This window comes from Catellatospora aurea, from assembly GCF_042663325.1.
In the GTDB taxonomy this organism is placed as follows: Bacteria; Actinomycetota; Actinomycetes; order Mycobacteriales; family Micromonosporaceae; genus Catellatospora; species Catellatospora aurea.
The window spans coordinates 1-56,692 of record NZ_JBHTAC010000011.1 but is presented as its reverse complement, the minus strand read 5'-3'; the positions used below and the strand labels follow the sequence as shown (position 1 = coordinate 56,692).

Sequence of the window (56,692 nt, the reverse complement as noted above, 5' to 3'; positions counted from 1 at the left end):
GGCTGTGGACGAGGCGGTGGACGCGCGGCAGGAGACGCTGGCCGGGCAGCTCGGCTGGCTGCTGCAGGATCGGCGGCAGCGGCGCGGATGGAGCCAGCACCAGCTCGCCGAACGTGCGGCGACCTCGCAGCAGCAGGTCTCCCGATTCGAGCGCGGAGCGCTCGGGGTCACCGCTGGGCTGGCCGACCGCCTCTTCGCGGAACTCGGTCTGCGGCTGCGGGTGGACGTCGAGGCGGCGGAAGGTCCGCTGGACGAGGCCATCGACCGGGTGCGGGCCGACCTGGTCGGGCGGCAGCGCATGGTGCTCGCCGACTTCCGATTGCTGACGGTGTTGAGGGAACCGGGGTTCGGCTACGTGATCGACGGGACGGCGGCGGCGCTGCTGCAGGGCGTGCCGATCGCGGCCAGGCGCATCGACCTGCTGGTGGCTGAGGACGAGCTGGACCGGCTCGCCGAGTGGATCTATGTGGTGCCGGGGCTGAGGCGGCGGAACGAGCGGCATCGGGACTTCTCGCGGTACGACATCGATCCGCGGGACGCCGGGCCGTTGTGGTGGGTCACGGCACTGGTCGAGCTGAAGGTGCGCCTGGTGCCGGAGCTGCCGCGGCCGGTGCTCGTCACCGTGGCGGACGCCGATGGGGACGAGCACCGGGTGGCGGTGCGGGCGCTGCCGGCCGTCGAGGCCGACTTCGCCGAGGTGGCGCGGGTGCTCAGCCGCCTGCGGGCCCGCTGAGCACGTCGTCGGCGTCGACGATGGTGTAGGCGTAACCCTGCTCGGCGAGGAAGCGCTGGCGGTGCGCGGCGTACTCGGTGTCGATGGTGTCGCGGGAGACGACCGTGTAGAAGTGCGCCTGGCGGCCGTCGCCCTTGGGTCGCAGCACCCGGCCCAGGCGCTGGGCCTCCTCCTGGCGCGAGCCGAACGTGCCCGACACCTGCACCGCCACCGCCGCCTCGGGCAGGTCGATGGAGAAGTTGCCGACCTTGGACAGGATCAGCGTGCGCAGCGAGCCGGCCCGGAACGCGTCGAACAGCCGCTCGCGCTCCTTGTTCGTGGTGCCGCCGTGCACGATCGGGGTGGGCACGCCCTGCTCGTCCAGGTAGCGGCCGATCTCGTGCAGCTGCTCCAGGTAGGCCCCGATCACCAGGACCTGCTCGTCGGCGTGCCGCTGGATCAGCGCCTCGATCACCGGCAGCTTGGCCTTCGCGGTGGCCGCGAACTTGTACTTCTCCTCCGGCTCGATCGCGGCGTAGGCCAGCCGGTCGGCGTCGGGCAGGGTGACCCGGATCTCCGTGCAGTCGGCGGGTGCGATCCAGCCCTGGGCCTCGATGTCCTTCCACGGCGCGTCGTACCGCTTGGGGCCGATCAGGCTGAACACGTCGCCCTCCTTGCCGTCCTCGCGGACCAGGGTGGCGGTCAGGCCGAGCCGCCGGCGGGCCTGCAGGTCGGCGGTGAACCGGAACATCGGCGCGGGCAGCAGGTGCACCTCGTCGTAGACGATCAGACCCCAGTCGCGCGCGTCGAACACGTTGAGGTGCGGGAACGTGCCGTTGCGGCGGGTCGTGAGCACCTGGTAGGTGGCGATGGTGACCGGCCGGATCTCCTTGCGCTCGCCGGAGTACTCGCCGATCTCGTCCTCGGTCAGGGTGGTGCGGGCGAGCAGCTCGCGCTTCCACTGCCGGCCGGCGACCGTGTTGGTGACCAGGATCAGCGTGGTCGCGCTGACGTCGGCCATCGCGGCCGCGCCGACCAGGGTCTTGCCCGCGCCGCAGGGCAGCACGACAACGCCCGAGCCGCCGGCCTGGAAGTGCTCCACCGCCTCGCGCTGGTATGAGCGCAGCTGCCAGCCGTTTTGGCGCAGCGCGATCGGGTGCGCCTCGCCGTCGACGTAGCCGGCCAGGTCCTCGGCGGGCCAGCCGAGCTTGAGCAGCACCTGCTTGAGGTGGCCGCGCTCGGACCCGTGCACGGCGATGGTGTCCGGGTCGAGCTGCGCGCCGAGCATCCCGGCGACCTTCTTCGACTTGGCCACCTCGACCAGCACCGCGCGGTCCAGCCCGCGCAGCACCAGCCCGTGCGCGGGGTCGTTGAGCAGCTGCAGCCTGCCGTAGCGGTCCATGGTCTCGGCGACGTCGACCAGCAGCGAGTGCGGCACCGGGTAGCGGGAGAAGCGCAGCAGCGCGTCGACCACGCCCTCGGCGTCGTGCCCGGCCGCACGGGCGTTCCACAACCCCAGCGGCGTCAGCCGGTACGTGTGCATGTGCTCTGGTGAGCGCTCCAGCTCCGCGAACGGGGCGATGGCCATCCGGCAGGCGGACGCGTCAGGGTGGTCGACTTCGAGCAGCAGGGTCTTGTCGGACTGGACGATCAGCGGGCCGTTCGTCATGCTCACCTCGCGCTGGGGATGGAAGGTCAACGTTCCAGTCTCCCACGGTCTGGCCGAACGGCTGGCAACCGTTCGTGCAGCGTGAGCGTCTATCATCCCGACACCGGCGGACATCGAAACCTGGGGAGGCCTGGTGCGCCGTTTTCTCGTGGGCCTGTTGGCTGTCACGACACTGGCCCTGGCGGCCGGTTGCGATCCGAAGGACCCGAACGCGGGCGGAAAGCCCGACTTCGTGGCCGCGCCGACGGACCAGCCCGTCCCGGCGCCCGCTTCGAGCGCCCCCGCGCCGAGCGTGGCGCCGTCGCCCAGCGTGGTGCCTTCGCCGACGAAGAAGCCGACGACCAGCCCGACACCGGCCGGCTGCCCGCAGGGGGAGTACCAGAAGGTCGTCGAGCAGGCGCTGGCCACGCTGGGTGCGTACGGCAAGGTGACCGTGGACGGCAAGCAGTCCGCCGCCGACTGCGCCGCGATCAAGAAGTTCCAGAAGCGGTTCGACATCCGCCCCGTCAACGGCAAGGCCGGGCCGCTGACCCGCAGCGTGTCGCAGCGGCTGGTCAACTCGAAGCCGAGCAGGTGCAACGCGGGCAACGCCCTCACCGCCTGCATCGACCTGACCAACCAGACCACGTGGATCATGAGCGGCGGAAAGGTGATCTACGGACCGACGGTGACCCGTACCGGCATGGCGGGCTACACCACGCCCACCGGTTCGTACACGATCCACGACCGGCAGACGAAGAACTGGTCGACCGACTGGGACGTGTGGCTGCCCCTGTGGCAGCGGATCGTGGAGGGAAAGGGCTTCCACACCACCACGACCTACATCCACAACAGCAGCATCGGCTCGCACGGCTGTGTCAACCTGCTGCCCGTCGACTCGCAGAAGTACTGGAACACGCTCAAGAGCGGTACCGCGGTCAAGATCTTCGGACGCCGTCCGGGTACCTGATCGAGGCTCCTCCGTACGGTTGGTGGGGGTCAGTCGTTCGGATTAAAACGAGACTAAGCCGCAACCGCTGACCGTCCGGGATGCGTAATCCGATTGCCGTGCGCGTTCGGGGCGCCAAACGGGGGCGAGCGCAACGTCAGATGGGCCGTGGCGGTTAGGGGCAGCCACGGCCCATCACCCTTTTCCGGGTCACCGCAGGGTCACCTGCGGCTGCGGTAGGTCGCTCCGGCCACCGACAGCACCAGCAGCAGGAAGATGCCGCTGCCGATCGATTCCCCGGCCGCGTCCACCACGTTGCGGCGCAGGCCCAGCCAGGCGTAGAAGAACCAGGCCACCAGCCCGCCGCCGACAGCACCGGCGATCATGACGAGATTGCGCGATGGCCCCCGCGCCGGGGGTCGGGCCGGTTCGATCTGCTCGGCCGCCGTCTCCTGGTCAGTCGTCATCGTTTCCCATCCCTTCCCGGTTCCAGCGTGCCATCCGGTGCCCGATTGCGGCTGAAATGCCAGGCATTAGGGGGAAAGGGAAAGGTCAGTCGGCCGGTGCCGCCGCGGTGATCCGGTGCAGGGCGAAGGTGTGCAGGGTCTCCGTGCGGTCGTCCTCGGCACGCAGGTAACCCGCTCCGATGGAGACCGGGCGGACCAGCCGGGAGGCGTTGGCGCCGTGCGCGTCCACGTACCCCACCCAGACCTTGGCCTTGTCGCGGACCGCCTGCTGGAGCACCGCCAGGGCGTGGCTGTGCGCCTGCACCGCGGTCAGGCTGGACATCGGCTGCCCGGCGGCGGCCCGCACCTCGGCGGGCGCGCGGCGGGCGGCGCGGGCGCGGGCGTCCCCACGGCGGATCTCCTCGACGATGCCGAGCAGCCGCGGCGCGGTGAGCCCGGGGGCGTCGAGGGCGTCCGGCGTCGGCTCCAGGGCCGGGCGGGCCGCCGCACGGCGCACCTTCGGCCGGGTCAGCACCGCCGCGCCGGTGGCGTCCTCGGGGACCGGTGCGTACCCGGCGTCGCGCATCGCGGTCAGCAGCCGGGCCGAGCTGAACGGGGTCACCAGCACCGTCGGCGCGAGCCGCCGCAGTTGCAGCCCGCTCAGCCGCCGGTCGGCCAGCGCCGCCGAGATCAGGCCCTCGTCATCGCTGCGCAGGTAACTCGTGGCGGTGCCCGTACGCAGCCCGCCGTGGGTGCGCGAGACGTCGTCCACGAGGTAGGTCAGCGCCTGCGGCACCGGGGTCCGGGAGCGGCGCGCGAACAACGTGTGCAGGTCCGGCCCGGCGTAGCCCGCGTCCAGCGCGCGGCGCAGGCTCGCCGCGGTGACCCGGTAGACGCTGGCCCCGCCGCCCGACTCGTGCTCGGCGAGCAGGTCCAGTTCGGCGGCGAGCGCCGGCTCCGGCGGCCCCGGCACCACCACGGTCAGGTCGGCCTGGATCAGCACGTGGTCCACCGGCGGTGGCAGCAGCTTTGCCAGCGCGACGGCCACCGGCGTCTCCTCCGGGGGCAGCTCCCCCTCCGGCCGCCGCCCCAGCGGGTCGTCGTCGCCCCCGGCCGAGGCCGCCTGCTCCACCAGCACCCGGCCGTACCCGGTCAGCGCGCCCAGGGCGGTGACACCCAGGTCGGCGGCCTCGGCCAGCGCCTCGCGATGCAGGTCCTCCCGGCCGCGCAGCCGTCGCGGGGCCTGCCAGCGCAACCATTCCAGCAGCTCGTCGGCGTCCGGGCCGGTCCCGGGCAGCAGCTCGCCGAGCGCCGTCAGCACCGCCCGCCGGACCGCGGGAGTGCCGACCCGCTCCAATTGCGGCGACAGCACGGTCAGCGGCTTGTCCTTCAGATCACGCTGCCCGGCCAGCCCTGGCTGCCTCGGCATGGCCAGCCACGCCCCGGCCAGCAGCGTCCAGCGCTGGGCCAGCGGGGCCACCCGCCACTGGTCGTACCCGGCCGCGGGCAGGAACGCCACCTCCGAACCGAGCTCCAGTTCGCCGATCAGCCCGGCGGCGGCGGCGGTCTCCAGCAGCAGCCCGGCCAGCGGCTCGGTGATCCCGGCCGCCTTGGCCAGGCGGCGCAGCGGCAGCACCCCGATGCCTCCGGCGCGCAGCACCGCGGCGGGCTCGTCGCTCAGCGCCTCCAGCAGGTCCTCGGTATGCCGCACCACGGTCATCGCCTGGCCCGCACCGGCCCGGTCCACCGTGGTCGTCGCCCGCGGCGCGGCGCTGATGGTGGGCGGCAGCGGATGCAGCGGGCCCAGCGGACCCGCGTCGCGGCGCAGCAGCAGGCCCAGTTCGCGGGGCAGCTCGACGGAGCCCTCCGCGGTCTCCACCAGTAGATGGTGTTCGAGCAGCCAGGCCACCGGCTCGGTGCGATTGGTGGTGGTGCCCACCGGAGGGCCCTCGGCCAGCCGGTCCAGCACCGCGCGGGCCGCGGGCGGCGCGGCCAGCAGCGTGCGGCGCAGCCGCGCCGGGTCGGTGACCAGCGCGACGACCGCGCCCTTCAGATCGGCGGCGGTGTCCAGTTCGACCGCGGGACGGCCGAGACCGGCCAGGTAAGGCGAGCACACCTCGTCGACGGTGGGCACCAGCCGCAGCGTGTCCGGGTCGCCGGGGCTCGCCGGGTACAGCAGGAACCGGGCGCGCAGCCGCTCGATCGCCTCGGCCACCCGGGCCGGTTCCGGCCCGCCGGTCGGGGCGCAGGCCATCGCCACGATCGCCGCGGCCGAGGTGGTGCCGTCCGATGGGGACCGGGTGAACCGGGCCGCGTCGAGCACCTCCAGCGTGAACCGGTCGAGCGTGTCGAGCGTGCGCGCCACCGACACCCGGGTCTGGGCCCGCGCGGCCAGCACCGTCAGGTCGGTGGGCACGGGGGTGATCAGGTCGGGGCGCAGGCGGAGCAGCGCGCCGAGGCCGTCGTCGGACAGCGCGCGCAGATGGTCGGACAGCTCGGTGCTCATCGTGCCTCCACGCTATCCGGTCCGCGGTGCGCGCGCGGCAGTCGGAAGGACGGGACGGTCACGCGGAACCGGGGATTCCAGTTGGGCCCCCGGATCACGATCGCTAGCCTTGTCAGCGGGCCACCGACGGCGTGGTCCCTCAGACGTGACGGGCGCCCGGCGCCCGCGGGGAAAGAAGCAGGTGTGCGGTAGTGCCTACGGGTCGCGTGAAGTGGTACGACACGGAGAAGGGCTTCGGCTTCCTGACCCGTGACGAGGGTGGCGACGTCTTCGTGCACAAGGCCGCGCTGCCCAACGGCGTGGAGGAGCTCAAGCCCGGCCAGAAGGTCGAGTTCGGGGTCGCCGCGGGCCGCAAGGGCGACCAGGCGCTGCAGGTCAAGCTGATCGACGCGCCGCCCTCGCTGCAGGAGCTGCGCCGCCGTCCCGCCGACGAGCTGAACAACATGATCGAGGACATGATCAAGGTGCTGGAGTCGAAGGTCCTTCCCGACCTCAAGCGCGGCCGCTTCCCCGAGAAGAAGACCGCCCAGGCCCTCGCCCACGCCCTCCACACCATCGCCCGCGACCTCGAGGTCTGACCCCACCCGGCCGGCCCTACCCCTCGCAACTCTTAAGAACTTGCGCTCTCAGCCACGGCGGAGGGCGCAAGTTCTTAAGAGTTGCCAGGCCGGTGCCTGGGCGGGTCAGAGGGTGACGGGTGGGACGAGGCCGGCGGCGGCGGCGCGGTGCAGGAGGGCGCGGGCGGCGGCGTGGCCGTCGGGGCCGAGGTCCTCGGTGAAGTCGTTGACGTACAGCTTGATGTGCTGGTCGACGACGTCCGGCTCCATCTCCTGGGCGTGCGCGAGCACGTACGCGCGGCTTGCCTCGGGGTCGGCCCAGGCGGCCCGGACGGAGGTCCGGATCCAGTCCGCGGCGGCCGCGGCGTCGACGGCGCCCCGCTTGGCCAGGATCGCGCCGAGCGGGATGGGCAGGCCGGTGTCCGTCTCCCACCACTCACCGAGGTCGACCAGGCTCGTCAGCCCGTACCGCTGATAGGTGAAGCGGGCCTCGTGGATCACCAGGCCGGCGTCGTACCGCCCGGCCGCGACCCCGGGCATGATCTCGTGGAACGGCGCCACCTCGATGCGCCCCGGAACCTGTCCGGTCTGCTCCGCCCACAGCCGGAACAGCAGGTATGCCGTGGTGCGGTCGCCGGGCACGGCGACCGTCGCCCCCGTGATGTCCGCGCGGCCGGCTCCGCTAGCGGCTCGTCCTGGCGGCCCGCCTGGACGGCGGTCCTCCGACGACTCCCCACCAGCGGTCAGCAGCAGCGGCCCGCAGCCGCGTCCCAGCGCCCCGCCACAGGGCAGCAGCTCGTAGGTGTCCAGCAGCCACGGCAGCGCCGCGTAGCTGACCTTGACCAGGTCGAAGCGCCCGTCGAGGGCGGCGGTGTTGGTGACGTCCACGTCGGCGAAGGTCACGTCCAGCTCCGGTGCGCCGGGCACCAGGCCGTGCACCAGCGCATGGAAGACGAAGGTGTCGTTCGGACACGGCGAGAAGGCGATCTTCATGAGCGGCGCGCCTTCCGGTGCCGGTCGTGCACGATCATGGTGGCGAGACCGGGCAGGCCCCACAGCACACCGGCGACGCAGATCCACAGCCAGCTGGAGTGACCGTTGGCCGACAGCCAGTCGCGGAAGAACAACAACACGATCCCGACCAGCGCGAACGCGGCCATGCCGCCGAGAGCGAAGGGGACGGTCGGGGGGTCCAGCGGTTTGGGTGGTTCCAAGGGCACGACAACAGCGTACGCGCTGGCAGGATAGGCACCATGCCCCTGCTGCGCGCGCTCCAGACGTTCGCGGACGTCGTGGTCCGGACCATCCGGGTGCTCATCGCCACGGTGAGCAGATCGGTCGTCGGCATCCGCTGGCTCACCCGCACCGCCCTGCGGATCCGGGTCCAGGGTTCGGGCGGCGTCACCGGCGTCGCCCGCCTGTACGACCTGCACGCCGTGGTGGTGGCCGCCGACCTGTCGCTGCTCGTCGGCCTGGTCTGGGCGGTCGCCGCGCCCGGCCGGCTGGAGCTGGCGCTCGCGCTCGGGGTGGGGGCGCTGGTCGCCGTGCCCGCCGGGCTGCTGGTCTCGGGCGCACCCGTGACCGGGCGCGCGCTGATCGGCCTGTCACTGGTGGGCCGCGCCGTCGCGACGCTGCTCGCCGCGCAGTGGCAGCCCGGCTGGATCCTGCTGGCGGTGCTGGTCGCGCTGATCGTGCCGCAGTGGGTGGTGCACCTGGTCTTGCTGCGCCGACTGCTGCCGGCGGGCGCGCACGTGTTCGGCGCATTGTGGGGCGCGGTGCGGTATGCCTCCATCGCGGGCCTGGTCGCGGGGGTGACCGGCCTGGTCATCGGGGCTTTCGTCGCGGGCTGGCCGCTGTGGGTCGCCGCGCTCTGCCTCTCCGTCGGCGCGCTGCTGGCGCTTCGCCTGCCCGCACCTGGTGCGCCGGTCCCCGGCCCGGCGAAGCCCGCGCCGCCGACGCCGCCGACCAAGCGGCTGCCGCAGCAGGAGCAGCGCACCATCCCGGAGGGCTTCCACGTGTACCGTCCGTCGTCGCTGGACCCGTCCGACGAGGGAAAGAAGAAGTGACGCTGCTGGTCGTGACGGCGGTCGCCGCCGAGGCCGAGGCGCTGGCCCGCGGCCTGACGCCGGGCGCGGACGTGACCGTGGCCCCGGTCGGGGTCGGCCCCGCCGCGGCCGCCGCGGGCACGGCGCGGCTGCTGGCGCTGGCCGGGGACCGCTACCGGGCGGTGGTGTCGGCGGGCATCGGCGGCGGCATCGGCCTGGACCCGGGCGCGACCGCGCTCGCCACCCGCTGCGTGGCCGCCGACCTGGGCGCGGACTCCCCGCAGGGTTTCCTGAGCCTGGACGAGCTGGGCTTCGGCAGTGCCACGGCCGACGTCGACCCCGCCCTGCTGGCCGCCCTGCGCGAAGCGCTGCCGGACGCGGTCGCCGGCGAGGTGCTGACCGTCTCGACCGTCACCGGCACCGCCGAGGGCACCGCCGAGCTGCTGCGCCGTCACCCGACCGCCGTCGCCGAGGCGATGGAGGGCTACGGCGTGGCCTGCGCCGCCCAGGGCGCGAACCTGCCCTTCGCCGAACTCCGCACCATCTCCAACGTCGTCGGGCCCCGCGACCGCGCCGCCTGGCGCATCGGCGACGCCTTCACCGCCCTCACCGCCGCAGGCGCGGCTCTGGCCGCGCTGCGCTGACCTCTACTCGACCTCTTCGACGACGCCGTCGTCGTAGATGGTGGGCGGGGCGGGGATGACAGTCTCGTCGATGAGGACCTCGCTGTGGCCGCCGCAGCCGTGGTCCAGGGAGACGATGCGGCCGTCGTCGGGGGCGTACACGTTGGCGCAGGCGCCGAACATGCGGCCCAGCGAGCCGCCCAGTTTCACGTAGAACGCGCAGGACACGCAGCGCGCGGTGCGCGGCGCGGCGAGCGAGATCGGGGCGTCGGGGCCGTTCTCGCCGTCGTACCAGCGCTGGGCGGCCTCCTCGCGGCCCAGCGGGGACAGCACGCGCGGGCGGCCCAGGCCGAGCTCCCAGGCGACCTCGTCGACCTCGGGGTCGCCGCCGAGCAGGTAGCCGGGGGTGAGCCGGTCGTCGTCCTCGGGGGTGGGCAGTAGGTCGCCGACGCCCAGGTCACCGGGGTGCAGCCGCTCGTGCCAGGGCACCCAGCCGGGGGCGAGCAGCGCGTCGCCGCCGGGCAGCAGCACCGTCTCGCAGACGGTGACGTGCTTGCTGCGCGGGGCGCGGGTCACCGTGACGGCCCACTGCCAGCCGCGGTAACCCGGCAGGTCGCAGGCGAAGTAGTGGGTGACCACACGATCGCCTTCGGCGACCACGTTCAGATGCTCGCCGATGTGCCCGGGTTCCTCGGTGATCGCGGCACGGGCGACGTCGACCGCCTCGGCGCAGGCTTGATCGACTTTCGGGGCGCGGGTGGCGGTCCTGGTCACGTTCCCCATTCTTCCTCATCGCTGATTCGGAGTTTCGCTGACCCGGCAGCCCTGGCCGGGGCCTCGCCGGGCCGGCCGCCACGGGACGATCTTCGTGGCTCGGTACACAATCGGCCTTCGATCTGGAACGATGCGCCCCATGAGCACAGCTGGTCCTGGTGTGGTCGGAGCCTTCGACCGCTACTTCGAGATCTCCGCCCGCGGGTCGACGATGTCCCGCGAAGTGCGTGGTGGCCTGGCCACTTTCTTCACGATGGCCTACATCGTGGTGCTGAACCCGCTCATCCTCGGCGGGGGCAAGGACATCGACGGAGTGTCACTGCCACTGGCGGCGGTGGCGGCGGCGACCGCGCTGATGGCGGGTCTGCTGACGATTCTGATGGGTGTCGTCGGCCGGTTCCCGCTGGCGCTGGCGGCGGGTCTCGGCGTCAACGCCCTCGTGGCGTACGAGATCGCGCCGCTGATGACGTGGGCCGACGCGATGGGTCTGGTGGTCATCGAAGGTGTGATCATCGCGATCCTGGTGCTGACGAACCTGCGGGTGGCGGTCTTCCACAGCGTGCCGATGCAGCTGAAGACGGCCATCGGCGTCGGCATCGGCCTGTTCCTGACCATCATCGGCTTCGTCGACGCCGGCTTCGTACGCTCGACCGGCCAGGGTTCGCCGCCGATCGGGTTGGGCATCGGCGGCAAGATCGTGACCTGGCCGGGCCTGGTCTTCGTGATCGGCCTGCTGGTGACGATCGTGCTGGTGGCGCGCAAGGTCAAGGGCGCGATCCTGATCGGCATCATCGGCACGACCGTGCTGGCGATCATCGTCGAGGCGATCGCGAAGGTGGGCCCCGCGGGCGGCCCCACCGGCACCCCGGCCGGCTGGGCCCTGAACGTGCCGGTCGTTCCGGACAAGTGGGTCGGCAAGCCCGACCTGTCCCTGCTCGGCAACTTCAACGTGCTGGGCGGCTGGCGGAGCGCGGGCATCGTGGTCTGCGCGATGTTCGTCTTCACGCTGCTGCTGACCGACTTCTTCGACACGATGGGCACCATGGTCGCCGTCGCCCAGGAGGGCGGCATGCTGACCGAGGACGGCATGGTCCCGCGTACCAAGGAGATCCTGCTGGTCGACTCGATCGCGGCGGCGGCGGGTGGTGCGGCGAGCACGTCGAGCAACACGTCGTACATCGAGAGCGCGGCGGGTGTCGCCGAGGGCGCGCGGACCGGTTTCGCCAACCTCGTCACCGGTGGCCTGTTCCTGCTGGCGATGTTCCTGGCCCCGCTGGTCACCGTCGTGCCGTTCGAGGCTGCGTCGGTGGCGCTGGTGGTCGTCGGCTTCCTGATGATGACCGCGGTGCGCAACATCGACTGGACCGACTACGAGATCGGCATCCCGGCGTTCCTCACCATCGTGATCATGCCGTTCACGTACTCGATCTCGAACGGCATCGGCGCCGGTGTCATCACGTATGTCCTGATCAAGGCGAGCAAGGGCAAGCTGCGCGACGTGCACCTGCTGCTGTGGATCGTGGCGCTGCTGTTCGTGGTGTATTTCGCCGTGGGCGCGCTGGAGAAGCTGGTTTTCTGAGAGCGTGACCGCTCTCACCTCGGGCGATATTTATTTTGTTAGCCAGGCTTATTAGCTAAGCTAATAAGCGTGACGGAGCAGGTGGTGATGGTGACGCAAGCTTCTCCCGAGGAGCTGACCGAGCGGCTCCGCGACGCCATCACCCGGCTCAACCGTCGGCTGCGCCAGGAGCGCCCCGTCGGCGATCTCACCGTTACCCAGCTGTCGGCCCTGACCAGCCTGCGGATCGGCGGCGCGCTCACCCCGCGCGAGCTGTCCGAGGCCGAGCGGGTGCAACCGCCCACGATGACCAAGATCGTGGCGAAGCTGGAGGAACGCGGTCTGATCAGCCGGACCCCGCACCCCACCGACGGGCGGCAGGTTCTGCTGTCGCCCAGCGACCGGGGGCTCGCGGTGCTGGAGGACTACCAGCGGGTGCGCGACGAATGGCTGGCCGGCAAGCTGGCGGGTTTCACCGCCCAGGAACGCGACACGGTGGCCCGTGCCGCAGCACTGCTGGAGCGGCTCGCGCGCGATTGATCGCAGGGCACCCTGCGATCAATCGAACGGAGGCCTGATCCGTCCGATCCGACCGGGACACCCCGGCCGGTGAGCGGCGGCAAGGCTATCCGAGGAGGCGCACTCCGCGTGCGGGCAAGACTGAGCACCACCTTCCGTTCCCTGACGGTTCGCAATTACCGGCTCTTCGCGGGCGGTCAGCTGATCAAGCTGATCGGCGTGTGGATGATGTACGTCGCCCAGGACTGGCTGGTCCTGGAGCTGAGCAACGACTCCCCGACCGCGCTGGGCCTGGTCACCGCACTCCAGTTCGTCCCCGTCATGCTGCTCACCCTGTACGCGGGCACGCTGGCCGACCGCTTCGACAAGCGCACCCTGCTGATGGTCTCCAACGGGGCCTGGGCCCTGCTCGCCATCGCACAGGCCGTGCTCATCGCCACCGGGGTCATCCAGCTCTGGCACATCATGGTGTTCGCGGGCCTGCTCGGCGTGGCCCAGGCCATCGAGACGCCGGTGCGGCAGGCGTTCGTCTCGGAGCTGGTCGGCAAGCCGCTGCTGCCCAATGCCCTGTCGCTGTCCGCCGCCACCTTCCAGACCGCCCGCATCACCGGCCCGGCGCTGGCCGGTGTCGCCATCGCCTGGCTCGGCACCGGACCGGTGTTCCTGGTCAGCACCGTGATGGCGGTGGCCCCGGTGCTCATGCAGGCCCGGATGCGCCCCGCCGAGTTGCACCGCCCCGAGCTGCTGCCGCGCGACGAGCGCGCCGAGGCCAAGGTCGCCGACGGCCTGCGCTACGTGCGCACCCGGCACGACCTGCTGCTGCCGATGGTGATGATGCTGGTCATCGCGATGTTCGGGTACAACTTCCAGCTGACCCTGGCGCTGCTGGCCAAGACCGTGTTCGCCACCGGCGCGGCAACCTTCGGCCTGTTCAACACGGCACTGGCGGTCGGCTCGCTGGCCGGGGCGCTGGCGGGCACCGCCCGCAAGGGCCGGCCGTCGGTGTACCTGCTGCTCGCCGCCGCGGTCGCGTTCGGCCTGCTGGCCATCGCGGTCGGCGTCGCGCCGACCAAGTGGCTGGTCCTGCTGCTGCTGGTGCCGACCGGGTTCAGCACCGTGTTCCTGGCCCAGGCCGCTAACCAGCGGGTGCAGCTAGGCGTGGACGGGGCGTTCCGCGGCCGGGTGATGGCGCTGTACGTGCTGATCTTCCTGGGCACCGCGCCCATCGGCTCGATGGTCATCAGCTGGATCGCGGAGACCTTCGGAGCGGCTGCCGGCATCTGGCTCGGCGGTGCGGTCTCGCTGGTCGCGGCGCTGGGCGCGCTGGTGTGGCAGTTGCGGCACGCCGGGGACCGGCTGTCCTTCCAGGCCCGGCCCATGCCCCGGGTCCGCGTCGTGCACGCGGAGAGTGTCGCCGCCGCGTGATGGAATGCGGTCCATGGACCGCGCACCGGTAGCGTCCCTCCCGCGCGGCGCGCCACCGGCCGCCCCAAGATCGCTGTTTCCGGTCAGAACCTCTGGTGAGGCCACGGGTTCTGACCGGAAACAGCGATCATGCCGCCCCTCACCCCCACCGGAGGCCGACGTGAACCACGCTTCCTGGCTCAGGCGCGTCGGCGCGGCGGTGGTCGACCTGCTGATCGCCGCCGGGTTCGTCGTGCTCGCCTACGTGATCGACGGGCCGGAGGTCGTCGCGCCGTCGCTCGACCCGCGGACCGGGCAGGTCGTGCCCGGCGCGCCGAGCGGAGGCGGCGTCGTCTACTGGACGGTGCTGCTGACCGGACTCGCAGTCGTCGGATACAACCGGTGGATCCAGGCGGGGGACACCGGCTTCAGCTGGGGCCGCCGGGTGCTGGGAGTCAAGCTTGTCGGCGACGGCACCGGCACACCGGTCGGCGCGGGGCGGGCGTTCCTGCGCGATGTGGCCCACCTCGTCGACGCGCTCATCTGCTACCTGGGCTTCCTGTTCCCGCTGTGGGACGCCAAGCGGCAGACCCTCGCGGACAAGCTCGCCCGCACGGTCGTGGTCGAAGCCTGATCGCGCGAGCGCAGATTATTCCGGCCGCGCGGCCGATGATCGGTGACGTCAATCAACTGGCGAGGAAAGGGCAGGTAGGCATAATGTCGTTCAATGTGGCGACCGACAGCGCTCTTCCGCTCACTCTCGGAGTGATCGCGCTGGTCGGTATGCCCGGCGCCATCGCCGCCGTGATCTGCGCGGATGACGTCGTTGCCCAGGTGCGCAGCCGGGCTGAGCAGGTCCGGGAGTCCTGGCACGAGCAGCGCACCATCGACCGCCTGGAGCGCGCGTTCGCCCCGGCCCCGCCCGCCGGCCCGCCGTGGGTCGCCGCGGCCCGGGTCGCCACGGACGCCATCGGCTCCGCCCGGGAGAGCATGGTCCAGTTCGCCGCCGAGCGGCTCAGCGCCGTCGGCCTCGCCCCCGCCTGGCTGCCGCAGCCCGCGTCGGACGGGCCGCCGCTGGTGCCGTTCGAGGAGATCGTCGACCGGCTGCGTGAGCTGCCCCGCGACGACGCCGGCTACGACCAGGCGCTGCGCGACGTGTGCCAGTGCCTCGGCATCGACGAGCACCTGACCGAGGTGGACGGCCTCGACCTGCAGATCGAACGGGTACGCGTCGAGGGCGCGCTCATCGCCGCAGGAGTCGTGCTCGCGGAGGCCTGATGCGCCTGTTCGTCGCCGTCTTCCCACCGCCAGAGGCGGTCGGCCACCTGGCCGCCGTGGTGGACTCTCTCGCTGTCAGCAGGGCCCATGCACGGGTCACACCCACCGAGCGGTGGCATCTGACACTGGCGTTCCTCGGGGAGGTGCCCGATGAGTCGGCCGGACCCGCCACGCTGGCCCTGTCCGCCGTGGACGGTCCCGTCGGCGAGCTGCGGATCCGGGGCGGCGGAAAGTTCGGCCACGGGCGGTCCACAGTGCTCTGGGCGGGCATCGAGGGCGACGTCGACGGCCTGACCCGGGTGGGCCGGGCGGTACGCCGCGAGCTGCGGGCGCGCCGCCTGCACCCCGACGACAAACGTTTTGCCCCGCACCTGACCATCGCCCGCCCCGGCGACCGGATCGGCCACCCCGAACTCGCCGGCGACCTGGCGACTCTGCACGACTACACCGGTCCGACCTGGCCGGTCACCGAACTCGTGCTGGTGCGCAGCCTGCTCGGCCCGCACCCGTCCTACACGCCGCTGGCCCACCACCCGCTCTGAGCCCCACCGCCGCATGCCGGCGACTCCCCGCCGGGCGCGAGCGGCCAGGTGCACGGTTCCGCCCCCGTCCCCGCCCGGTGCGCGTGGCGGGGACGGCGGGCGGCCGGGTTCACCAGGCCCAGGCCTCGGGGCCGGGGCCGCCCTTGCCGATCGGCGGGAACAGCTCGTCGAGACGGGTCAGGGTGTCCTCGTCCAGGGTGACGGTGAGCGCGCCGAGGGTCTTGTCGAGCTGCTCGGCGGTGCGCGGGCCGATGATCGGGGCCGTCACGCCGGGGCGGGACAGCAGCCAGGCCAGCGCGACGTCGGCCGGGTCGGCGTCGAGGGACTCGCAGAGCTTCTCGTACGCCTCGATGGTGCCGCGGTGCTCGGCCAGCGTGTCGTTCGCCCGGCCCTCGCCGGACCGCCCCGCCGTGCCATCCTTGATCTTGCGGATCGCCCCGCTCAGCAGCCCGCCGTGCAGCGGCGACCACGGGATGATGCCGACCCCGTACTGCTGCGCGGCCGGGATCACCTCCAGCTCGACATGGCGCGTCATGAGGTTGTAGATGCACTGCTCGGCGACCAGGCCCAGGAAGTGGCGGCTGCGGGCGGCCTCCTGCGCGGCGGCGATGTGCCAGCCGGCGAAGTTCGACGAGCCGACGTAGAGCACCTTGCCCTGGGCGACGAGGGTCTCCATCGCCTGCCAGATCTCCTCCCACGGCGTCTTACGGTCGACGTGGTGCATCTGGTAAAGGTCGATGTAGTCGGTCTGCAGGCGGCGCAGCGACGCGTCGGCGGCCTTGACGATGTGCCGGGCGGACAGGCCCTGCTCGTTGGGCCACTCGCCCATCTTCCCGTAGACCTTCGTGGCCAGCACGACCTTGTCGCGGCGGCCTCCGCCCTGCGCGAACCAGCGGCCGATGATGTGCTCGGTGATGCCCTCGCCGATCTTCCAGCCGTACACGTCGGCGGTGTCGAAGAAGTTGATGCCGTGCTCGAGGGCGCGGTCCATGATGGCGTGGCTGTCCGGTTCGGACGTCTGGGGACCGAAGTTCATGGTCCCGAGGCAGAGCCTGCTGACGGTCAGGCCGGTGCGGCCCACAGTGGTGAACTCCATGAGCACCCACCCTATCCCCGCCGGAACGGTGCCCGGCGGGGCGAAAGGGACGGTCTCAGCTCTCCCGGGCCGCCGGGGCGCCACCGAACAGCACGTCGTCCCAGCTCGGGAGGCGCTTGCGCGGCTTGTCGCCGGTGCCGGTCGTGTTGGCGGCGTCGGCGGGCTGCCGGCGCGGGCGCAGCACGGCCAGCGACGGCACGGCCGGCACCTCCTTGGGCGCGTCGGCGTCCTCGTCGAAGGCGCTGCTGTCCCGGCCGCCGGCCAGCACGGCGCTGGCCGGGCGCTGGCGCGGCGCGTCCGAGGGCACGTCGAGCCCGCGGCCGGGGCCGCTGCCCAGGGGCCGGTCCATCGCGGCGACCAGCGCGTCGCGGCCGGCCCGGATCGGGTCGCGGCCGGGGCGGCGCGCGGTGTCGGTCGCGCTGGGCAGGCCGTGGCCGCTGCGGCTGGGCGGCGGCGTCTGGCCCGCGGTCGGGTCCTGGCCCAGGATCTGGGTGGGACGCTCGGCGCACAGGTACTGCGCCATGTCGTCGTGCGGCGACACCGACTGCCGGTTGCGGTCGAGCTCCCAGATCGCCTGCGCGGTGGCCTTGCCCGACGGCCAGGTCGCCACGACGCGCCAGGTGCCGTCGTCGCGGCGGTACGCATCCCAGGAGATCTTCTCCGTGTCGATGCCGTGCTGGGCCAGCCGGCCGTCGACGACGTCGGCGAGGGTCGCGCCCTTGTCCGAGCTCTTCAGCCGGGTGCGCCGCGCGTGCTGGGCGAGCATGGCCCGCTCCTGCAGCACCGGGCCGGCGTAGCGCAGCACGCGGTCCACCGGCACGCCCGCGATGCGGGCCACGTCCTCGGCGCTCTCGCCGGAGCGGATGCGCGACTGGATGTCCCGCGGGGACAGCACGGTGGCCGCGTCGAAGGGCGACGCGGTGATGGTCATGGTGTGCGCGCCGGAGCCGCGGTCGGGGTGCGTCGCCGAGGCGACGCGGTCGTCGATGGGCAGCGCGAGCAGACGACCGACCTCGTCCGCGAGCACGAGTGCCTGGCCGTCTTCGGAGAGAGCGACGAACCGTACGGGTCGCATCGTCAGCCTCCGTCCCCTGTGCCGGTCCATGCCGTGGCTGCCGGGGGGAGTTCCCGGCCACGGTATGACGTTCCCAAGAGAACACCGTACGCGGTGAAGGCACACCCGCGCACCCGCCACGCCGAGTCTGACGACACGCTCACATTCGCGTGCGGACATGTTCGGAGGTCCACCGTGGCCGGTGGGCGGCGCTGCGCCGCGTTCAGTTCCTGCGTACGGCCGCCAGCGAGGTGGCCAGACCGCGCTTGAGCCGTGCGCCCACCGGACGCTCCACATAGCGGTGGATCAGCCAGGACACGCCGAGCATCAGCGCGACGATCCCGGCCAGCAGCGGCCAGTGCGGCACCCGGTCGCGCAGTGCCACGATCAGCGTCTGCCCGATGGCCTGGTGGATCAGGTACAGCGGGTAGGTCAGCGCGCCCGCGACCGTCAGCCAGCGCCACCCGACCCGCTGGAACGCGCCGAGCGCGACCGCCGCCAGCACTGCGAAACAGCCGGTGACCAGGGCCGCCACGCTCCACCAGCTCTGCTGGAAGTGCTCCAGCGGCGGGTAGCCCTGCAGCCGGTACAGCGCGATCAGCCAGTTGACACCGACCAGGCCCCACAGCAGCAGGTTCGAGCCGAACCGGTGGATCAGGAACAGCGCCACGCCCGCGACGAAGTACGGCGCGAACTGCGGCACGATCATGTTGTTGAGCCAGCCCTGGTTCCAGGTGGTGGAGAAGACCGCGACCAGTGTCCACACGCTGCAGAAGTAGACGACCCGGCGGTAGGTCACGCCGAGCCAGACCACGATCGCGAAGAGCAGGTAGAAGCGCAGTTCCGCGCCGAGCGACCAGTACGACCAGTCCTGGTCGGTCACGCCCAGCCCGCTCTGCAGCATGGTCAGGTTGACCAGCGACTCGGGCGCGGGCAGCGGCCCGCGCAGCGCCGGCCAGGCGGCGAGCACGGCGGTGGTCAGCACGACGCCGACCCAGTACGCGGGGAACAGCCGGACGGCCCGGGACGCGGCGAACTCGCCCAGGCCGCGGCCCCAGCTGCTCAGGCAGATGACGAAACCGCTGATGAGGAAGAACAGGTTGACGCCGAGCCAGCCGAAGGACGCGGCGGCGGCCAGCGGGCCGAACAGCGTGCCGGGGTCGACGCCCCACGGTCCGCGTACCAGATGATGGGCGACCACCAGCAGCGCCGCGGCCAACCGCAGCCCGTCGAGGATCAGCAGCCGGGTCGGCGCGGGGCGTGCGGCGGGTGCGCCGTCGGGGCTCGCGGTCGGGGCGTCTGCGGCCGGGGCCACCGGGCGGCCCGCCGTCGGGGCGTGCGCCGGCAAGGCCTGTGGCGGCGCGTCCAGCGGGATGGCCTTCATGACTTTCAGAACACGGGGACCCCCCGCTCGGGTTGAGACGTCGGTCGTCTTCTTGCCGATCGGTTCCGTCTGCGTCGACACCAGTGGGACCCCTTGCGCTGGTCGGGTGGGCTCGCTCTGAAGGCGGTTGCCCAGCCGTGCCGCTGGCTACACCCGGCGGAAGGGGCGAGCCTATCCAAGACATCCGCAAAGAGGTTCAAATGCCGCGAACATTCACCGGTACGCGGACAAAAACGCGGCGGAGCCCTTCGGGCCCCGCCGCATCAGGTGCGTGAAACGGTCTACAGCTGCTCGATCACGTAGTCGATGCTCGCGGTCAGCGCCTGCACGTCCGACGGGTCGATGGCCGGGTACAGCGCCACGCGCAGCTGGTTGCGGCCCAGCTTGCGGTAGGGCTCGGTGTCGACCACGCCGTTGGCGCGCAGGGTCTTGGCGATCGCGGCCGCGTCGACGCCCTCATTGAAGTCGATCGTGGCCACCACATTGGAGCGCAGCCCCGGGTCGGTCACGAACGGCGTCGCCACCGGCGACTTCTCCGCCCAGCGGTACAGGATCTCGGCGCTCTCCGCGGTGCGCTGCGCCGCCCAGGACAGGCCGCCCTGCGCGTTCATCCAGTCCGTCTGCTCGGCGGCCAGGAAGATGGTGGCCAGTGCCGGGGTGTTCAGGGTCTGCTCCAGCCGCGAGTTCTCGATCGCGGTGACCAGGTCGAGGAACGCCGGGATGTACCGTCCGCCGGCCTTGATCTCCTCGGCGCGCGCGATGGCGGCCGGGGACAGGATCGCGATCCACAGGCCGCCGTCCGAGGCGAAGCACTTCTGCGGGGCGAAGTAGTAGACGTCGCTCTGGGTCAGGTCCACGTCCAGGCCGCCCGCCGCCGAGGTGGCGTCGTGCAGGACCAGCGCGCCCGGGTCGGCCCCGGCCACCCGCTGCACCGGCACCGCGACACCGGTCGACGTCTCGTTCTGCGGGATGCCGTAGGCGTCCACGCCCTCCTCGGCGACCAGGAACGCCGCGCTGCCCGGCTCACCCTTGTGCACCGTCGGCGTGCCCAGGAACGGGGCGTCCTTGACGGCCTTGGCGAACTTCGCGCCGAACTCGCCGAACGTGGCGAACTGCGCCCGGTCCTTGATCAGGGAGAACGCGGCGACCTCCCAGAAGGCGGTGGTGCCACCGTTGCCGATGATCACCTCGTAGCCCTCGGGCAGGCCGAAGAAGTCGGCCAGGCCCTGCCGGAAGCGGGCGACCTGGTTCTTCACCGTCTTCTGCCGGTGCGAGGTGCCGAGGAAGGAACTGGAAACCGCGCTGAGCGCCTCCACCGCCTGGGGCCGTACCTTGGACGGGCCGCAGCAGAACCGGCCGTCGACAGGCAGGAGCTCGGCAGGGATGGTGATCGGCGTCTCGGCCATGACATCAGTCCTTCAGGCGTGTCAGATCGTGCGAGAAAGCATCGGCGACGCTGCCAATGCCGCATTCTCCCACGTCAACGACCCACCCCAGGGCTCCGTCCCACCCTTTCCCCCGTGACGGTCCTCACGCCCCGACTCCGCCCGCCCTTCCCGCCGCAACTCTTAACGAGTCGCGGTGACCAGGCCGTTCTCAGGGCGCGACTCTTTAAGAGTTGCGGCAGGGGGTGGGACGCGCGAAGGGCGCCCGCGGAGCGGGCGCCCTTCGTGACGGTGACGGGTCAGTGGTGGCTGATGGCGTTCCAGCCTTCGACTTCCTGGGCCTTGCGGGTGCCGGGGCCGACGTACGTCGCCGACGGGCGGACCAGGCGGCCCAGCTTCTTCTGCTCCAGGATGTGCGCGGACCAGCCGGCCACCCGGGCGCAGGTGAACATCGAGGTGAACATGTGCGCGGGCACCTCGGCGAAGTCGAGCACGACGGCCGACCAGAACTCGACGTTGGTCTCCAGGACCCGGTCGGGGCGGCGGGCACGCAGCTCGGCCAGTGCCGCCTTCTCCAGCGCCTCGGCCACCTCGTAGCGGGCCGCGCCCAGCTCCTTGGCGGTGCGGCGGAGCACGCGCGCACGCGGGTCCTCGGCCCGGTAGACCCGGTGGCCGAAGCCCATCAGCCGCTCGCCGCGGTCCAGCACGCCCTTGACGTAGCCCTCGGCGTCGCCGGAGCGCTCCACGCCCTCGATCATGTGCAGCACCCGCGAGGGCGCGCCGCCGTGCAGCGGGCCGGACAGCGCGCCGATGCCGGAGGAGATGCAGGCCGCGGCGTCGGCGCCGGTGGAGGCGACGACCCGGGTGGTGAAGGTGGAGGCGTTCATACCGTGCTCGGCGGCCGAGATGAAGTATGCGTCGACGGCCTTGACGTGCCGCGGGTCGGGCTCGCCGCGCCAGCGCTTCATGAAGCGCTCGACGATCGTCTGCGCCTTGTCGATCTCCTTCTGCGGCACGGCCGGCAGGCCCAGGCCGCGGGCCGACTGCGCCACGAACGACAGCGCGGTCACCGACACCCGGGCGAGGTCCTCGCGGGCCTGCTCGTCGGAAATGTCGAGCAGCTGGCCCAGGCCCCAGTACGGGGCGAGCATGGCGACCGCGGACTGCACGTCGACGCGGATGTCGCCGGAGTGCACGGGCACCGGGAACGGCTCGGCGGGCGGCAGGCCCGGCCCGAACTTGCCGTCCACCAGCAGCGCCCAGACGTTGCCGAAGGAGACCTGGCCGATCAGGTCCTCGATGTCGACGCCCCGGTAGCGAAGCGAACCGCCCTCCTTGTCAGGCTCGGCGATCTCGGTCTCGAAGGCGATCACGCCCTCCAGGCCCGGCTTGAAGTCGGACATGTCGTTCTCCCGGTTCATCGACCTGAGGTTAGGTTCAGTTCGAGCAACATCTTGCCCCGCGGGTAACCGTTTGGCGACCCGCCCCGCACGCGCGGGAAACGTCTTCTTCGGCCGACGGCGGTTCTGTCAACGGGATTTCCACCGGCGGCGAGCTGGCACGACATGATTTCCACTGCTGATACGCAGTGCGACAGGATGACTACGTGACTTGGAGCACATCTTGACCACCGGCCCCTCCGCCGCCCCGCACGATCTGGCGCGCATGCGCCGCGAGTACGAGCCCGCCGGCCCGCACCGCCCGGCCGTGCGCGAGGAACCCCTCGTCGAGGAGCACCTCGCCGCGGACTGGCCGACCCAGTTCGGCCGGTGGTTCGCCGAGGCGGTCGCCGCGCAACTGCCCGAGCCGAACGCGATGATCGTGGCCACGGCCGACCCGGATGGGCGGCCCAGCAGCCGCACCGTGCTGCTCAAGGGCTACGACGAGCGCGGTTTCGTGTTCTTCACCAACTACGGGTCGCGCAAGGGGCGGGAGGCGCTGGCCAACCCGTACGCCAGCCTGCTCTTTCCCTGGTTCGCGATGGGCCGCCAGGTGGTGGTCTGCGGCCGGATCGCCCCGGTGGACCGGCACGTCAGCGAGGAGTACTTCCGCGTCCGGCCGCGCGGGGCGCAGCTCGGCGCGTGGGCCAGCGCGCAGTCCTCGGTGCTGCCCGACCGGCAGGCGCTGGACGACGCGTACGCCGCCGCCGAGCAGTCGTTCCCGGCCGAGGCCGAGGTGCCGCTGCCCGAGCACTGGGGCGGCCTGCGGGTGGAGCCGGAGACCGTCGAGTTCTGGCAGGGCAGGCGCAGCCGGCTGCATGATCGGCTCCGTTTCCGCAGGGACACCGACGGCGGCGCGGACAGGTGGATCGTGGAGCGCCTCGCGCCCTAGAAAGCCATGTAGGGTGCGGGATCGTGACCAATTTTGCGCCGTCCGGCACCCAATGGACGATCAGCCACGGTGACCAGACCGCTACCGTCGTCGAGGTCGGCGGCGGTCTGCGCAGCTACTCGGTGGGCGGGGCGGAGATCCTCGACGGGTACGCCGAGTCCGAGCTCTGCCCGGCAGGCGCCGGCCAGTTGCTGATGCCCTGGCCGAACCGGATCCGCGACGGCCACTACCGCCACGGCGGTCAGGCGCTGCAGCTGCCGCTGAGCGAGCCGAGCCTGCACAACGCCATCCACGGCCTGGTCCGCTGGTTGTCCTGGCAGCCGGTGCGGCAGGAGGACGGCCTGCTCGTGGTCGAGTGCGTGCTGGAGCCGCAGCTCGGCTACCCGTGGCGGCTGGCGCTGCGGGTCGAGTACCGGCTGGACGAGCGCGGGCTGACCGTGACGCACCACGTCGCGAACCGCTCCGCCGACACCGCGCCGTTCGGCGTCGGCACCCACCCCTACCTGCGCATCCCCGGCCTGCCGGTGGACGAGCTGACGCTGACCGTGCCCGCCCGGACCCGGCTGCTGGTCGACGGCCGCATGCTGCCCATCGGCGCGGCCAAGGTGGCGGGCGGCGAATTCGACTTCACCGAGCCGCGGCGCATCGGCGCGCTGGAGCTGGACACCGCGTTCGGCGACCTGGTGCGCGACGACGAGGGCGGCTCGACGGTCACCATCGGCGTCCCGGACGGGCGCGCGGTGCACGTCTGGGCGGACCGCAACTTCCACTGGTGGCAGCTGTTCACCGCGCACACGCTGACCGGCGAGCGGCACCGCCGCGCGGTGGCGATCGAGCCGATGACCTGCCCGCCCGACGCGATGCGCTCGGGCCGGGACCTGATCGAGCTGGCCCCCGACGCGACCTGGCAGGGCGCCTGGGGGATCCGCGCCGACCTCGGGGCCTGAGCGTGGAGTTCGCCGACGTCGTGCGCCGGCGCCGGATGGTGCGCCGGTACGACGCGGACCGGCCGGTGCCGGCGGAGGCCGTGCACCGGCTGCTGAGCCACGCCGTCCGGGCGCCCTCGGCCGGCTTCGCCCAGGGCTGGGCGTTCCTGGTGCTGGAGACGGCGGACGAGCGCGAGCGCTTCTGGGCCGCGACGTCGCCGCAGCCCGGCGCGCGGACGCGCTGGCTGGCGAACATGCGCACCGCGCCGCTGATCATCGTGCCGCTGTCGAACAAGTCGGCGTACCTGGACCGGTACGCCGAGGCGGACAAGGGCTGGACGGATCGCGACGAGGCCCGCTGGCTGGTGCCGTACTGGCACGTCGACACCGGCATGGCCGCGCTGTTGATGCTGCTCACCGCAGTGGACGAGGGCCTGGACGGGTGCTTCTTCGGCATCCCGCCGCAGCGGCTCGACGCGTTCCGGGAGGCGTTCGCGGTGCCGGCGGAGTACACCCCGATCGGGGCGGTCAGCGTGGGCTACCGGGCGGCCGATCACCGCTCGGCGTCACTCGCCCGGGGGCGCAGGTCACTCGACGAGGTGGTCCACCGCGGGACCTGGGGATCGACCATCGAAGAGGCGCAGGCGTCGCCGGGTGCGCGCAACGTCGCCGACGGCGGCTAGGCTGAGCGCACTCGGTTTCCGGAGGGAGGGCAGGGCGCGTGATTTTCAAGGCGGTGCGCGACGGGCAGCCGTACCCGGAGCACGGGTACACCCTCAAGCAGTGGGCCGAGATCCCGCCGCGGCCGGTGTCGCTGAACCAGCTCATCACGATCAAGCTGGAGATGGCACTGGACCGGGTCCTGGCGGAGGACTCGACGTTCTACGGGGACCTGTTCCCGCACGTCGTGCAGTGGAAGGGCGAGCTGTACCTGGAGGACGGCCTGCACCGGGCGCTGCGCGCGGCGCTCCAGCAGCGCCATCAGATCCACGTCCGAGTGCTCGTGCTGAGCTGAGCTGCCGTTAAGGTGGCCCGGTGACGACTCCGGTGCTCCCCCTCGATCTGCTCGACCTGGACTCGCTGCTCACCGACGAGGAGCTGCAGATCCGCGCCGTGGTGCGGCGCCTGGTCGACGACAAGGTGCGCCCGCACGTGGCCGGCTGGTACGAGACCGGCCACGTCCCGGTGCGCGAGCTGGCCCGCGACTTCGGCGCGCTGGGGCTGCTCGGCATGCACCTGGAGGGCTACGGCTGCGCCGGGTCGTCCGCGGTCGCGTACGGGCTGGCCTGCCTGGAGCTGGAGGCGGCCGACTCGGGGGTGCGCTCGCTGGTGAGCGTGCAGGGCTCGCTGGCCATGTTCGCGATCTGGAAGTACGGCTCCGAGGAGCAGAAGCAGCGCTGGCTGCCCGGTATGGCCACGGGTGAGCTGATCGGGTGTTTCGGGCTGACCGAGCCCGACCACGGCTCCGACCCGGCGAACATGTCCACCCGGGCCCGCCGCGACGGCGACGGCTGGGTGCTGCACGGCGGCAAGATGTGGATCACCAATGCGCCGGTGGCGGACGTGGCGGTGATCTGGGCCCGCACCGACGAGGGCGTGCGCGGCTTCGCGGTGCCGATGGACACGCCCGGCGTGACCGCCAAGGAGATCACCGGCAAGCTCTCGCTGCGCGCCAGCGCCACCGGCGAGATCGTGCTGGACGAGGTGCGCCTGCCCGCCGACGCGATCCTGCCCGCCGCAGCCGGCCTGAAGGCTCCGCTGAGCTGCCTCACCGAGGCCCGCTACGGCATCGTCTGGGGTGCGCTGGGCGCGGCCCGCGACTGCCTGCACACCGCGATCGAGTACGCCGGCACCCGCACCCAGTTCGGCAAGCCGATCGCGGCCTTCCAGCTCACCCAGGCCAAGCTCGCCGACATGGCCCTCGAACTGCAGAAGGGCTTCCTGCTGGCGCTGCACCTGGGCCGCACGGCCGACCGGGGCGGGCTGCGCCCGGAGATGGTCAGCGCGGGCAAGCTCAACAACGTGCGCGAGGCCATCGCGATCGCCCGGCAGTGCCGCACCATCCTCGGCGCCAACGGCGTGTCCGGGGAGTACCCGGTGCTCCGCCACGCCAACAACCTGGAGAGCGTGCTGACCTACGAGGGCACCTCGGAGATCCATCAGCTGGTGCTCGGCCAGCGGCTCACCGGCATCGCCGCCTTCGCCTGACCCGCGCCCGCCGTCGTCGCGTATTCGTCCGACCGCAGAGGGTGCTTGTTGTCGGCGTCGGGTAATACCGTGGTGTCCGTACACCCCAGCGGTCAGACAGGAGACGTCACATGGGCGCCGCCGACGAGCCGACGCAGAACCTGCCGGAGTTCAAGCCCGGCCGGTCCCGGCCGACCGAACCGCTGCCCCGGCAGCGGCCCGACGACGAGGACCACGAGCCGGTCGCGCCGCCGCGCCGGTCGGGATTCGCCCGCGCGCTGCTGAGCCTGGTGGTCGTGCTCGGCCTGCTGGTCGGCGGCTACTTCGGGCTCACCGCGGCCGGGTTGATCCCGAAGTGGAGCAACCCGTTCGCCGAGCGCACGACCGACAACACGCAGCCGCCGCTGCTGCTGTCGATCAAGGACCTGAGCCGGTTCGTGGCCGCCGAGGGCAACTTCGAGGTCATCGTCGACCTCAAGCAGGACCGCAAGTTCATCCCGGACTGGCTGCTCAACCAGCGCACGCTGTTCGTGGCCGCCGGCACGGTCGAGGCGTACGTCGACTTCGCCAACGTTTCCGACGACAAGATCGTCGTGTCGCCGGACCGCAAGTCGGTGACGATCACGCTGCCGCCGCCGACGGTGGCCGAGCCGAAGCTCGACCTGGACCGCAGCTACGTCTTCGCCGAGGAGCGCGGCCTGATCAACCGGGTCGGCGAGTTCTTCGACGGCGACCCCAACCGCCAGCAGGAGACCCTGCTGAAGGCGGAGCAGGAGCTGGCCAACGCGGCGAAGAAGAGCACGCTGCAACAGCGGGCCGAGGAGAACACCCGCAAGATGCTGGAGAGCATGATGCGCTCGCTGGGGTTTACCACGGTCACGGTGATCTTCGACGGGGCGTGAGGTCAGGCCCGCGAGCCGGGTGCGCCCTTCGGGCCGAGCATGCGGTTCACCAGGTTCGCGGTGGCGCGCTGGATCCGGGAGTCGCGGTAGCCCCGGCGGTTGAGCGCGAGCGGCCAGTTGAAGGTGCCCGCGCAGAACACCACCGCGCCTGAGGCGGCCTCGTACACGCTGGTGTTCTGTACGGCGGGCTTGCCCTTCGTGGTCGTGTACGGCGAGGCGGACAGCAGGGTCTGCACGCCGTCGGCGAACGGGAAGCGGGCGTCGCGGCCGTCCGCCTCGCCGCCCACCAGCCTGCGCAGCGACATCCCGTCCCGGACGCCGGTGCCCTCCCACATCCAGTGGTCGGCCTGCTGCACGATCAGCGGCGCGGATTTCGCGACGACGCCGTTGTACTGCACACCGAGCAGCCGCTGCTCCGCGTCCTCCGGGCCGAGGGAGCGCCAGGTGACGGTCGCCCGCCGCGTCGGCGTGCTCGGATCCTCCTGCGAGCTCTTGTAGCACGTGATGGTCCGGTTCGGCCGTCCGTCGCCGGGCTCGTAGCGGATGTTCCAGTAGATGTTGTTGGCGGCGAGGAAGGCCAGGCTGGTCCCGCCCGCCACCGCGGCCTCGGTGACCGCTCGCATCTGCGCCGACCAGTACTCGTCGTGCCCGGGGAAGATCAGCCCCGCGTGCCGGAGCGGATCGACCCGCCCGAGATGCAGGTCCACGCTCGTGGCGTACGTCACGTCGTAGCCGCTGCGCTCGGCCCACTGGATCAGGTCGTAGTCGGTGTCGAACAGGTAGGGCAGCCCGGAGCCGCTGTAGGGCCGGTCGAAGGAGACCTTGCGGGACCGCTCCTCGTTGCCGAGCACACCGTCGAGGCGGTAGCCCTGGTAGAGGTTGCGTCCGAGGCGGCCGTCGCGCGGCCAGGGGTTGTAGGCCTGATACGTGGAGAACGGCAGCACGACGCAGAGGTTGCCGCTGCGGCGTTCGTCGCGGACGACGAAGACGGTGTGGCTGCGGTGGTTCGAGGCGGTGGTGAACACGGCCACGTACATGCCTGACACCCAGCCGGCCGGCACTTTCAGGGTCCACGCCGCCGGCCAGTCGCAGGTGATGATGTTGGTCTTGACCGCGCGTTCCGCCTCCGGCTGCGGCCTGCCGTTCAGGATCGGGCTGCTCACCATGTGCCGGGCCCCGGCGCCGTCGTAGTGGCCCAGCCGGAACACCTCGATGCGGTACGGCTCGGCGTCGGCGACGTGCACGTGGAAGTCGATCGACTCGCCGTGGCCGACGCTGGTCTCCGAGGCGTAGGCCGCGATCTGCTGCTGCACGTCGTCGGCGCTGCGGAAACCGGGGTCGTCGGCGAGCCAGCGCTTGCCCACGGGGCGGCTGTTCTCGGCGGGGATCGGGTTGGCGGTGCGGGGCGCCTCGGTGCGGGTCGGGGCGGGCTTGGGAACCGGGGGCGCGATCACGGGTTCGCCGGTGCGCTGCTGCGGCACCCCGGCGCCGTTGGGCTTGCCGGGGCTTTCGCCGCAGCCTGCCAGCACACCGGCGGCACCCGCGGCCAGCCCGATGGCGGCACGACGCGAGACAGAAGGCATGACGAAACTCCCCGTGGCGACGTCACCGGCACCGTGCTCGATGACCGTCCGCTCGGGTGGAGAAGTTCGCCGATCATTTCGTCGGACGGGGGTGCCGAGGGGGAGGTCAGAGGGGCGCGGAACCGGTTTGCGCGAAGAGTACTCGGCTGACGGCCCGCCCGGTAGTAGAGCTACTGTTGACCGTCCGTTCCAGCGTCGGAAGGCACATCCGTGATCAGCGTGTTCGACCTCTTCAAGATCGGAATCGGGCCCTCCAGCTCGCACACGGTCGGGCCGATGCGCGCGGCGAACCGGTTCGCGACCGGGTTGAAGGCGGATGGACTGCTCAGCGGCGTCGCCATGGTGCGCGCCGAACTCTTCGGCTCGCTGGGCGCGACCGGGCACGGGCACGGCAGTGACAAGGCGGTGCTGCTAGGCCTCGCCGGAGACGACCCGGAGACGGTCGACACCGCCACCGCCGATGCCCGGTTCCGCGAGATCAAGGCCGCGGGCCGGGTCCGGCTGCTCGACATCGAGGACGCGAGTTTCGAGCTGACCCTGCACCGCCGCCGCTCGCTGCCGTACCACCCGAACGGCATGACGTTCGCCGCGTTCGACGCCGCGGGGACGTGCGTGCGCGAGCGCACCTACTACTCGGTCGGCGGCGGCTTCGTGGTCGACGAGAACGCGGCCGGGGCAGACCGGATCAAGGTGGACGACACGCCGGTCCGCTTCCCGTTCCGGACGGGCGTCGAGCTGCTGCAGCTCGCCAAGGACACGGGCCTGCGCATCAGCGACATCGTGCTGGCCAACGAGCTGTCCTGGCGCTCTGAGGCCGACGTGCGGGCGGGGCTGCTGCACATCTGGCAGGTCATGCAGGACTGCGTGGAGACCGGCTGCACCGTCGAGGGCACCCTGCCCGGCGGGCTGAAGGTGCGCCGGCGCGCCGCCGAGCTGCACCGCACCCTGTCGAAGGAGCACTTCACCACCGACCCGCTGCGGGTCATGGACTGGATCACGCTGTTCGCGCTCGCCGTGAACGAGGAGAACGCCGCCGGCGGCCGGGTGGTCACCGCCCCGACCAACGGCGCGGCCGGCATCGTGCCCGCGGTGCTGCACTACTACGCGCGGTTCGTGCCGGGCGCGAACGACGACGGCGTGATCCGCTTCCTGCTGACCGCCGCCGCGATCGGCGTGCTGTTCAAGGAGAACGCGTCCATCTCCGGAGCCGAGGTCGGCTGCCAGGGCGAGGTCGGCTCGGCCTGCTCGATGGCGGCGGCCGGGCTGGCCGAGGTGCTCGGCGGCACGCCGGAGCAGGTGGAGAACGCGGCGGAGATCGCGATGGAGCACAACCTGGGGCTCACCTGCGACCCGGTGGGCGGCCTGGTGCAGATCCCGTGCATCGAGCGCAACGCGGTGGCCAGCGTCAAGGCGATCACCGCGGCCCGGATGGCGATGCGCGGCGACGGCAACCACTTCGTCTCCCTGGACAAGGTGATCAAGACGATGCGGGAGACCGGCGCCGACATGAAGGTCAAGTACAAGGAGACCGCGCGGGGCGGCCTCGCCGTCAACGTGATCGAGTGCTGAGGAAGCCGCATTCACCCGTCTGAGTGCGGCCCGCGTTGTTAGCGTTGACGCGATACCGGACGCGGGCCCGCGCCGGCCCTGCCGCACGGGGGGCGATGCCGACGTGACGCTGCTCAGCCTGATCCTGCCCGCCTACAAGGTGCAGTGTTATCTGCGCGAGTGCCTCGATTCGATCCTGGACCAGGGCTTCGGCGACCTGGAGGTGATCGCGGTCGACGACCGGTCGCCCGACCACTGCGGCGAGATCCTCGACGAGTACGCGGCGCGGGACCCCCGGGTGAAGGTGCTGCACCTGGCGCAGAACGTCGGGCTGGGCGAGGCGCGCAACGCGGGGCTGGCGCGGGCGACCGGCGAGTACGTCTGGTTCGTCGACACCGACGACACGCTCACCCCGGGCTCGCTGGAGAAGGTCGCGCAGGCGCTGCGTGAGCAGGCTCCGGACGTGCTGATCGTGGACTTCGAGCGCACGTACCCGATCGGCCGGCCGCGCCGCAGCAGGCTGCGCCGGACGCTCGCCGCAGCGGTCGGGCCCAACGGGGCCGACCTGCAGGCCCGCCCGGGGCTGATCAAGAGCATCCACACCGTGTGGAACAAGATCGTCCGGCGGGACCTGCTGGCCAAGCTCGACCTGCGGTTCGCCCCCGGCTGGTACGAGGACGTCTCCTGGACCTACCCGCTGCTGGTCGGCGCGGAGCGGATCCACACGCTGGAGGAGGTCTGCTACGCCTACCGCCAGCGCCGCCAGGGCGCGATCACCCGCACCGTGAACCCCCGGCACCTGGAGGTCTTCACCCACTGGGAGCGGGCCTGGGAGCTGATCGACCGGCAGGGCGGCCGGGCCGACCCGGTGCGTCCGGTGCTGTTCGCGCGCATGATCTGGCACCTGATGCAGACCGTCGGCAACGCGGACCGGCTGCCACCGAACCTGCGCAAGCACTCGTTCCTGCGTACCGCCGACATGTTCGCCCGCTACCTGCCCCCGGGCGGTTTCGCGCCGCCGCGCGGCGCGGACGGGCTGCGCTACCGCCTGGTCTCGCGGCGCGCCTGGCGCTCCTACGCGGCACTGCAGGCGGTGCGGCGCGCCCAGCGCAGGGTGCAGGAGACCCTCGCCGCGCTGCGGGAGCGCCCGGAGCGCGGCGGCCTGGGCCTGCTCGCCCATGCCTACTACCGGCTGCAGCTGCGGCTGCCGCTCGACCCGAATCTGGCCGGGTACGCGGCGTACTGGTACCGCGAGGTCTCCTGCAACCCGGCAGCGGTCGAGCAGGCGGCCCGCGGCCTCGCCCCGCACGTGCGCGGGGTGTGGGTGGTCGGCAGGGACGCGACCCGTGCGGTCCCCCCGGGCACCGCGCACGTGGTCGAGGGCTCGCGGCCGTACTACCGGCTGCTCGCCCGCGCGAAGTACCTGGTCAACAACGTCAACTTCCCGGACTTCGTCCGCAAGCGGCCTGGGCAGGTGCACCTGCAGACGCACCACGGCACCCCGGTCAAGGCCATGGGCCTGGACGGGCAGCACCATCCGGCGGGCGCGAAGCACAACTTCGCGGCCCTGCTGCGCCGGAGCGACCGCTGGGACTTCAGCGTCAGCGCGAACGCGCACAGCACCGAGGTCTGGGACCGGGCGTACCCGTGCGCCTTCGAGGCGCTGGAGACCGGCTATCCCCGCAACGACCGGCTGGCCCTGGCCGGCGCGGCCGAGTCCGCGGCGGCGCGGGCGGCGCTCGGCATCCCGGCCGACGAGACGGTCGTGCTGTACATGCCCACGTCCCGCCCGGAGCCGGGACGGCTGCCGGCGTTCGACGCGCCCGCACTGGCCGCGGCGCTGGGCCCGCACGGGCGGGTGCTGGTCCGCGGCCGGCACGTGGCCGCCGCGTCCGGTTCGAGCGACCAGGTGCAGGACGTGTCCGGTCATCCCGCGGTGGAGGACCTCTACCTCGCCGCGGACATCATGGTCACCGACTACTCGTCGGCGATGTTCGACTTCGCGGTGCTGGACCGGCCGATCGTGCTCTACGCGCCCGACTGGGCGCGGTACCGGGCGGCCCGCGGCGCCGAACTCGACGTGCTCGCCCACGCTCCGGGGCCGGTCGTCGGCAGCCTGCCGGAACTGTTGTCGCTGCTGCGGGACGGCCGCGCGGGCGAGCAACGCGAACGCCGCAGGGCGTTCCGCGAGCGCTTCTGCGCCTGGGACGACGGGCACGCCGCCGAGCGGGTGGTACGTCGGGTCTTCCTCGGCGAGCAGGTCACTCCGCCGCGACTCCCTGATGCCGTCCGGGCACGTTCGGTAACTCTTTGACTTGCTACAGCGGATGGTGTGGCCGCCTGACGACGGACCCGCCGCGCCGGGGATGACACGGCTCTTCCCGGAACTGGATCGTGATCCGCTCCGGACCTCGCCGAATACACCCTCCGAAAAAGACACGGTGTGTTCGCGGACGATTCCGCAGCGTCGTGAACTGCGCGGTGGGCAAGGTAATACGTCCGTGACCGCCTGAACATGGAACGTTTACCCGATAGGAAGACGGGTTATTTTTCGAGAGTGTGTCCAGATTCGGGGCCGGATCGAGGGCTGTGGGAGGAGACGGTGACAACCGTCGCGCTCAAAGACGTCACCAAGGTTTTTCCAGATGGGACCGTAGCGGTCGACAACGTCAGCCTGGACGTGGCCGACGGGGAGTTCATGGTGCTGCTCGGCCCTTCGGGCTGCGGCAAGTCGACCGTGCTGCGCATGGTCGCCGGGCTTGAGGACCCCAGCAGCGGCGCCATCATGCTCGACGGCCAGCTGGCCAACCAGCTCCCGCCGCGCGACCGGCGCATCGCCATGGTCTTCCAGGACTTCGCGCTGTACCCGCACATGACCGTGGGCGAGAACATCGGCTTCCCGCTGCGGCTGTCCGGCATCGAGCCGGAGCCGCGGGCGGAGCGGGTCGCCGACGTGGCCAGCGCCCTGGGCATCGGGGACGTGCTCGGCCGCAAGCCGAGCCAGCTGTCCGGCGGCCAGCGCCAGCGGGTGGCCATGGGCCGTGCCATCGTGCGCCGCCCCGGCCTCTTCCTCATGGACGAGCCGCTGTCCAACCTCGACAGCGGCCTGCGTGCCGAGCTGCGCGCCGAGATCTCCGGCCTGGTCCGCGAGCTGGGCGTGAGCACCGTGTACGTGACGCACGACCAGGCCGAGGCGCTGACCATGGCCGACCGGGTCGCCATCATGCGCAAGGGCGTGCTGCAGGACGTGGGCACCCCGACGCAGGTGTACGGCAAGCCGGCCACCCTCTACGTGGCCGCCTTCCTGGGCAGCCCGCGCATGAACCTGCTGGAGGCGTCGGTCTACGTGCACCTGGACCGCTACGTCCAGCTCAACCTGGGCGAGCAGTCGCTGTACCTGAAGTGGGACGACATCCGCGCCCGCGCCGTGTCGCACTTCCACGGCGAGCGCATCGTCATCGGCGTACGGGCCGAGGCCCTCACGCCGGTCGCCCCGGACACCCCGGGCGACGTGCTGCAGGGCCGCATCCGCTACCTGGAGCACCACGGACACGAGTCGCTGGCCTTCGTGGACATCGGCGCGACCGCGGTCGTGGTCGACGAGATCGGCCGGTCCGCGGCCGAGCAGGAGGAGCACGGCTCCCGGCTGCGCCGCTTCGGCCACGTCATCAACCGGATGAAGGGCCGCTCGAACGGGGCGGCGACATCAGTGGTCGAGCGGCCGTCACACCGTGAGCGGGAGAGCGTTCTCTCCGACCCGGGCCGCCACCACCGGCGGGCTGCCGAGCTGGCGGTGCGGCTCGCGCCGTACCCGCAGATCGCCTCGGGCCACCCGCTGTCCATCGCGGTGCGCATGGACGCGCTGCACTTCTTCGACGAGCGCGGTGACCGGATCGACGTCGGCTGGCGCTGACGGGTCACCGCACCTCGCGGTTCAAGATCGCCGTTCGGGTCGAAATCTGGGTTCGCACCGCAGATTTCGACCAGGAACGGCGATCTTCTTTCCGCCTTGCCCGGCTAGTTACCGGTGGGTAACATGCGGGCATGACGATCGACGCCAACGCCGTCGCCGAGGGCCTGCTGGCCACTGTGCCGTTCGCGCGCACCATCGGCACCCGGTTCACCGAGATCACCGTGGACGCGGACGGCGTCCGCGCCGTCGCCACGCTGCCCGACGACCACGCCACGCACAACCACGTCGGCGGCCCGCACGCCGGTGCGATGTTCACCCTCGCCGAGACGGCCTCCGGCGCGATCGTGCTCGCCGCGTTCGGCGACCAGCTGCACCGGGCCACGCCGCTCGCGGTGCGCGCGGAGATCGCGTACAAGAAGCTGGCGATGGGTGAGGTCAGCGCGACCGCCACCCTGTCGCGGCCGCCCGCGGACGTGGTGTCCGAGCTGGATGCCGGACTGCGGCCCGAGTTCGAGGTGAACATCGTCATCACCGACGCCGCGGGTGTGACCACCGGCGAGATGACCATCGTCTGGACCCTGCGCCCCCACCGCTGAATCTCTCGGCTGGGCGCGCATCCCGTTCCCGGCCGAGCCCGGCATCCGGCAGGGTCGGCGCGGTCGCGCAGCGCACCAAGATCGTTCGACTTGCCAGGCAGGTGTGCGAATGGGCGGTCAAGATACGCACAGGTGCCGGGCAAGTCGAACGATCAAAGCGTGGTCGAGGCGGGTCGTGGCGGCGCGCGGCCGGATCACGTGACCGCGCGTACGGCCGGAACGGTGCCCGCCGAGGTGTGGCGGGTGGTGCTGCGCAGACCCCAGCGGATGACGTGTGGTGCCACCAGCCCTGCCGCCGCGAAGATCGCCGCCAGGACGGTCCAGCCCGGCGCGCCCCAGCCGATGACCAGCGCCGTGATCAGCGGCGGCCCCACCATGTTGCCGATCTGCCGCCCCGTCTGGTGGACGCCCTGATACTGGCCCTGGGCCCAGTCCGGGGCGAGGTCGAAGACGACCGCGAAGGTCGCGCTCGACAGCCACAGCTCGCCCAGCACGTGCACCACCGACGCCCCCAGCACCAGCACCGTCACCAGCCACGACGGCCGCCCCGCGGACAGGCCGAACAGGACGCACGAGGCGGCCACGACCAGCGCCCCGCGGCGGGCCACGCCGACCGCGTCCGCCGCGGTGTGCGTGCCGCGTGACGCCCACACCTGCAGGGTCACGCAGCCGATCGTGTTGACCAGCAGCGCCGCGGAGACCAACGCGACGGAGGCGCTCGTGTACGCGACCAGCCATAGCGGCAGCGCCAGGCTCAGCACCTCGTTGTAGAGCGCCGCCACCACCCCGTCGAGCAGCGCGAACGTCAGGAACGGGCGATCGCGCAGGGCGACCATGCGTGGCCTGCCCGGTGGCGCCGACGCGGGGGCCACGGCCGTGACCCGGGTGACGACGGCCGCCGCGAGCAGGAACGTCACCGCGTTGCCCAGCAGCACGGCCAGGTAACCGGCGCGCGCGTCGAGCAACAGCGGCAGGCCGCCGGCGAGGGTGCCCAGCGCGATGCCGGCGTTGTTCGTGGATCTGATGAAGGCCCTGGTGCGCACCCGCTCGGCCGGTGGCACCGCGCCCGCGATCATCGCCCCGTTCGCCGCCTTCACCGTCGCGTCGGCGACGGCGATCACGCAGGCGATCAGCACGTACGACCAGAGGTGGTGGACCTGGGTCAGGCCGGTGAAGCAGGCGGCGAGCACGATCAGCGCCCCGATCTGCACCTGCTTCGGGCCGCGGCGGTCGGCGAGGTAGCCCATGGGGGTGGTGAGCACCATGCCGGCCAGGGCGGCGGCGCTCAGGCCGATCGCCACCTCGGCGGGGCTCAGGCCGACCGAGCGGGTGAGGAAGAGCGCGCTGGTGGTGAGGTAAGCGCCGTTGCCGAAGGTGTTCACCAGGGTGGCGAACATGAGGACGCGAGGGGTGCCCGGGGCGGGGAGGAGCTTGCTGATCACGCTCTGGATTTAACAATACGTACGTACGGTTTGTAAAGCGGAAGGGGCTTGAGCAGGGTGGAGAACACGGCGGAACGCCCCGACGACCTCGTACCGCGAGATGTCCCGCCAGTCGCTAGACTGTGCACTCGCGCCCTCGTAGCTCAGGGGATAGAGCAACGGTTTCCTAAACCGCAGGTCGCAGGTTCGATTCCTGCCGGGGGCACCAGGTCAGACCACTGATCAACAATCATTAAGCCTCTTCTGCCTAGCTGCGTGCGCGTCGTGTCCGAACCATGATGCGATGCAAGTTGTCGGCTCAGAGCAGTTCCGGCGGTGCGACCAGGAGGACGGCGCGCGCAGGCTTGCCGGCTGGCTGGGAGAGGGTACTGACATGGCGATCTTCACGGAGGAGGAAGAGGAACGCGGCCGCATCGACTGGGAGGTGTTCCACGACGGAGGCGTTGGGGCGTTCCGGGCGGCGGCGAGACTCGACGGCGCGATCCGTGAATTGCGCGAACTAGGCTACGGCGTCGCGGAGGTGCCAGGCCTCGCGTCAGCGGTCCCACCCTTTGGCACCCGAACGCACCCGGCACCGGCCGATGGGCACCATCCGTCGGCCGCATTGCTGACCGACCTGCTCGGCCAGGTCTCGATGCGCTACTGCGGGTGGTCGGCAAAGAACCTCGATGCGCTCTGCGACACTCTTCGCTATATCGACTTCTCCGGCGTGACCGGATGGGTGCTCGTTCTGCGGGACTTCGACCAGTTCCTCGCCGCCGACTCCTGGTGGGCGACCACCGCGGTCGACGTCATCGCGCAGGTTTCACGCGAGCACCTGATGCGTGGCCACCGGCTCATGGCACTACTGCACGCCGAGGACCAGGCACCGGAAGTCGGGAAGGTCGGCGGATTCAAGGTGTGGTGGCAGTAGCCCTACGTTCCGTGAAAGCGTCAGGTCTGGCAGTGAACGGCGCTGCGGTCGGGCCTCACGCGAAATACGCGTGCGGGTCGCCGGACCCGGCGGGCATCCTGTGCGGATGGCCGCCTTCGACCATGAGCGGGACAGGCACCGTCTCGACTACCGCCTGCTGACCCAGTCCCCCATCGCCCGGGTCGGTACCGCCGATGTGCTGGCCGACGTGATGGGCTGGCTGCGTGGCGAGGGATACCACCTCATCGAGATCGAGGCCGCTTGGCTGATCTCCGCACACATGTTCCGCGACCTGACCGCGATGTCATGGAACGACTGCCCGTCCGACAGATGCTGGCAGTGCCTCGGCGGATCGGTGGGCGGAATCCTCGCAGACGCTCCCGCGGAGGCAACCGGGGTCGTCCTTGTGCTCAAGGCATTCGGCGTCTACGCGGGGCAGCGATACAGCGATGCCATGACCCTGCTCGACACAGTGGCGGACTGCGCCTGGCGCGCGATGGCACACGGCCGCCGTGTGCTCTGCCTGGCCCACATCGAGGCCGCGGACATCCCGCTGCGGCGGTCAGGTTGGTTCATGGAGGGCAACGCCGAATGGGCCTGGGCGGACCACCTCGCCAGGCTGAAGCGGCAGAACTGAACTGCTCGTGCCGTACTGGCTGAAAGGCATCGGCAAGAGGTCGAGGAGGTAGCCCAGCGACGGAATCCGCCCGGCGTCGCCACCGAGCACATCCAGGAGTAGTTCGAGCATCCCGCCGTCGTAGCGCTCGACCGAGCGCATGGGGATGTCCGCTACGACGCAGGTCCAGGTGTCCGGGTCGGCGGCGGTGATCTCCCAGCACAGCTCGTACTCGCCGTTGACCGTGCCCCATGCGAACAGCTCGCCGGGCTGGTTGCCGAACCGGGGGAGATCCGGTTCGTCGTTCGTCGCATCGTTGCGGGCCATCAGTTGTTCGACGTAGGCCCGAGTGTCACCGAGGAGGAAGAACTCGGGGTCGAACGGGTGGAACACCTGCACCATGCCGAACGCGCCGGGCGGGAACAGCTCGACGTAACTCTTGAAATCAGCCGGGAAGGCATGGCTGAAAGCGATCTCCAGCGCCCGCCAGTTCGGCAGGTGTGGCCAGTGACCTGTCCAGCCGGTCAACCCGGCCAGCTGAGCGGCGCGCGTGCGGTGGGCGGTCACGTACGGCATCCAGGCTCAGGGCGTGGGCAGCGCCGCGCGTCGCGGGTCAACTCTGCACCTCCGATGGGACACGGGGTCCCGTATGCGTTCGAATGTTAGCCATGCCGAGTCACGGGGGAGCGTCGATCGGCCTCGCCGACTCGCCGACCGGGAGCTGTGGCAGGGCTGATTCGCGAGCGCTGCTTCACCGCACATCGGCCCAGGTTTGGGGCGCCAACTTCGTCAGCTGGACCCAGCCGTGGCCTCACCTCTCGACTATGCGCACTACCTCGCGGCCCGCGCGTACGGCGGGCTTTCGCCGCAGGATCTCCTGCAACGCCAGTGCCACTTTCAGCTCCGCGACGGTATCGATCTCCAGGACCTGGTTGGGTGCCGTCGCCTCAGTGATTCTTATGCGGACCACTCGATATACGGGTTCGCGCATCTGCTCCTCCCCTGTTGGGGAGCCGGAGACCTGATTGCGAGCCATGGCCTCCGGCTCCAGGACGCATCCCATGCCTCCCCTGGGGCTGGATGCGTCACTGAACAGAGCCTCGCCGAGGACATAGCCACGCGTCATTGGCACTTCCCGAGGCGTATCGTGGGAAGTGCCAACTCCAATATCAGTACGTCAGCCGCACCGCGTCGGCGAGTTCACGCATGTCCGGAGTCAGCCTTCGTCGCCGTTCGATCATCTCGCGCACGATGTCTCGGGCGTAACGCTGTTGTACCAACCATTCCGGTGCGCGGGCCCGGATGGTGAACATGGTCCCTACGGCCTCGCCCGCCAGCCCCAATCGGACCTGAGCCTTCGCGACGTCGAGCAGGTGCCTGTTCCAGTTGTCCGAAGCGTGGACGATGCTGGCGGGCGGTATCCCTGCGGAAAGCGCCAGCACCCGGTCAGGTCGGTCGTCGACCATCGCCAGCTCTGCTTGCTTGGCCTGGACCAGGAACGGTCCGAAGGGGCGTAGAAAGTCGCCGGTCGGCTGGAAATCGCGTCCGGCGACGAGTGCGGCGGCTTTGGCCAGACGCATCGCGTCGGCAGACTCCCCGGGTTGGTTGTTCCGGATCGCCGCCATCGCGATCCTGATCAACATCCAGCCCCACGCGGCCAGTTCGCGATGCGTGGAGCTGGACAATTTCGGCTCCAGCTCGTCGGCCCACTGAGTCGCCAGGCTGATGCAATCGTCGAGCCGTCCGCGCCGTACCAGCAGCCAGGTCAGGTTATGCACCGCCGCCGAGGCGTCGAAGGAGTCCTGGGCATCGGCCAAAGCCCGTGTCAGAGCCGCCTCTGCCGCGTCGTACTGGTGGGTATGTACGAGAAGGCCGCCGGTCAAGGTGAACACCCGGCTGCGAATCGGCCTCCCCTCCTCGCCAAGCGCCCGGACATCTCGGATCAGAGCGGGTAGGACGGGCAGCATCGCCGAGAACTTGTTGCCCCGGAACAGAGGCGTGAGCTGTTCGAATGCGGCCGTCACACCTGACAGGGTCGGACTCTCGCCAGGTTGCGGCAGGTCATCGCTCAGCGAATTGCGTACCGTCGCCCAGCGGTCGACGTCATCCGGCGTGGCGGGCTCGGCTTCACCGCCGACCGCCAGTGTCGTCGTCGAGACATGCAAGGTGAGCGCCAGTCTTCGCAGTGTTTCCAGGCGCGTGTCGGTGACCTCGCCCTGCTCGATCTTTCGGATGAGCGAGATCGAGACGCCGGACCGCGCGGCAAGCTCGCGCTGGGTGAGCCCTTGGCGTTTGCGAACTGATCGGAGTCGATCGCCGAGACCGGCCATGGCGTCAGGTTACTCGGGATCGTCGTGGGTGTGCGCACTCGGCGACGTGAGATCGAGGCGGTGGCAGGTGTCGATCACCCGGCTGACGCGGATTCGAGGCGGCCTACGTCACCGGGTGCCACGTACGCGCACTAGACGATCGCTTCGCCGGAACGCTGACGGGCACGGGGAGCACCGTCCGGTGTTCCCCGTGCGTCCGGGCGGTCAGCGCTTGCAGGTGCCGGGTGGCAGGGTCGGCTGTCCCAGCTGCGCGATCTTCTGGCGCATCTCGGTCGGGGACCCGAACTGCTTGAACTGCCCGCCCACCACGAGATCGATGTCGGCGGTCGTGCGCTGGGGGTCGAATTCGAGTTTGACGGGCTCCACGACCAGGTAAGCCCGCAGCAGCTGGGCCTCGCCGAGGCTCTCCGGTCCGTACCGGAGGACGGCGACCAGGTCGCGATACTCGGTCTCGTCGCCGACGGTGCCGATGGTGATCTTCCGGTTGCGGAGGTCGGCGGCGACGTTCACGGCCAGGTCGGCCGTTTTGGTGCCGTTGAAGACGTTGACCAGCACCTGCGATTCCGAGACGGGAAGGGTGAGGTCGACCGGGATCTGACCGGGCAGGCAGCCGGGCGGCAGGGCCGCCGAGGGGCTGGTCCCCAAGGCCGGCACGACCGGCGTGGCGCTGGGAGCGGTGACGGTGAGGACGGCCAGGACGAACGCCACCACGACGGCGGCGCCGGCGGTGACGGCGGCCAGCTGCACGCGGCGTCGGGCCTGCCCGCGGTCCCGGATCTCCTGCGCCGGCGGGGCGGTGACCTCGGGCGTCTCCAGCATCAAAGTGCCGGCCAGGGCGCTGCGGCCCCGATGCAGCCACGATTTCACCGTGCCGACCGGGGCGTCGAGGTGCTGGGCGACGTCTTCGACCGACAGGTCTGCGAGGTAGTGCAGCACCAGCGCGGAACGCTGGTTCTTCGGCAGCCGCCGCAGCGCCGCCACGACCGCCACGTGGTCCGGGCTGACCTCTGCCGCATGCTCCTCGCGCTGCCGTTCCAGATAGGAGCGGGCGGTGCGCAGCCTGCGCCAGCGGGAGTTGGTCAGGTTGATGGAGACGCGGCGGATCCAGGCGAGCGGGTCGTGGTAGTCGGATACCTGGTGCCAGCGCTGCCAGGCCCGCGCGAACGCCTCCTGGGCGACGTCCTGGGCGGCCTGCATGTCCGCGGTGAAGGAGTAGACGAGCAGCACCGTGCCGGTGAAGTGGGCCTGGTAGAAGCCCTCGAAGTCGGCTGCGCGGGTGGACGCCGTGGTGGTCATGTTCTGTACTCACTCCTCGGGGCGGCGGGAGGTTGCGCCGGTCGCCGACTTCCGCCAGTGGCACGCGGTTCTCGAATACGTTCGCAGGCCTGACCGTAGGGGAGGTACGCCATGACCGCGCCGCAGTCGGCGCTGTACCTGGTGCACGGCGTCGATCGCGGGGAGGCCATGGCGAACTGGAGCCCCGATGAGGCGCTGCCCGCGATCGCGGGTGCGGGGCGTACCCCGCTGCTCCTCACCGAGGGCATCCTGTGGGCTGCTGCAGCAGCCTGAGGCGCTGGAGCGCAACCGGTGCTTCTTGACATCTCCCCCAGCTGAAGCAGGGGATTCGGCCCTCGCGGGTCGAACTTTCTGCTTCACAGCCCGTTGCCGACCTGGGTTACCAGCAAAGGGACGGTGTACCGCCCATCGGTCTTACACAAGCTCCACAGACCTGACTTCCCGCCAGCCCGGCGGTAGGCCCGACCGGCTTGGTTTTCGCCAGCCAGGCCACAACAAATTAGCACACCTGTTCGCTGGACGCGCGCACCCGGGCCCTGTGGATCGGCAACGGCACCGGCCGGGACGGCAGCGCCCGGCGGCACGCGCCGAAGGTCGGCTGGTGCTGGGCGGGCAACCGGCACACCTGGCTCGGCTTCGCCTCGGCGGCCGCGCGTACGCCACTGCCGGCCTGAGCCGTCAGACGGCCGCTTCGAGTTCGCGGTACTCGTCGTCGGTCAGGGTGATCTCGGCGGCCGCGATGTTCTCCTCCACGTGCGCCACGCTGGACGTGCCCGGGATCGGCAGCATCACCGGCGAGCGCCGCAGCAGCCAGGCCAGCGCGAGCTGGGCGGGGCTGGCCCCGTGCGCCTCGGCGGCCCGGTCGAGCGGGCCGCCGGGTTTGGCCAGCTCGCCGGTCGCCATCGGGAACCACGGGATGAAGGCGAGGTTCTGCTCCTCGCAGTGCCGCAGCACGTCCTCGGCGCTGCGGTTGGCCAGGTTGTACAGGTTCTGCACGGACACGATCGGCGCGAGCTTGCGGGACTGCACGATCTGCGGCACCGTCACCTCGGACAGCCCGATGTGCCGGATCAGGCCCTCCTGCTGCAGCAGCACCAGCTCGCCGAGCTGGTCCTCCAGCGGCACCTTCGGGTCGATGCGGTGCAGCTGGTAGAGGTCGATGCGGTCCAGGCCCAGGTGACGCAGGCTCAGCAGACACTGCTGGCGCAGGTACTCGGGCCGCCCGACCGCTCGCCAGTCGCCGGGGCCCGCCCGGGTGAAGCCGCCCTTGGTCGCGATGACCAGGCCTTCCGGGTACGGGTGCAGCGCCTTCTTGATCAGCATCTCGCTGACGAAGGGGCCGTACGAGTCGGCGGTGTCGATGAAGTCGACGCCGAGTTCGACCGCGCGGCGCAGCACGCGGACGGCCTCGTCCGGGTCGGCCGGGTCGCCCCAGACGCCGGGGCCGGTGAGCTGCATCGCGCCGTAGCCGAGGCGGTTGACGGGCAGGTCGCCGCCGACGGAGAAGCGGCCTGCGGCCGCCGCGGGAAGGGTGCTCTGCGCCGCCATGAGTGCTCCTCGCCTGGTGATCGCGGGATGTCACGCCTTGACGATCAGCCTAGCCCGATACGTTCCGGCGGGCTGGGGGATGCGGGGAGCCCGGTCAGCCGAGCCGCTCGGCGCGGACGGCGGCCCATTCCAGGGCGTGCCGCACGCCGTCCTCGACGGTGTATTCGCAGCTGAAGTCGAGCAGTTTGCGGGCCCGGTCGACCCGGGTGTGCGCGCCGACGACGTCACCGGCGCGGCGGGGCGCGGCGACCGTCGGCAGGGGCACGCCGCGGACCGCGTCGAGCGCGTCGACCAGCTCGCGGACCGTGGTGCCCCGGCCGGTGCCGATGTTGACGGCCAGGTGTGACTCCGGCTCGCCGGCCAGCACCTCGTCGAACTGGATCAGCGCGGCGACGTGGGCGCGGGCCAGGTCCCACACGTGGATGTAGTCGCGGATGCCGGTGCCGTCGTGGCTCTCGAAGTCGGTGCCGGTGATCCGGAACGGTTCGCCGGTCTCCACGGCCTCGATCATCTTGCCGAGCGCGTGGGTGGGCCGCGGCAGCTGCAGCCCGGTGCGCATCAGCGGGTCCGCGCCGATGGGGTTGAAGTAGCGCAGGGAGATCACGGCGAAGTCCTCGGCCGCGCACACGTCGGCCAGCACCGACTCGACCATGGCCTTGGTCCGGCCGTACGGGCTGACCGGGCCGATGGGCGAGTCCTCGTCGACGGTGAACTCGGGGCCGGGCTGGTAGATCGCCGCCGTGGAGCTGAAGATCAGGCGGCGGCAGCCGTTGCGCAGCAGGTGGTCGACGAAATCGACCGTCTTGGCGAGGTTCTCGCGGTAGTAGCGCAGCGGCTGGGCGACCGAGTCGGGCACGACGGTCAGGGCGGCGCAGTGCACCACGGCGAAGATGTCGGGGTGCTCGGCGAAGACGCGGTCGACCAGGGCGCCGTCGGCGATGTCGCCTTCGAAGAACGCGCGGCCGGTGGTGAACTCACGCCGGCCGGTCGACAGGTTGTCCAGGATCACCGGGGTGAGACCGGCGTCGAGGCAGGCGGTGGCGATCGTGCTGCCGATGTAGCCGGCCCCGCCGGTGATCAGCACCTTCAGGCCCCCGTGTGTGGGGGCTCCCGGCATGCTGTCCGTCATCGTCTGTCCTGGCCCGTCGTCTCCCGCGGTCCGGCATGCCGGTGGCCGGCACCCGTGAAGGCCGAAGTTAGCAGGCCCGTCACCGGCCAGGCAAACAGCTCGTGGGGCTATATCAGCGCGGGTCGATAGGGCCGTCGGCGGGGATCTTGTGGCCATTTGGGGCTGGCGGCCGGTAGTGCGCGTCTGGCACCCTTTGCTGACGTGAGACATGAATCCCCCTCGCCCTCCCCTCGCATCTCGTTCGTCGTACCGGTGTACGGGGTGGAGAAGTTCCTGGGGGAATGCCTCGAATCGCTGCTCGCCCACCCCGGCGACGAGATCGAGGTCGTCGCCGTGAACGACGCCTCCCCCGACGGCTGCGGGGCGATCCTGGACGCGTTCGCGGCCCGTGACGCCCGGGTGCGGCCGGTGCACCTGACGACCAACGTGGGCCTCGGTGGCGCGCGCAACGCGGGTCTGGCGCAGGCCGAGGGCGATTACGTCTGGTACATCGACTCCGACGACTGGGTGCCGGACGGGGCGGTCCGCGTGGTCCTCGACCGGCTCGCGCTGCACAACCCCGACGTGCTGATCGTCGACCACGCCGAGGTGTTCGGCGACGGGACCGTGGTGCCCCGGGTCTCCGCCGGCCTGCTGGGCGGCGCCCCGACGCCGCTGCACCTGTCGCGGCGGCCGGAACTGCTGCGGCTGGCTCAGTCGGCCTGCACCAAGATCGCGCGGCGGAGCTTCCTGGAGGAGAACGGCCTGCGCTTCCACGCGGGCTGGTACGAGGACGCCGCGTACAGCCACCCGCTGCTGATGGCGGCGGGCACCATCGACGTGCTGGACGTGGTCTGCTACCTGTACCGCCAGCAGACGCCCGGGGCGATCACCGCCTCGGTGTCCGACCGCCATTTCGAGGTCTTCGGCCAGTACCAGCGAGTCTTCGACGTGATGGAGAAGTCCGGCGGCGCGCTGGAGCAGTTCCGCCCCGCGCTGTTCCGGATCATGCTGGACCACTACCTGGTGATCATCGGGCATGACCGGCGGCTCGGGCAGTCCATGCGCAAGGCCTTCTTCCGCCGCATCGTCGAGGACTACCGCCGCCGACTGCCCGACGGCGGTTACCCGCCCCCGGGCGGCCTCGGCGGGCTGAAGCACCGGCTGGTCCGCTACGACGCCTACGGGGCGTACACGCTGCTGCGGCTGGCCCACCGGCTGACCTCGCAGCGGATCGCGGCGTTGCGCGGCTCGCGCACGGCCGCCCCCGCGCTGCGCCTGCCCGTGCCGACGACCGCGGCCGCCGTCCCGCGCCAGCGCACCGATGTCGACGCGTCGGTGCTCGACCGCACGCGCTGACCGTCCCCACGGACACGAAACGGCCGCCGCACCTCGCGGGTGCGGCGGCCGTTGTCGTCGTGGTGGGGTCAGCCGCCGATGACGACGCGGTCGGTGCCGGCCCAGCGGGCCGGGTCGGTGACGCGGCGGCCGTCGACCAGCACCCGGACACCCGGCAGCTCGGCGGGGCCGAGGTTGCGGTACTCGGCGTGGTCGGCCTGGATGATCGCGGCGGTGACGGCCTCGCCCTGGTGCGGCGGCAGGCCGTGCGCGGCCAGCTCCTCGGTGGTGTACATCGGGTCGCTGACGAAGGCGTTGGCGCCCCGGGCCCGCAGCGCCTCGACGGTCGGGAAGACGCCGGAGAAGGCGGTCTCCTTCACGCCACCGCGGTACGCGGCACCCAGCACGAGCACGTTCGCGCCGGTCAGGTCGCCGTACGCGTCGGCGAGCAGGTTGACGGCGTACTCCGGCATGGCGGCGTTGGCCTCGCGGGCGGCGCGCACGACGGTGGCGGCCGGGTCGTTCCACAGGTACATCCGCGGGTAGATCGGGATGCAGTGGCCGCCGACGGCGATGCCGGGCGAGTGGATGTGGCTGTACGGCTGGGTGTTGCAGGCCTCGATGACCTTGGTGACGTCGACGCCCACGGTGTCGGCGAAGCGGGCGAACTGGTTCGCCAGGCCGATGTTGACGTCGCGGTACGTGGTCTCGGCGAGCTTGGCCAGCTCGGACGCCTCGGCGGAGCCCAGGTCCCAGACGCCGTTGGGCTTGTCGAGGTCGGGCCGGTCGTCGAAGTCGAGCACGGCCTCGTAGAAGCGCACGCCGTGGGCGGCCGACGCCTCGTCGACGCCGCCGACCAGCTTCGGGTAGCGGCGCAGGTCGGCGAAGACGCGGCCGGTGAGCACCCGCTCGGGGCTGAAGACCAGGGAGAAGTCCCGGCCGGCGGTCAGGCCGGAGCCCTCCTCCAGCATCGGGGCCCAGCGGTTGCGGGTGGTGCCGACGGGCAGCGTGGTCTCGTAGCTGACCAGGGTGCCCGGGCGCAGCCCGGCGGCGATGGCGCGGGTGGCGCTGTCCATCCAGCCGAAGTCCGGCACCCCGTCGGCGTCGACGAACAGCGGCACGACCACGACGACGGCGTCGGACTCGGCCACCGCTGCGGTCGTGTCGGTGGTCGCGGACAGCAGCCCGGCCGCCACGGCCTCCTTCAGCTTGACGTCGAGATCGGTCTCGCCGGGGAAAGGCACCGCACCGTCGTTGACCAGGCTCACGACCCGCTCGGAGACGTCGGCGCCGATGACCTCATGGCCCTTGGCGGCGAACTGCACCGCGAGCGGAAGGCCGATCTTTCCCAGGGCTACCACACAGATCTTCATGCTGTCTTTCTTCCTCAAGGTCAACACGGCCGCAAACGGCGGATGAGCTGGTCCATCCTGACAGGGGCCGGGCTCGGCGGCAAACGGCCGGTGGCTGCTGCCGACCCGCGCACCAGCAACGTCCTTGGATTCCGCTGGAGTCTACGGTATGGCGCTGGGACGGGTCCGACGTCCGCAGGCAGGGCAGCGGGTGGTTCAGTTCCCGGCGGCCGGACGTCCCGGCACCAGCCTGGTGTAGATGCCGTCCAGGACCTGGGCCTGCGCCTCCCAGGTCCAGTTCTCCAGCAGGCTGGGCTTGTCGTACGCGGCCCGGTAGCGCTGCGGGTCCGCCAGCACCTCGCGGACCGCCCGGACGTAGTCGGCGAGGTCCTCGGCGCGGAAGACCTCGCCCTGGCCCGTCGCCCGGGTGGTTTCGGCCATCATGCGCACATCGCTGACCACCAGCGGCAGCCGGGCGTGCGAGTACTCGAAGAACTTCGTGATCAGCGCGATCTCGTGGTTGGGGTAGTGCAGGATCGGGATCACGCCGACGTCGGCTCCCGCGAGGAAGCGCACGACATGCTGGTGGTGCACGTACGGCAGGGCGTGTACCCGGTCGGCGACGCCGAGTTCCCGGGCGCGGGCCTTGAGCTGCTGCAGGTACGGCGCGTTGGGCCTGGGCACGACGAAGACCGCGTGCACTCCGGGCAGTTGCGGCAGCGCCTCCACCATGATGCCCAGGCCGCGCTGCGGAGCGGCGGCGCCGCTGTAGACGGCGACGGGGGCGGCCGGGTCGATGCCGCACGACTCGCGCAGCCCGGTCGGCACCTCCTCGGCGGATCCAGGCTCGTCGCCGCCCGGCGCGTTGAGCACCACCTCGGGCAGCCGCGGCAGCTTGTGCTCCCGCTGCAGCAGCTCGGCGAGGCCCTCCGACACCGTCACCACGGCGTCGGCGTACGGGGCGTACATGCGCTCGTGCGCGAGCTGCGCCGGATGCCAGCGCGGATTGTTCATCCAGGGGTTGATGCCGGGCAGGAACTCGTGCGCGTCCCAGACGAGCTTCACCGGGTGGCCCGAGGCGCGCAGCCGCCGGGCCGCACGCGCGCCGACGCCCAGCATCCGGAAGTCGTTGGCGTGGATCAGGTCGGGCCGCAGGGAGTCGATGACGTGGCCGAAGGCGACCTCGAACGCCCAGAGCTGCGGGTCGAGCCGACGCCAGGCGCTGTCGCCGAGCACGTTCTTGTACACGACCAGGGCCGTGTTGTCCCAGCCGCGCCGGACCCCGCGACCGACCTTCTCACCGGCCGTGCGGATGCCGTCCAGCCGCCGCTTCTTCGGCGGGGCGGGGGGAGCGGCTGCGGCGGGCGACGTGGCGGGAGCGGCGGCCGGTGCGGTGGCGGCCGGCGTCGTGCCGCGCAGGCGGCGCTTCGCACCGGAGGCCTTGCGGCGCACCCAGCCGTTGGCCCGCTGGCTGAACTTGCGCGGCATCGGCACCAGGCGTACGTCGGCCTCGCCGAGCTTCCAGGTCACCGTCTTCAGGCCGGGCGCCACGCCCAGGAGCACGACCTCCCAGCCGGCGTCGGCGGCGGAGCGAGCCTGCTTCTGCACCCGCGAGTCGCCCTTGACGCCGTTGTCGACCAGCATCACCACCCGGCCCCGGAAAGCTCCGTTGCGCGCCACGCCCTGCTCCATGATCGCCCTCGCCACCGCATCGCCTACAGGCCGCTGACGAGTGTAGGTCAACCGCCCTTCCGGCCAGCACGGGTGCGAGTGGATCAGGGCGGTCCAGGCCGGGCGGAATGCCGGTACAGTCCGGTTTTTCGTGATCGACATCTCTGGTCGCCCGGCCGACCGGCCCATAGGATGCACCGGTGCAAACTCCCCTCGTCGATGCCTCGCCGGTCGCCACCCCCGCGCCGGTGGAGCGCGTGGCCGCTCGGAACCACGGCCTCGACGCCCTGCGCGTCGCCGCCATCCTCGGCGTCGTGGCGATCCACGTCTTCGGCCTGATAGTCGGCAACGACGATCTGCGCGGCACCCTGCCGTGGTGGATCGCGACCGCCATCGACATGGGCGCTGTCTGGTGCGTGCCGGTCTTCATCATGATCAGCGGGGCGCTCGTCCTCGCCCCCCGGGCGCACGCCGCCGGACCGGCCCACTTCTACCGCAAGCGGTTCGCCCGGATCCTGCCCGCGCTGGTGTTCTGGCACCTGGTCTACCTGGTGCTGGTGCGCATGATGATCCAGGGCGAGCGCCCCGGCCTGGGCCGGCTGGCCATCAACGTCATCGACGGCAAGGTCTACACCGCGCTCTACTTCCTCTGGCTGATCGCCGGGCTGTACGTGATCGCGCCGGTGCTGGCCGCGTTCCTCAAGGACGGCGGCGACCGCCGGGCGCGGATCACCGCGGGCGTGGCCGTGTTCTGGACCGTGGTGGCGTACATGATCCCCGGGGTGACCCAGCTGCTCAACCAGAGCCGGGGTATCTCGCTGGGCGCCTGGAACCGCTGGTTCCCCTACGTCGGCTTCTTCCTGGCCGGCTGGGCGCTGCGCAACGTGCTGCTGAGCCGGCGCGGCATCGCGCTGGCCGCGGTGGTGGCCCTGGTGCTGCAGGCCGAGGTCGTCTGGCAGTACGGCATCCGCCCCGAGTACCCGTGGCTGCAGGCCCTGCTGCCGGTCAACGCCAGCGGCCTGGTCACCACGATCGTCTCCGGCCTGCTGTTCGTCATCGCCGTGAGCCTGGGCGCGCGCTGGACGCTGTCCGAGCGCGCGGGCGACCGGCTCCGCAAGCTCTCCGACGCGACGTTCGGCGTCTTCCTGGTGCACCTGCTCGTGCTCAGGGTCGTGCAGCTGCTGGTGCCGGAGGTCGGGCAGGGCACGTCGCTGGGGTTGACGGCCGGGGCGTACGCGGTGGTGGTGGTGGTCTCGTTCGTGCTGTCGCACCTGGCCGGGAAGGTGCCGTACCTGCGCACGGTGGTGTGAACGCGGCGCGGCCCGGGGCAGAAGTGCCACCGGGCCGCGCCGTTTCCATCGGAGAGCTAGCGCAGGAAGGTCGCCAGCGCGGCGGCGGTGCGCCGCCCGTCGTGGAACTCCCGCGCGAACCGGGCCGAGGCCGCGCCGATCCGGGCCGTGCCGGCCGGGTCGTTCAGCATCGACTCCAGCACGCTGACCAGGTTGTTCGGGTTGGCCGAGACGATCGGCAGGTCGGGGCCCACCGCCTGGGACACCCGCTCGCTGATGTAGGCGACCACCGGCTTGCCGGCGGCCATCGCCTCGCAGCCGAGCGTGCCGTAGGCGCCCGTGGTGAACTGGTCGAGCACGATGTCGGACTCCTGTACCAGGTCCTTCATCTGCTCCCAGGGGATGCCCTCGGCGAGCCGCAGATCGATGACGCCGCGTTTGTGCATCCGGGTGAGGCTGGGCAGGATCCGGTCCGTGCCCTTGGTCCAGCGCTTGGACGGCGCGTGCATCACGATGGGCCGCTTGCGCTGCATCACCGGCCGGTCGCACGCCCACAGGTCGATGTTGATGACGAGCGGCGCCCAGGTCGCCGTCGGGAGATCCTCGACCAGGTCGGGCGTGGTGACGAACAGCGGCAGCCCGCACGACTCGGCGATCTTCCGGTTGCGCTCGGCGCGTTTGGCGAGCTGGGCGGCGATGCCGGCCGGCGCGTCGCGGAACAGCGAGAACTCGTGGTTCTTCAGGTGCCGGCGCGGGTCGCGGATCTCGCTGCCGTGGGCGAGGACGGCCACCTGCACCCCGGCCCGGCCGAGCATGGCGAGGTCGCCCTCGATGGTGGTGCCGTTGAGGTGCCCGAAGACCGGCATGAAGGCGTCGACCAGCACGTGCGTGTAGCGGCCGAGCACCCGGTGGATCTGCTGCGACTGCACGTTGAAGTCGGCCAGGCGGTTCGCGTCGATGTAGACGTTGGCCGGGAAGCCGAACGACTCCGGCTGGCGGATCATCACGACCTCGGCCGATACGTCGGTCATCTCCCGGCAGATCGCCTTGGCGAAGGCCGCGCCCTGCCCGGCGTAGTTGGCCGGGCCGAGACCCAGCCGGACCCTGGTGTCCCCGATCTCCCGCCAGTCGCCGACCAGCAGTGGATCCACCGGCGGCGGATCCTCCTGCACATCCCACGGGATGTCGGCGGGCACGGCGGGCACCCGCGCCGACAGGCTGCGGTACAGGCCCAGCAGCGCCTTGCTCTGGTGCTCCCAGGACAGATCGTCGAGGATCTCCTCGCTGATCCGTGCGGAAAGCGCCGCACGCTGCTGGTACGCCTTGTCGGCGGCCACGGCGAAGGCGTCGACGTCCTCGGACGGGAACACCTCGCCGATGCCGTGCTCCTCGACGAACGCGCGGACCACCTTGACGTCGCTGGTGACCAGCGGCAGCCGGGCGTGCAGGTATTCCGAGATCTTGGTGGGCAGCGAGATCTCGGTGTTGGGCACCCGCCGGAACGGGATCACACCGAGGTCGGCCGAGCTCAGATAGGCGGCCACCTCGTGCTGCGGCACATAGGGCAGCAGGTGGATGCGGTCGCGCACGCCCAGCGTCTCGGCCTGCAGGAGCAGCTGCTTGAGCAGCGGGTTGGTCCGGCCCACCACCAGCGCGAGGTGGTAGCCGGGCAGCTTCGGCATCGCGGCGATGACGGTGTCCAGGCCGCGTTCCTTGCCCAGCCATCCGGCGTACACCATGAGCGGCACGTCGTCGGCGAGGTTGCACAGCGCGCGGACGGACAGGCTCTTCTCACTGGTCGGGGCGATGATCTCGCGTACCGGTGAGTTGCCCACGACCACGGGGCTGGTCGGGAGCTGGTAGTCGTCTTGCAGCATCTGCGCCAGCTGCGTGGAGACCGTCACCACGGCGTCGGCCGCGGAGATGAACTCGCGCTCGGCACTGGTGTACGCGCTGGCCTGCTGGCGGGTCGGCCACTGCACGCCGCGGATGTACTCGTGTGCGTCGTAGATCCACGAGCAGGTCAGCCCGCGGGCCCTCAGCCGCTCGACGCAGTGCGCGGCGATGACGATGGTCGCGATGTCGTTCGCGTGGATCAGGTCCGGCTCGAGTTCGTCGATCACCGGCCCGAACGTCTTGTCGAGCGATGCCAGCTGGGGCCAATCGCGGCGCCAGTCGCCGGACGGCGCCACCCGGGAGGTGCGGCGTGCGCGCAGCTCGCGGACCTCGTGGCGCACCTTGCCCACCACGCGACGGGCGAAGCGCATGCCCAGGTCGCCGACGAGGCCGATGCCCCGCGCCCGGGACCGGTTGTCGGCGTCTTTGCCGGTCTGGGCGATCCGGTCCGCGGTGCGGCCCAGGCGGCTCTGCGACTTCGGCTTGGCCGCCGGCACGCGGATCACCTTCAGCCGGCCCATGGTCGTCTTCTCGAGGACGTGGGCATCGGTGCTACCCACCACCGTGACGTCCCAGCCGTCCCGTGCCGCGGCGATCGCCGTCTTCTGGACCCGCGAATCTCCTCTGATGTCGTTGGCGACGACCACGACCAGCCGCGGCTGCCTGACCTGGGATGTCATTCGGTCCTCCGTGAGCAGGAAATCATCAAGCCGATGGCCCGCCAACGCAGCCCTGACGGGCGGTTCGCTGGTGGGCCATCGGCATCACTGTCGTTCAGCCAGTGGATTCACGCCACCGGTTACATGTTCTCCGGAAGTACGACTGTTGACTTGGTCTTTGCCGACTGCAGCACCGCCGAGGCCACCTCGACCGTGCGCAGGCCCTGTCGCAGGGTCACGATGTCGCTGGGCTTGCCCTCCACCGCGTCGCGGAAGCGCTCGTGCTCGACGAGCAGCGGCTCCCGCTTCGGGATGGCGAATCGGATCATGTCACCCTCGGCCACGCCGCGGAAGGAGCGCAGCGCCTCCCACTCGGTGGTGATCGCGCCGTTGGCGTAGAAGGTCAGGTCAGCGGTGAGCGTGTCGGCGACGAAGCAGCCCTTCTCGCCGGTGATCACCGTCGACCGCTCCTTGAGCGGGCTCAGCCAGTTCACCAGGTGGTTGACCATGGAACCGTCGGCGAGCTGGCCCACCGCGGCGACCATGTCCTCGTGCGGGCGGCCGCTGCGGAACACCGTGTGCGCCGACACCGAGACGTACGACTGGCCGGTGACCCAGCTGGTCAGGTCGATGTCGTGGGTGGCCAGGTCCATCACCACGCCGACGTCGGCGATGCGGTGCGGGAACGGGCCCTGGCGGCGGGTGACCACCTGGAAGACCTCGCCCAGGTCGCCAGCCTCCAGCCGGGACCGCAGGTTCTGCAGCGCCGGGTTGTAGCGCTCGATGTGCCCGACGCCCGCGACCAGGCCAGCCTTCTCGAACGCGTCGACCAGCCGGCGGGCGCCCTCGATCGACGGGGCCAGCGGCTTCTCGATCAGCGCGCAGACGCCGTTGGCGGCCAGCTCCAGGCCGACCTCCTCGTGCAGCGCGGTCGGGCACGCGATCACCGCGTAGTCGATGCCCAGCGCGATGAGCTCGGTGACCGTGGGGACCACGGGCACCCGGAGCGTGCCGGTGCTGTCGCCCATCGGGTCGACGACCGCGACCAGCTCGACGCCGGCCAGGGTGGACAGCACGCGGGCGTGGTTGCGGCCCATCGCGCCGAGCCCGATGAGGCCGGCGCGCAGCTTGCGTTCGGTGCTCACAGCTTGCCCGCCACGGTGTTCACGCCGTCGGCGATGTACTCCAGCTCCTCCGCCGTCAGCGACGGGAAGACCGGCAGCGACAGCACCTCGGCGGCGGCCTTCTCGGTCTCCGGCAGGTCCCACGCCGGGTTGACCTTGCCCTCGGCGGTCAGGTACGGCTTGAGGCGGTGGATCGGCGTCGGGTAGTACACCGCGCTGCCGATGCCCTTCTCGGTCAGGCCCTGCTGCACCGCGTCGCGGTTACCGCCCTGCACCCGGACCGTGTACTGGTGGTACACGTGCTTGGCGTTGTCCGCGACCGGCGGGGTCACCACGGCGGTGATCCGCGAGTCGAGGAACTTGGCGTTGGCCTGGCGCTGCTCGGTCCACTGCGGGAGCTGCTTGAACTGCTCCCGGCCGACCGCCGCGGCGACGTCGGTGAGCCGCATGTTCGCGCCGACGATCTCGTTGGCGTAGCGCTGCTCCATGCCCTGGTTGCGCAGCAGGCGCAGGGTGCGGGCGAACTCGGCGTCGGCGGTGGTGATCATGCCGCCTTCGAGCGAGTGCATGTTCTTGGTGGGGTAGAAGCTGAACGTGCCGGCGATGCCGAACGCGCCCACGGGGGTGCCGTTGAGCGCGGCGCCGTGCGCCTGGCAGGCGTCCTCCAGGACGGCCAGGCCGTGGCGCTGCGCCAGCTCCATGATCCGGTCCATCGCGGCGGGGTGGCCGTACAGGTGCACCGGCATGATGGCCACGGTGCGGGGGGTGATCGCGGCGGCGGCGGCGTCGGGGTCCAGGCAGAAGCTGCCGGGCTCGATGTCGGCGAAGACCGGCTCGGCGCCGACCAGGCGGACCGCGTTGGCGGAGGCGGCGAAGGAGAACGACGGCACGATGACCTCGTCACCGGGGCCGACGCCCATCGCGATCAGCGCCAGGTGCAGGGCGGACGTGCCCGAGTTCACCGCGACGCTGTGCCGGCCGTCCACCAGGGTCGAGAACTCGTCCTCGAACGCCTTGACCTCCGGGCCCTGTACGACCATGCCGCTGCGCAGGACGCGCACGGCGGCTTCGATCTCGGCCTCACCGATCACCGGTCGTGCCGGGGGGATGGGCTTTCCGTTCAAGGGGTCCTCCTCGTTTCCTTTGCCGTGCTGTTCAACGGACCCGTACCGATGGCGAATCCGATTCTATATTCGCTGCTGAGACTCATTTGGCGGTGCTGAATTCCTCATATGCGGCGAGCACCTCGTCGGTCGGCCCGTCCATCCGGATCACGCCCGACTCCAGCCAGATCGTCCGCTCGCAGGTGTCGCGAACGGAGCTGAGGGAGTGGCTGACCAGGAAGACCGTACCCGCGCCGGCCCGCAGTTCGCGGACGCGGTCCTCACTGCGCTTGCGGAACTTGGCGTCACCGGTGGCCAGCGCCTCGTCGATGAGCAGCACCTCGTGCTTCTTGGCCGCCGCGATCGAGAACCGCAGGCGGGCCCCCATGCCGGAGGAGTACGTGCGCATGGGCAGCGAGCTGAAGTCACCGCGCTCGTTGATGCCGGAGAAGTCGATGATCTCCTGCGTCTTGGCGCGCACCTCGCCCTTGGGCATGCCCATCGCCAGGCAGCCCAGCACCACGTTGCGCTCGCCGGACAGGTCGGCCATCATCGCCGCGTTCACGCCGAGCAGCGAGGGCTGGCCCTTGGTGTAGACCGCGCCCTTGGTCGCCGGCAGCAGCCCGGCGATCGCCCGCAGCAGGGTGGACTTGCCCGAGCCGTTGGTGCCGATCAGGCCCACGGCCTCGCCCTCGTGGGCGACGAAGCTGACGCCCTTGACCGCGTGCACCTCGCGCACGGTCGCCGACGGCCCGCGCGAGGCGATGCGGCGCAGCGCGCCCAGCGGAGAGTTGTCCTTCGCCGCGCCGTGCACCCGGTAGACGATGTGCACGTCGTCCACGACGACGGTGGGAACCCGGGTCTCAGCCACGGCCGTACTCCTTCTCGCCACGCCAGAAGTAGAAGAAACCGAGCGCGCCCATCACGACCGCCCAGCCGAGGGCGACGAGCCACATCGACTCGACCGAGAAGTGGGAGGGCGGGGTGGTCGTGATCAGCGCCTCGCGGGCCAGCTCGATGAAGACCAGCATCGGGTTGAGGTGCAGCAGGGTGGAGGCCCAGGTCGGCATGTTGTCGGTCGCGGTGGTCAGGCTGTAGAACACGCCCGAGCCGTACAGCCACGTGCGCAGCACGAACGGCATGATCTGCTTCAGGTCGACGATCTTCGAGCCCAGCCGGGCCAGCAGCATGGCCAGGCCGCCGCTGAAGATGGTTTGCAGGAGCAGCAGCGGGATCAGGGTGAGCCAGGCCAGCCGCGGCGGCTCGCCGGTGACCAGCACGATCGCGATCAGCACGGCCATCGAGGCCAGCAGCTGCTGCAGCTGGGTGATGGTGACCGACAGCGGCAGGCTGGCCCGGGGGAACTGCAGCGCCCGGATCATGTTCAGGTTGGCGGTGATGGACACCGTTCCGGCCGAGGCCACCGCCGACGTGTAGCCGAAGATGAAGATGCCGCAGCACAGGTAGGCGACGAAGTTCTCGATGCGGTCGCTGGTACCCAGGATCACGCCGAAGATGAGGTAGTAGACCGCGGCGTTGGTGAGCGGGGTCAGTACGTGCCAGAGCTGCCCGAGCCGTGCTGTGGTCAGCGTCGCGACGTTGCGTGCGTTCGCGAACGCGACGATGAAGTGCCGGTAGGCCCACAGCGAGCGGATGTACTCGCGGACGCCCGGCCGCTCGCCCGCGGCGCGCAGGCCGTAACGGGCCGCGAGCTGGGCTGGTGCGACGGTGGGATAAGGCTCTGTCACCACAGCTTCTGCCATGGTACGGGCTCCGATCTCCAGACTGGGGATGAGTGGCGGTCACACACGGTAGCCGACGTCGAGGAAGAGACGCCACCGTATCGACGTAAACGTGATGCTAGTCGGCCGCGCGTCGCGACGCAACCGTTGCGTCGCTGCGCTATCGTATGCACGTGCTGGCAGAGAGTAGGCGCGTCCCCGCGGGGGCGGCCGTGTTGAGAGGGGATATCACCGAGGCGATCCAGGCCGCGGTGGTGGAGGAACTCGCCCAGGTCGGCTACGGCCGGCTGTCGATCGAGGCGGTGGCCCGGCGCGCCGGTGTGGCGAAGACGGCCGTGTACCGCCGGTGGGGCTCCAAGCTCGAGATGGTGCTGGAGATCGTGTCCGGCCTCGCGGGCCAGAAGCTGCCGCTGCCCGACACGGGGACCCTGCGGGGCGACCTCATGATCCTTCTGCAGATCCTGACCCGGGCGCTGCGGCACCCGCTGGCCTCGCAGGTGATCCCGGACCTGCTGGCCGAGGCGGCCCGCAACCCGCAGATCGGCGAGAAGCTGCAGCAGGCGCTGCGGGCCAACCAGCACGAGATCGGGGCGCTGCTGATCGGCCGCGCCGTCGAACGCGGCGAGCTGCCCGCGGACACCGATCCCGACCTGGCGGTGGATCTGATCGTCGGTCCCGTCTACTGGCACCTCGCGGTGACCCGCAACCCGGTGCCGGCCGACTACGTGCCGCGCCTGGTGTCGGCGATCATCGCGGGCCTGACCGGCTGATCCGGGCGCGCCGCGTGCCGCCGGCCACT

Annotated in this window: 52 protein-coding genes, 1 tRNA gene and 1 pseudogene; 29 read left to right on the top strand and 25 right to left on the bottom strand. The window is 71.2% G+C overall.

All coding sequences use genetic code 11. The features are described from left to right. Positions 1–4 precede the first annotated feature (4 nt). A complete protein-coding gene (locus tag ACFQO7_RS13245; RefSeq protein ID WP_376806633.1) occupies positions 5–733 on the top strand; it encodes a helix-turn-helix domain-containing protein in 729 nt (242 codons plus the stop codon). Here ACFQO7_RS13245 and ACFQO7_RS13240 read toward each other — a convergent pair. Further along, complete coding sequence (locus ACFQO7_RS13240) at positions 711–2,381, bottom strand: DNA repair helicase XPB (RefSeq protein ID WP_376806734.1); 1,671 nt, start codon at positions 2,379–2,381, stop codon at positions 711–713. The two genes, ACFQO7_RS13245 and ACFQO7_RS13240, sit on opposite strands and share 23 nt — an antisense overlap. Before the next feature lie 133 nt (positions 2,382–2,514). On the opposite strand from ACFQO7_RS13240, the gene ACFQO7_RS13235 reads away from it, so the two are divergent. Beyond that, positions 2,515–3,330: a L,D-transpeptidase family protein gene (locus ACFQO7_RS13235; RefSeq protein ID WP_376806632.1), complete on the top strand. Its 816-nt coding sequence runs from the start codon at positions 2,515–2,517 to the stop codon at positions 3,328–3,330. A 200-nt stretch (positions 3,331–3,530) separates the two neighbouring features. Here the strand turns inward: ACFQO7_RS13235 and ACFQO7_RS13230 are convergent, their stop codons facing one another. Beyond that, positions 3,531–3,776, bottom strand: coding sequence for a hypothetical protein (locus ACFQO7_RS13230; protein WP_203695701.1), 246 nt, complete (start codon positions 3,774–3,776; stop codon positions 3,531–3,533). Positions 3,777–3,861: 85 nt separating this feature from the next. Continuing rightward, positions 3,862–6,261: a helicase-associated domain-containing protein gene (locus ACFQO7_RS13225; RefSeq protein ID WP_376806631.1), complete on the bottom strand. Its 2,400-nt coding sequence runs from the start codon at positions 6,259–6,261 to the stop codon at positions 3,862–3,864. 191 nt (positions 6,262–6,452) lie between these two features. Here ACFQO7_RS13225 and ACFQO7_RS13220 point away from each other — a divergent pair, with 191 nt between their 5' ends. Further along, on the top strand, positions 6,453–6,839 hold the full coding sequence (locus tag ACFQO7_RS13220) for a cold-shock protein (protein ID WP_376806630.1): 387 nt from the start codon (positions 6,453–6,455) through the stop codon (positions 6,837–6,839). Between the two features lie 105 nt (positions 6,840–6,944). On the opposite strand, the gene ACFQO7_RS13215 is transcribed toward ACFQO7_RS13220, so the two are convergent. Then, positions 6,945–7,811, bottom strand: coding sequence for a 1,4-dihydroxy-6-naphthoate synthase (locus ACFQO7_RS13215; protein ID WP_376806629.1), 867 nt, complete (start codon positions 7,809–7,811; stop codon positions 6,945–6,947). Continuing rightward, a complete protein-coding gene (locus ACFQO7_RS13210) occupies positions 7,808–8,038 on the bottom strand; it encodes a DUF2530 domain-containing protein (RefSeq protein WP_376806628.1) in 231 nt (76 codons plus the stop codon). The genes ACFQO7_RS13215 and ACFQO7_RS13210 overlap by 4 nt, the downstream gene beginning before the upstream one ends. A 33-nt stretch (positions 8,039–8,071) precedes the next feature. On the opposite strand from ACFQO7_RS13210, the gene ACFQO7_RS13205 reads away from it, so the two are divergent. Next, positions 8,072–8,884 (top strand): hypothetical protein, encoded by an 813-nt coding sequence (locus ACFQO7_RS13205; protein ID WP_376806627.1) that lies wholly within the window; start codon positions 8,072–8,074, stop codon positions 8,882–8,884. Further along, entirely contained in the window at positions 8,881–9,507 is a 627-nt protein-coding gene (locus ACFQO7_RS13200) for a futalosine hydrolase (RefSeq protein ID WP_376806626.1), read from the top strand. Before ACFQO7_RS13205 ends, ACFQO7_RS13200 begins: the two co-directional genes overlap by 4 nt. A gap of 3 nt (positions 9,508–9,510) precedes the next feature. Here ACFQO7_RS13200 and ACFQO7_RS13195 read toward each other — a convergent pair whose 3' ends face one another. After that, entirely contained in the window at positions 9,511–10,269 is a 759-nt protein-coding gene (locus tag ACFQO7_RS13195) for a DUF3027 domain-containing protein (protein WP_360538084.1), read from the bottom strand. 130 nt (positions 10,270–10,399) lie between these two features. Here ACFQO7_RS13195 and ACFQO7_RS13190 point away from each other — a divergent pair, with 130 nt between their 5' ends. From ACFQO7_RS13190 to thpR, 6 genes are all read left to right on the top strand, one after another. Then, complete coding sequence (locus ACFQO7_RS13190) at positions 10,400–11,839, top strand: NCS2 family permease (RefSeq protein ID WP_360538086.1); 1,440 nt, start codon at positions 10,400–10,402, stop codon at positions 11,837–11,839. Positions 11,840–11,908: 69 nt separating this feature from the next. Further along, on the top strand, positions 11,909–12,358 hold the full coding sequence (locus tag ACFQO7_RS13185; protein WP_376806625.1) for a MarR family winged helix-turn-helix transcriptional regulator: 450 nt from the start codon (positions 11,909–11,911) through the stop codon (positions 12,356–12,358). A gap of 108 nt (positions 12,359–12,466) precedes the next feature. Next, complete coding sequence (locus ACFQO7_RS13180) at positions 12,467–13,762, top strand: MFS transporter (protein ID WP_376806624.1); 1,296 nt, start codon at positions 12,467–12,469, stop codon at positions 13,760–13,762. Positions 13,763–13,922: 160 nt separating this feature from the next. Next, a complete protein-coding gene (locus ACFQO7_RS13175) occupies positions 13,923–14,375 on the top strand; it encodes an RDD family protein (protein ID WP_376806623.1) in 453 nt (150 codons plus the stop codon). Positions 14,376–14,458: 83 nt separating this feature from the next. Beyond that, complete coding sequence (locus ACFQO7_RS13170; protein ID WP_376806622.1) at positions 14,459–15,019, top strand: hypothetical protein; 561 nt, start codon at positions 14,459–14,461, stop codon at positions 15,017–15,019. Further along, a complete protein-coding gene (gene thpR / locus ACFQO7_RS13165; protein WP_376806621.1) occupies positions 15,019–15,561 on the top strand; it encodes an RNA 2',3'-cyclic phosphodiesterase in 543 nt (180 codons plus the stop codon). Before ACFQO7_RS13170 ends, thpR begins: the two co-directional genes overlap by 1 nt. 109 nt (positions 15,562–15,670) lie before the next feature. Here the strand turns inward: thpR and ACFQO7_RS13160 are convergent, their stop codons facing one another. The 5 genes from ACFQO7_RS13160 to ACFQO7_RS13140 all read right to left on the bottom strand — a co-directional run bounded on the left by ACFQO7_RS13160 (position 15,671) and on the right by ACFQO7_RS13140 (position 21,883). Beyond that, complete coding sequence (locus ACFQO7_RS13160; protein WP_376806620.1) at positions 15,671–16,657, bottom strand: aldo/keto reductase; 987 nt, start codon at positions 16,655–16,657, stop codon at positions 15,671–15,673. Positions 16,658–16,712: 55 nt separating this feature from the next. After that, entirely contained in the window at positions 16,713–17,732 is a 1,020-nt protein-coding gene (gene sepH / locus ACFQO7_RS13155) for a septation protein SepH (protein WP_376806619.1), read from the bottom strand. 202 nt (positions 17,733–17,934) lie between these two features. Further along, on the bottom strand, positions 17,935–19,095 hold the full coding sequence (locus ACFQO7_RS13150; protein WP_376806618.1) for an acyltransferase family protein: 1,161 nt from the start codon (positions 19,093–19,095) through the stop codon (positions 17,935–17,937). Between the two features lie 281 nt (positions 19,096–19,376). Next, on the bottom strand, positions 19,377–20,501 hold the full coding sequence (gene serC / locus ACFQO7_RS13145; RefSeq protein WP_376806617.1) for a phosphoserine transaminase: 1,125 nt from the start codon (positions 20,499–20,501) through the stop codon (positions 19,377–19,379). A 278-nt stretch (positions 20,502–20,779) separates the two neighbouring features. Further along, complete coding sequence (locus tag ACFQO7_RS13140) at positions 20,780–21,883, bottom strand: citrate synthase 2 (protein WP_360538127.1); 1,104 nt, start codon at positions 21,881–21,883, stop codon at positions 20,780–20,782. Positions 21,884–22,145: 262 nt separating this feature from the next. Between ACFQO7_RS13140 and pdxH the strand changes: the two genes are divergently transcribed. From pdxH to ACFQO7_RS13110, 6 genes are all read left to right on the top strand, one after another. Beyond that, positions 22,146–22,811 (top strand): pyridoxamine 5'-phosphate oxidase, encoded by a 666-nt coding sequence (gene pdxH / locus ACFQO7_RS13135; protein WP_376806733.1) that lies wholly within the window; start codon positions 22,146–22,148, stop codon positions 22,809–22,811. A gap of 23 nt (positions 22,812–22,834) precedes the next feature. Beyond that, the gene (locus ACFQO7_RS13130) at positions 22,835–23,758 is read left to right on the top strand and encodes an aldose 1-epimerase family protein (protein WP_376806616.1); all 924 of its coding nucleotides are present in this window, start codon (positions 22,835–22,837) and stop codon (positions 23,756–23,758) included. A gap of 2 nt (positions 23,759–23,760) precedes the next feature. Continuing rightward, positions 23,761–24,420, top strand: coding sequence for a nitroreductase family protein (locus tag ACFQO7_RS13125; protein ID WP_376806615.1), 660 nt, complete (start codon positions 23,761–23,763; stop codon positions 24,418–24,420). Between the two features lie 38 nt (positions 24,421–24,458). Next, positions 24,459–24,752 (top strand): type II toxin-antitoxin system VapB family antitoxin, encoded by a 294-nt coding sequence (locus tag ACFQO7_RS13120; protein WP_203695662.1) that lies wholly within the window; start codon positions 24,459–24,461, stop codon positions 24,750–24,752. A gap of 32 nt (positions 24,753–24,784) precedes the next feature. After that, positions 24,785–25,945, top strand: coding sequence for an acyl-CoA dehydrogenase family protein (locus tag ACFQO7_RS13115; protein ID WP_376806732.1), 1,161 nt, complete (start codon positions 24,785–24,787; stop codon positions 25,943–25,945). 110 nt (positions 25,946–26,055) lie between these two features. Continuing rightward, positions 26,056–26,826: a DUF4230 domain-containing protein gene (locus ACFQO7_RS13110; RefSeq protein ID WP_376806614.1), complete on the top strand. Its 771-nt coding sequence runs from the start codon at positions 26,056–26,058 to the stop codon at positions 26,824–26,826. A 2-nt stretch (positions 26,827–26,828) separates the two neighbouring features. Here ACFQO7_RS13110 and ACFQO7_RS13105 read toward each other — a convergent pair whose 3' ends face one another. Next, a complete protein-coding gene (locus tag ACFQO7_RS13105) occupies positions 26,829–28,409 on the bottom strand; it encodes a N,N-dimethylformamidase beta subunit family domain-containing protein (RefSeq protein ID WP_376806613.1) in 1,581 nt (526 codons plus the stop codon). 210 nt (positions 28,410–28,619) lie between these two features. Between ACFQO7_RS13105 and ACFQO7_RS13100 the strand changes: the two genes are divergently transcribed. The 4 genes from ACFQO7_RS13100 (at position 28,620) to ACFQO7_RS13085 (ending at position 34,466) form a co-directional block, all read left to right on the top strand. After that, on the top strand, positions 28,620–29,978 hold the full coding sequence (locus ACFQO7_RS13100; protein ID WP_361043567.1) for an L-serine ammonia-lyase: 1,359 nt from the start codon (positions 28,620–28,622) through the stop codon (positions 29,976–29,978). 103 nt (positions 29,979–30,081) lie between these two features. Beyond that, on the top strand, positions 30,082–32,271 hold the full coding sequence (locus ACFQO7_RS13095; protein WP_376806612.1) for a bifunctional glycosyltransferase/CDP-glycerol:glycerophosphate glycerophosphotransferase: 2,190 nt from the start codon (positions 30,082–30,084) through the stop codon (positions 32,269–32,271). Between the two features lie 288 nt (positions 32,272–32,559). Next, the gene (locus ACFQO7_RS13090) at positions 32,560–33,870 is read left to right on the top strand and encodes an ABC transporter ATP-binding protein (RefSeq protein ID WP_376806611.1); all 1,311 of its coding nucleotides are present in this window, start codon (positions 32,560–32,562) and stop codon (positions 33,868–33,870) included. Between the two features lie 131 nt (positions 33,871–34,001). Continuing rightward, positions 34,002–34,466 (top strand): DUF4442 domain-containing protein, encoded by a 465-nt coding sequence (locus ACFQO7_RS13085; RefSeq protein ID WP_376806610.1) that lies wholly within the window; start codon positions 34,002–34,004, stop codon positions 34,464–34,466. Between the two features lie 194 nt (positions 34,467–34,660). Here the strand turns inward: ACFQO7_RS13085 and ACFQO7_RS13080 are convergent, their stop codons facing one another. Beyond that, complete coding sequence (locus ACFQO7_RS13080; RefSeq protein ID WP_376806609.1) at positions 34,661–35,908, bottom strand: MFS transporter; 1,248 nt, start codon at positions 35,906–35,908, stop codon at positions 34,661–34,663. A 132-nt stretch (positions 35,909–36,040) separates the two neighbouring features. Here ACFQO7_RS13080 and ACFQO7_RS13075 point away from each other — a divergent pair. From ACFQO7_RS13075 to ACFQO7_RS13065, 3 genes are all read left to right on the top strand, one after another. Beyond that, positions 36,041–36,116 (top strand) — tRNA-Arg (locus ACFQO7_RS13075). A gap of 165 nt (positions 36,117–36,281) precedes the next feature. Further along, complete coding sequence (locus tag ACFQO7_RS13070; RefSeq protein ID WP_376806608.1) at positions 36,282–36,821, top strand: barstar family protein; 540 nt, start codon at positions 36,282–36,284, stop codon at positions 36,819–36,821. A gap of 106 nt (positions 36,822–36,927) precedes the next feature. After that, positions 36,928–37,458 (top strand): hypothetical protein, encoded by a 531-nt coding sequence (locus tag ACFQO7_RS13065; protein ID WP_376806607.1) that lies wholly within the window; start codon positions 36,928–36,930, stop codon positions 37,456–37,458. On the opposite strand, the gene ACFQO7_RS13060 is transcribed toward ACFQO7_RS13065, so the two are convergent. The 3 genes from ACFQO7_RS13060 to ACFQO7_RS13050 form a co-directional block, all read right to left on the bottom strand. After that, on the bottom strand, positions 37,384–38,004 hold the full coding sequence (locus tag ACFQO7_RS13060; RefSeq protein ID WP_376806606.1) for a hypothetical protein: 621 nt from the start codon (positions 38,002–38,004) through the stop codon (positions 37,384–37,386). The two genes, ACFQO7_RS13065 and ACFQO7_RS13060, sit on opposite strands and share 75 nt — an antisense overlap. 602 nt (positions 38,005–38,606) lie before the next feature. After that, positions 38,607–39,767 carry a helix-turn-helix domain-containing protein gene (locus tag ACFQO7_RS13055; RefSeq protein WP_376806605.1) on the bottom strand — a complete coding sequence of 387 codons (1,161 nt, stop codon included), beginning with the start codon at positions 39,765–39,767 and terminating at the stop codon, positions 38,607–38,609. A gap of 204 nt (positions 39,768–39,971) precedes the next feature. Beyond that, positions 39,972–41,063, bottom strand: a complete 1,092-nt coding sequence (locus ACFQO7_RS13050; RefSeq protein WP_376806604.1) for a SigE family RNA polymerase sigma factor — start codon at positions 41,061–41,063, stop codon at positions 39,972–39,974. 111 nt (positions 41,064–41,174) lie between these two features. Here ACFQO7_RS13050 and ACFQO7_RS13045 point away from each other — a divergent pair, with 111 nt between their 5' ends. Together ACFQO7_RS13045 and ACFQO7_RS13040 are read left to right on the top strand one after the other, a co-directional pair. Further along, positions 41,175–41,336 (top strand): DUF5701 family protein, encoded by a 162-nt coding sequence (locus ACFQO7_RS13045; protein ID WP_376806603.1) that lies wholly within the window; start codon positions 41,175–41,177, stop codon positions 41,334–41,336. A gap of 239 nt (positions 41,337–41,575) precedes the next feature. After that, positions 41,576–41,737: pseudogene (locus ACFQO7_RS13040) on the top strand (DUF5701 family protein); the annotation flags it as partial. Positions 41,738–41,741: 4 nt separating this feature from the next. Here the strand turns inward: ACFQO7_RS13040 and ACFQO7_RS13035 are convergent. After that, positions 41,742–42,611 carry an aldo/keto reductase gene (locus ACFQO7_RS13035; RefSeq protein WP_376806602.1) on the bottom strand — a complete coding sequence of 290 codons (870 nt, stop codon included), beginning with the start codon at positions 42,609–42,611 and terminating at the stop codon, positions 41,742–41,744. Positions 42,612–42,705: 94 nt separating this feature from the next. Next, the gene (galE, locus tag ACFQO7_RS13030; protein ID WP_376806601.1) at positions 42,706–43,740 is read right to left on the bottom strand and encodes a UDP-glucose 4-epimerase GalE; all 1,035 of its coding nucleotides are present in this window, start codon (positions 43,738–43,740) and stop codon (positions 42,706–42,708) included. A gap of 201 nt (positions 43,741–43,941) precedes the next feature. Here galE and ACFQO7_RS13025 point away from each other — a divergent pair, with 201 nt between their 5' ends. After that, positions 43,942–45,078 (top strand): glycosyltransferase family 2 protein, encoded by a 1,137-nt coding sequence (locus tag ACFQO7_RS13025; RefSeq protein ID WP_376806600.1) that lies wholly within the window; start codon positions 43,942–43,944, stop codon positions 45,076–45,078. Between the two features lie 68 nt (positions 45,079–45,146). Here the strand turns inward: ACFQO7_RS13025 and ACFQO7_RS13020 are convergent, their stop codons facing one another. Further along, positions 45,147–46,430 carry a nucleotide sugar dehydrogenase gene (locus ACFQO7_RS13020; RefSeq protein ID WP_376806599.1) on the bottom strand — a complete coding sequence of 428 codons (1,284 nt, stop codon included), beginning with the start codon at positions 46,428–46,430 and terminating at the stop codon, positions 45,147–45,149. 195 nt (positions 46,431–46,625) lie between these two features. Then, the gene (locus tag ACFQO7_RS13015; protein WP_376806731.1) at positions 46,626–48,053 is read right to left on the bottom strand and encodes a glycosyltransferase family 4 protein; all 1,428 of its coding nucleotides are present in this window, start codon (positions 48,051–48,053) and stop codon (positions 46,626–46,628) included. A gap of 227 nt (positions 48,054–48,280) precedes the next feature. Here ACFQO7_RS13015 and ACFQO7_RS13010 point away from each other — a divergent pair, with 227 nt between their 5' ends. Next, positions 48,281–49,390, top strand: a complete 1,110-nt coding sequence (locus tag ACFQO7_RS13010) for an acyltransferase (protein ID WP_376806598.1) — start codon at positions 48,281–48,283, stop codon at positions 49,388–49,390. A 56-nt stretch (positions 49,391–49,446) separates the two neighbouring features. Here the strand turns inward: ACFQO7_RS13010 and ACFQO7_RS13005 are convergent, their stop codons facing one another. The 5 genes from ACFQO7_RS13005 to ACFQO7_RS12985 all read right to left on the bottom strand — a co-directional run bounded on the left by ACFQO7_RS13005 (position 49,447) and on the right by ACFQO7_RS12985 (position 55,914). Next, positions 49,447–51,945 (bottom strand): glycosyltransferase family 4 protein, encoded by a 2,499-nt coding sequence (locus ACFQO7_RS13005; protein WP_376806597.1) that lies wholly within the window; start codon positions 51,943–51,945, stop codon positions 49,447–49,449. Between the two features lie 119 nt (positions 51,946–52,064). After that, positions 52,065–53,069, bottom strand: a complete 1,005-nt coding sequence (locus tag ACFQO7_RS13000) for a Gfo/Idh/MocA family protein (RefSeq protein ID WP_376806596.1) — start codon at positions 53,067–53,069, stop codon at positions 52,065–52,067. Then, positions 53,066–54,172, bottom strand: coding sequence for a DegT/DnrJ/EryC1/StrS family aminotransferase (locus ACFQO7_RS12995; RefSeq protein ID WP_360536920.1), 1,107 nt, complete (start codon positions 54,170–54,172; stop codon positions 53,066–53,068). The genes ACFQO7_RS13000 and ACFQO7_RS12995 overlap by 4 nt, the downstream gene beginning before the upstream one ends. Before the next feature lie 82 nt (positions 54,173–54,254). After that, a complete protein-coding gene (locus tag ACFQO7_RS12990) occupies positions 54,255–55,022 on the bottom strand; it encodes an ABC transporter ATP-binding protein (RefSeq protein WP_376806595.1) in 768 nt (255 codons plus the stop codon). Next, positions 55,015–55,914, bottom strand: coding sequence for an ABC transporter permease (locus ACFQO7_RS12985; RefSeq protein ID WP_360536924.1), 900 nt, complete (start codon positions 55,912–55,914; stop codon positions 55,015–55,017). Before ACFQO7_RS12985 ends, ACFQO7_RS12990 begins: the two co-directional genes overlap by 8 nt. A 152-nt stretch (positions 55,915–56,066) precedes the next feature. Here ACFQO7_RS12985 and ACFQO7_RS12980 point away from each other — a divergent pair, with 152 nt between their 5' ends. Further along, entirely contained in the window at positions 56,067–56,663 is a 597-nt protein-coding gene (locus ACFQO7_RS12980; protein ID WP_360536926.1) for a TetR/AcrR family transcriptional regulator, read from the top strand. Positions 56,664–56,692 lie beyond the last annotated feature (29 nt).

Excerpts from the sequence above, each read along its gene's own strand:
- ACFQO7_RS13240 (WP_376806734.1), bottom strand. The coding sequence starts at position 2,381 with ATGACGAACGGCCCGCTGATCGTCCAGTCCGACAAGACCCTGCTGCTC.
- ACFQO7_RS13230 (WP_203695701.1), bottom strand. The coding sequence starts at position 3,776 with ATGACGACTGACCAGGAGACGGCGGCCGAGCAGATCGAACCGGCCCGA.
- ACFQO7_RS13225 (WP_376806631.1), bottom strand. The coding sequence starts at position 6,261 with ATGAGCACCGAGCTGTCCGACCATCTGCGCGCGCTGTCCGACGACGGC.
- ACFQO7_RS13215 (WP_376806629.1), bottom strand. The coding sequence starts at position 7,811 with ATGAAGATCGCCTTCTCGCCGTGTCCGAACGACACCTTCGTCTTCCAT.
- ACFQO7_RS13205 (WP_376806627.1), top strand. The coding sequence starts at position 8,072 with ATGCCCCTGCTGCGCGCGCTCCAGACGTTCGCGGACGTCGTGGTCCGG.
- ACFQO7_RS13195 (WP_360538084.1), bottom strand. The coding sequence starts at position 10,269 with ATGGGGAACGTGACCAGGACCGCCACCCGCGCCCCGAAAGTCGATCAA.
- ACFQO7_RS13190 (WP_360538086.1), top strand. The coding sequence starts at position 10,400 with ATGAGCACAGCTGGTCCTGGTGTGGTCGGAGCCTTCGACCGCTACTTC.
- ACFQO7_RS13170 (WP_376806622.1), top strand. The coding sequence starts at position 14,459 with ATGTCGTTCAATGTGGCGACCGACAGCGCTCTTCCGCTCACTCTCGGA.
- thpR (WP_376806621.1), top strand. The coding sequence starts at position 15,019 with ATGCGCCTGTTCGTCGCCGTCTTCCCACCGCCAGAGGCGGTCGGCCAC.
- ACFQO7_RS13160 (WP_376806620.1), bottom strand. The coding sequence starts at position 16,657 with ATGGAGTTCACCACTGTGGGCCGCACCGGCCTGACCGTCAGCAGGCTC.
- sepH (WP_376806619.1), bottom strand. The coding sequence starts at position 17,732 with ATGCGACCCGTACGGTTCGTCGCTCTCTCCGAAGACGGCCAGGCACTC.
- ACFQO7_RS13150 (WP_376806618.1), bottom strand. The coding sequence starts at position 19,095 with ATGAAGGCCATCCCGCTGGACGCGCCGCCACAGGCCTTGCCGGCGCAC.
- serC (WP_376806617.1), bottom strand. The coding sequence starts at position 20,501 with ATGGCCGAGACGCCGATCACCATCCCTGCCGAGCTCCTGCCTGTCGAC.
- ACFQO7_RS13140 (WP_360538127.1), bottom strand. The coding sequence starts at position 21,883 with ATGTCCGACTTCAAGCCGGGCCTGGAGGGCGTGATCGCCTTCGAGACC.
- pdxH (WP_376806733.1), top strand. The coding sequence starts at position 22,146 with ATGCGCCGCGAGTACGAGCCCGCCGGCCCGCACCGCCCGGCCGTGCGC.
- ACFQO7_RS13110 (WP_376806614.1), top strand. The coding sequence starts at position 26,056 with ATGGGCGCCGCCGACGAGCCGACGCAGAACCTGCCGGAGTTCAAGCCC.
- ACFQO7_RS13105 (WP_376806613.1), bottom strand. The coding sequence starts at position 28,409 with ATGCCTTCTGTCTCGCGTCGTGCCGCCATCGGGCTGGCCGCGGGTGCC.
- ACFQO7_RS13085 (WP_376806610.1), top strand. The coding sequence starts at position 34,002 with ATGACGATCGACGCCAACGCCGTCGCCGAGGGCCTGCTGGCCACTGTG.
- ACFQO7_RS13070 (WP_376806608.1), top strand. The coding sequence starts at position 36,282 with ATGGCGATCTTCACGGAGGAGGAAGAGGAACGCGGCCGCATCGACTGG.
- ACFQO7_RS13065 (WP_376806607.1), top strand. The coding sequence starts at position 36,928 with ATGGCCGCCTTCGACCATGAGCGGGACAGGCACCGTCTCGACTACCGC.
- ACFQO7_RS13055 (WP_376806605.1), bottom strand. The coding sequence starts at position 39,767 with ATGGCCGGTCTCGGCGATCGACTCCGATCAGTTCGCAAACGCCAAGGG.
- ACFQO7_RS13050 (WP_376806604.1), bottom strand. The coding sequence starts at position 41,063 with ATGACCACCACGGCGTCCACCCGCGCAGCCGACTTCGAGGGCTTCTAC.
- ACFQO7_RS13045 (WP_376806603.1), top strand. The coding sequence starts at position 41,175 with ATGACCGCGCCGCAGTCGGCGCTGTACCTGGTGCACGGCGTCGATCGC.
- ACFQO7_RS13035 (WP_376806602.1), bottom strand. The coding sequence starts at position 42,611 with ATGGCGGCGCAGAGCACCCTTCCCGCGGCGGCCGCAGGCCGCTTCTCC.
- galE (WP_376806601.1), bottom strand. The coding sequence starts at position 43,740 with ATGACGGACAGCATGCCGGGAGCCCCCACACACGGGGGCCTGAAGGTG.
- ACFQO7_RS13020 (WP_376806599.1), bottom strand. The coding sequence starts at position 46,430 with ATGAAGATCTGTGTGGTAGCCCTGGGAAAGATCGGCCTTCCGCTCGCG.
- ACFQO7_RS13015 (WP_376806731.1), bottom strand. The coding sequence starts at position 48,053 with ATGCTGGTCGACAACGGCGTCAAGGGCGACTCGCGGGTGCAGAAGCAG.
- ACFQO7_RS13005 (WP_376806597.1), bottom strand. The coding sequence starts at position 51,945 with ATGACATCCCAGGTCAGGCAGCCGCGGCTGGTCGTGGTCGTCGCCAAC.
- ACFQO7_RS12985 (WP_360536924.1), bottom strand. The coding sequence starts at position 55,914 with ATGGCAGAAGCTGTGGTGACAGAGCCTTATCCCACCGTCGCACCAGCC.